Source organism: Streptomyces sp. NPDC107654 (assembly GCF_055639035.1).
In genome coordinates this window covers 1-42,596 of the sequence record NZ_JBVKBI010000040.1, presented here as the reverse complement: position 1 = coordinate 42,596, position 42,596 = coordinate 1, and the positions used below count along the sequence as shown (strand labels likewise).

Here is a 42,596-nt window from a genome sequence, read left to right as displayed (position 1 = left end):
CTCCTCGAACCCGTCCTCCGCGGTCTGGAAGCGGGAGTGGGTGGCGCAGACGGTTTCCTCGCGGACCTCGTCGCAGTACGACTCCTCCAGCCCGTTGGGTCCGCCCTCGGCGGAGTGCTCGTGGTCGCACTCCAGGTCGAGGCAGTAGACGTCTCCGGTGAGGACGGTGGTCGGGCGGCAGGCGGTCTCGGTGGTCACGTTGTCTCCTCTGTGCGTGCGGTGCGTTGGTCCTGCATGCGCTGTTTGATCTGCTGCTGGGTGGGCTGCTCCCAGGTGTGCCAGCCGATGGGCGGCTTCCATCTGCGGGCGTGCTCGCGGGCGTTGATGCCACACCAGCGGCAGCCGGACGGTGCGGGGATCTGCACGGTGCTCCTTGTGGCGGTGGTGGGGTGTGCGGCGGGCTAGGCGGCGGCTTGGCCGTGGATGACGCGGAGCTTCGGCTTGCGCGGACGGCGGGGCGCGAGGGCTGCTTCGAGTTCGGCGCGGTGGGCGGCCTGCTCTTCAGGCGTCCAGGCGGGTGCCGGCTCGGCGCTGTCTCGGCGGGCGGGTCGGGCGTGGCCGAACGTGCCGGTCGGGATGGCCTCGGCCATGAGGCGTTCGTATGCGTTCATGCGGCGGTGGCCTCGGCTTCCTGGTAGCGGCGTGCGTGGACGGTGGTGCGGGGGCGTCCGGCGTCGTGGCAGGGCGTGGTGGGCTCGACCTGGCATTCGGGGCAGCAGGCCGTCTGTTGGGCCCATGCGGATACGCGGCGGGGGTGGGGTTCGGGCAGCAGCCGGCCGGTGGTACGGAGGACGCACGGCTTGCCGGGCTGGGCTTTGCAGTGGGGGCAGGCGACCGCTCGTGCGGGGTGTCCGGCGGTGCTGTGGATGAGGGTGCGGAGGCTGGGGGGCATGGGGGCGCCGGGCTTGCGGACGGTCATCGGGCGGTCTCCCATCGCGGGCAGTTGGTGTGGAGTCCCTTACTGAGGTCGCGGTTCTCGTCGCAGCTCTCGGGCCAGCCGGGGTGTTCGGGGTAGGGGCTGTCCGGGTCGGCGGGCTCGAAGTGGGTGCAGGTCTTGCAGCCGCGCGCTTCGGGGTTCTGCCAGCAGCGGGCGATGTGGGCGCTGGCGGCGGACTTCTTGGCCCAGGTGCGGCGGCAGTGGGGGCACTGGTGCCGGATCACCTGGAGGGCGATGGGTTGGGTGGTCATCGCTGAGGCTCCTTGCTGAGCGTCCTTGCAGGGCCAGCGGTTGCCGCACGCGCACCAGTGGCATCCGTCCAGCGGGTCCGGCACCTTGTCGAAGTGCCGCGTTGCGGGGCGGGCGTTCATGCGGTCTCCTCGGTGATGCCGGCGATCAGGTGGATCTCCCAGTCGTCTGCGCCGTAGGCGCATTCGGTCCAGGTGCCCTTGAAGAACCGCCAGCCGAGTGCGGTCAGCTCGCTGTCTTCCGGGTGGGTGGTGACGGTGTCGCAGCGGAACTGCCAGTCCGTGCCGTCATCGATGTGGGTGTACGTGCGGCCCGGCTCGAAGAAGCGTGGCGTGCTACCGGTGGGCAGTAGGTCGTTGTTCGGGCGGACGGCGCCACGCGAGATCTTGCACGCCAGCGAGGTGATGAGGACGGCCCGTCCGGCGTCTGCCTTGGTGCCGGTGGCGCGGTGCTCGCGGGCCTTCTTGCCCAGCCATCGGGTGACCTCGGCGAGTACCTCGGTGCGGTGGGCGTCGAGGTACTCGTCCAGGCGGTAGGAGGTTCGGCCGCTTTCGAAGAGGCGGTGGATGGCGGCGCGCGGGTTCATGCGGTCTCCTCGGTGTGGGGCTGGAGGGCGGTGGTGTGGCGGTTTTCGTGTGGTGCGCGTTCGCGGCCTCGGTCGGTGCGGCAGGGGCGGCCTACGCCGGCGTGGCAGGTGGGGCAGGTGACGCCGAGCGGGCCGGGGTAGACGGTCACTGGTCCACCGCCGGCATGTCGGGGAGGGCCAGGCACTCGGTGTCCGGCGGACGCCATCCGGCGTCGAGGAGACGGGCAACGATCCGGCGAGCCGTCTCCTCGGACGTACCGTCACCGAACCCGGGAAACGTCCGCGGGTCCTCGGCACGGGCCTCGGTAACTGCGAGCAGGGCGTCGACGTGGGAGACGATCCACTGCTCAGCGATCTCGATGCCGGTCCGGCCATTCTCGTAGTGCATGCGGTCGATCTCGCATGCGACGAGGTTCATGCGGGGGTCGGTGGCGTCCATCAGGCGGTCTCCTCTTCGGGCTGGTTGGGGGTGGAGGCGGTGCGGCGGGCCGGGTGCGGGGGGCGTTCCTTGCCACCAGGGGTTCGGCACGGACGGCCGATCGCGGCGGAGCACTTCGGGCACTGGCGTCCGAGAGGTCCGGGGCGCTGTATGCGGGGCCGCTCGGTCGGGGTGTCGTCCGTGTCGGGGACGGGGCGTCCGACGCTGCTCAAGAGTGCGCGTGTTGGTGCTGACGGAGAGCCGGTGAGGGCCGGGCGGGCTGGCGGGGTGTTGCCGCTGGCGGTGGCTTCGAGTTGGTCGCGAAGCCGCTTGAGGTAGTTCGGGTCGCGGTCGCCGGGCGGTGGTTCGTAGACGAAGTTCTCCAGCCGCTCGTTGCGGATCTTCCGGGCGAGGCTGATGACGTCGGGGGTGGTGACGCGGCGCCGTTGGTCGGGCTGGAGGCCGGCCATCTCGACGGCGTAGAAGCGGGTGAGGGCGGCTTCGGCGTCGCGGTAGGTGACGCCTGCTGCGTTGAGGTCGGCGTGCCAGGCGAGGAGGTCGGCGTCGCCGACGGTGCGCTGGTCTCTGGCGGCGGCGAGTCCGAGGAGTCTTCCGGCTTCCTCGTAGCTGATCATCGGTTCTCCTGGGTTTGTGCGTCGGCGAGGGCTTGGAGGCGGCGGCCGGCTTCGATGGCTTGCTGGACGCGCTGGTCGGTGGTGGAGGGGCGAGGGGCCATGCCGGGCTGCCAGCCGCCGGACACCGCGCGGAGGGGCGGGCGTTCGACGCCGGGGGGTGGCAGGGGCGGGAGTTCGCTCCAACCGCGCATGAAGTACTTGGCGGAGTCGACGTTTGTGCGGGATGCGGACTTGACGGCGTGGTCGATGAGGGCGGGCACGCCGGACTTCTCGATCAGTGCGAGGACCGGGAACCACTGGTCGCCCCTGAAGGGCCAGCGAACGACGACGCCTGCTGCGGTGAGACCGTCTACGAGGGGGCGCGCGTTGTCGGGGATGCCGTAGGCGTGGCGTCCGGCGGCGGGCGTCTCCTGCTTGCTAGCTGAGGGGGTAGTTGAGGAGGGGAAGAGAGGGGTAGGGGTCCCGGATTCCGGGACACTGACGTCCCGGATTTCCTGACACTGAGACGGTTCAGTGTCCGCATTTTCGGGACACTGGGCGTTCGCGTCAGTGTCCGCATTTTCGGGACCCTGAGAGCCGTCAGTGTCCCGGTTCTCGGGACCCTGAGACGGGGCCTCAGTGTCAGGGATTCCGGGACACTGAGGCACGGTGAACGCGGGGATCTTGTACTTCGCCGTGCCGTTCTTCTGGCCAGCGTTCAGCTTCGTGAGCGCGCCCTTGGCGATCAGCGACTTGATGACGGCGTAGAGCTGCGAGCGGCTGAGCTTGGCGCCGCGGAGCACCTCAGGCCGTTCGACGCTGTTCCACGTGATGCGGGTGTCGTCGTTGGCGTCCTCGGCCAGGACGACCAGGAGGAGCTTCTCCCGGTGCGTCAGGGCTTCGGGGGCGCTGGTGAGCACCTCAACGATCAGGCGGATTCCCACGAAGGTCTTCTCTCGTTCGTGCTGGTCAGGGCATGGCGAAGAAGGCCCCTTGTTCAGGGCGGTCGGTGCCTCCGACCTACCCCCGAATTGTACAACGCGACGCACATGAATGTTGGGTTGCTGTGTATCCTGAGCGCATGAGCCAGCCCGCCGAGAAGCGCATGGGCGTGTCCGACGCCCGCGCGAACATGACCGACGTCATTGCCGAGGTACGTCTCCTCGGCACCCCCGTCGTGCTCACCCGGCGGGACAAGCCCCAAGCGGTCCTGATCTCGGTGGACACCTACGACGAGGCCAAGACGCTGCGCCGCGTCGTGGAGAAGCTGAAGGCGGAGGACGCCGACCTGTACGAGAAGCTGCTCGCCGAGGCCACGGTGAAGAGGCGAACCGTGAAGGTGCGCCGGCGCTCCGACGACGAAGATGTGCTCTGACACCGTTCCCCTCCCCTCTCTCCGTGCCCCGCACCGTGCTGGTGCGGGGCTGTGCTTTACTGGCCGATGGGTGCGCCGCAGCCCTTGCAGAACCCGGCGTTCGGCGGCACCGTCCCGCCGCACCGCGGGCAGCTCACGCGACCCGACCCGCCTGCGCCGCCCGGGTGCCTCTCCAGACCGCGACCGCGGACTTCTCCCCCGTCGGCCGACTGCTGCGGTCGAACCCGCAGTGCTCGAGGACTCCGTCGCGGACGAGGGACTGGGTGAAGTTCCCCCAGTCCGCTCGAGGACAGGGCGGCTCGGGTAGCTCGTTGTCCGCGGCGACCTCGTAGGTGGTGAAGCGGCGACCGGTGCGCGCGGCCTCGAGGAACGCAGGGCGGATGCGGTCGCACCACGAGTGGTAGTCCAGGCCCTGCGCGGGCACCGTGCCGTCGAGCGCGGGCTGGACCGGGGCGGTCACCGGACACCGCCGCGGGCGCGGATCCGGACGCCGGCCTCGATCAGCAGGGTGCGGGTGGTGCCGTAGGAGTAGCCGATCTGCCGGGCGACCGACTGGATCGTGCAGCCCTCCATGTACAGGCGAGCCGCCTTGCTGCGCAGGTGTATTCGGGTGGTACCGGTGATCGGGCGACCGGTCATGGGGTGTCCTCCTCCGTCGGTGGGCGGGGCGTGTAGGCGGGTGGTGGTTCGGGGAGCCCCTTGGCCCGCCAGGGGCTGTGCGTCGAGCACAGCCACCCGGCGGGGTACAAGCGGACCGGGCCCTCATGCGGGGCAGGAATGTCACAGACGGGCTCGGAGGCCTCGGTCACGCGACGGCCGGCAGACCGGCGCCGCGGCGCTCGGCGCTGTCCGAGAGGTGCTCCGGGCGCACACAGTCCGGGCTGCCGCAGTTACGCCGTACCGCGCCCTCCGGTGCACGTCCGCGGCCGACGATGAACGCGAGCTGGGCGGGCGTGTACGCGCGGCCCTTGAACTTGGGCTTGTTGGTGCCGACCCACGTGAGGTGATCACCGAACGCGGCGATCGTGCTCTCCTCGAACAGACCCCGCATCGTCCTCGGCTGCGGCTGCCTGGCACCGCGCAGGCGCCTGTAGGTCTCGCGGGTGGTCAGCTTCCACTGGACAGCCATCCGGCGGACGCCGCGGCGCTCGTCCTCGTTGAGGCCGCCGTACACGCCGAACTGGATGTCCTCGTCCAGGGCGAACTGCAGGCACTCCTCAACCACCGGGCAGCTGCGGCAGACAGCCCTCGCGGTCTCCTCCGAGAGGGCGCTGAAGAACAGCTCCGGGTCGTAGGACTGGCAGGCGCTGCGGGTCCGCCAGTCCGTCTTGCGGGCGGTGTCGGGGACGCTGCCGATGTAGTTGCTCATGCTGCTTCTGCTCCGAAGATCGCGTTGTACTGGTCCCGCATGGGCTGGTCCTCGACGTGCTCGGGCTTCACGCACGGCGGCCATCCGCAGCCGGCCATGACGTGCCCCTGGGGCTCCCGGCCGGTGGCGAGTCGGAAGGCGATGCGGCGGGCGGCGTACTCGATGCCCTGGTTTTTGATCACGGGGTGAACGCCCTCGCGCCAGAACCCGGTCCACGCGAGGTGACCGTCATCAGTCGGGCGAGTACGGACGGTCCAGGCGTCTTCCAGGCGGATGGGGGTGCGCTGGTAGCGGGGGAGGTCGAGTTCGGCACGGATCCGTGCGACTCGTGCCGGCCTGGTGCGCAGGGCGCGGCAGATGTACTTGTCGGAGTGGCCCTCTCGGAGGAGAGTCACAACGTCCACGCGGCTGCTGTTCGGGCGACCAGGCATCAGACAGCCGCCCCCATCACCGGCTGCGCGTACCGGTCGATCTCCTCGCCGGTGATGGCCTCCACCAGAGCGCAGACCAGGACCTCGGCGGCATTCGGGGTGACGGCGTTGCCGTACTGGCGGACCTTCTCCCGCTTGTTGCCGAGGACGACGTAGCTGTCGGCGAAGCTCATGGCCCGGCCGATCTCGTGCGGCTCCAGCATCCGGAACAGGACGTCGTTGATGTCGACCTCGCCGCGGACCAAGGCATACCGGTCGCGGGTCGTCAGCGCGCCGATCGGCTCGTTCACGGACCGCGGGCCACCGTTGCCGTAGTACGGGACGAGCATGTGCTCCCACGTCAGCAGCGACTGGTGACCGGCCGTCGTCATCGTCCGGAACGGCTCGGCTGGCGAGGTGCAGTGCTCGCCGCCGTCACCCTTGCTGCCGTTGTTCCGCATCACCATGGCGGGCATCGGCGGAACGACCAGACCGTGGTGGTTGCCGGACGCTGTGACCGTGGCGAGCGACTCACCAACGGATCGGGCGACCGATCCACCGCCGCGGAGTTCGGCGATGAACGGCAGCCATGCCAGGCCGGTCTCGTTCCGGGTCGTCATGGCCCGCAGCGGAGCGTGCGCCGACGTAGCGCTCTTTCCGTCCCGGCCCTCCACGGGCACCATCAACGGCGGCACCATCAGCGCGTCGTTCTCCCGGGTGGTCCGCGCGGGCATCGGCTCCCCGACAGAGACCGCGGCGTCCCTCCACGTTCCGCCGGCCGGGACCATCATCGGCACCGGGCGGGCGAACTTCTTCAGCCCCGCCTCGATGCGTCGGAGGGTCTTCTCCGCGAGAGGCTTGGCACGGTCCCCGATCCGCTGCCCCGGGATGGACCAGTCGATCGCCACGGCGGCGGGCAGCGCCTCCGGCTCGACCATCTGGTTGCGGCAGCGGGTGTTCGGGCACCGATAAACGTACTGCTGCCGGTAGCGGCCCATGTCCCGCTTCGGGTCCTTGAACACCTGCATGGCCTGCACGAAGGCGTCGCAGCCGGAACACCAGGCTCGCGGACGCAGCCACTTGTCCCAGTCAGGGTTCCGCCCCAGACTCTCGTGCCAGTAGCCCACGTACAGGCGGTCCCGGGACTGGGGAGCAGCGTGCACCGACCGCGGGTGCGCGTGCATCGAGTTCAGGGCGATGATCCGGGTCTTGTAGCCGAGCTTGTGGATCTCGCCGAGCCACCGGTCCCACTGGTCCCAGGCGCGGACGTCGGTGACGTTCTCCACGATGCCGGCCTTCACGAGACCACCGCGCTCCTGCACGCCGCGCAGGTACAGCGGCACCTCCTCCATCAGCGCCCGGGACTCCTCTTCCGGGGACGGCTCATCGTCCTCGTCGGCCACGGCGAGCAGATCCAGGAGGCTGCCCTGCATGGCGCCGACGAAGTCCCGCTTCTTGCCCTTGGCGACGGACCAGTTCGTGCACTCGGGGGACGCCCAGAAGATGTCGGTGACAGGCCAGTCCCAGACGGGCGCCTTGCGGATGTCGCCCTGGTAGTGGCTGGTGGTCGGGAAGTTCGCGGCGTGCGACTCGATCGCGAGGCGCCAGTGGTTAGCGGCCCGCTCCACCCGCACGCCGGGTACGGCGTGGACTCCCTGAGAAGAGCCGCCAGCCCCGCAGAACCAGTCCATGACGGTGAGCGCGTCAGTGTCGTGGCGGTACATCAGGCGGCCTCACCCTCGTTGCCGACAGGGATGACGGTCTGGATGTCGAGGGCGCGGGCGAGGAGGGCGGTGAACTGGGCGCCGGTCATGGTGACGTAGCCGTCCGCGGCCGACGCCTTCCCGGTCCGCTTGTGCCAGACCACGCCCAGCCACGCGCCGTCGTTCTGCCGCTCGACCTCGGTCTCCTCGATCCAGCCGGCGAGGTTCCGGGAAGCGGTGTTCTTCGCCTCGATGACGACGCCGACCACACCGGCGATGTCCCCGCGGTCCTTCGCGGCACCGGCGAGGCGGCGCTCGGCGAACGGCCAGCCCGCCGCCTTCAGGTGCTCCACGATGGCGCGCTCCCAGGCGCTGCCCTTGGCCTTGTTGCGGCTGGTCACTGGTCCCCCTTGCGGACGTCGTTGAGGAGTCGGTCGAGGCCGGCAGAGAGCTGCGGGTCCGAGGCGATGACCTCGGCGAGGTGGGCGCCGACCTCTTCCCACAACCGGTCCGGGCCGACCTCGCCGCGGCGGTCGCGCCAGCTGGTGACGGCGCTGTAGATGAGCAGGCCGACGAAAACCCCCAGGGGGATCGCGGCGAGGAGGACGTACGCGTACACGGCGCCGATGAGCCGCTGCTCGATGTCGTGCGGGCTCATCGGTCGCCCCCGATCAGGTGGCCGACCGTGCACAGCAGCAGCTGCCCGCGGGCGACGACGACGGTCCGCACCCCGCACTCCCGGCAGTGCACGGTCTGGCGGCGGTGCCGGCCCCGCACCGGCGCCGGGCGCACCGCCCAGCGCACGGCCGCGGTCGCCAGGACGAGGGAGCCCATGAGCGAGGCGACGCCGATCGTGATCTCCGGGGTCACGACGCCACCCCCTGCGCGGCCTGAAGCGCGGCGAGCTGCTCGTGTGCCGCGGCGAGCTCGCGCTCCAGGACGACGTTCGTCCAGTGCAACTCCAGGCACTGCGCGTCCAGCGAACGCCGGGCCCGCTCCGACAAGTCCAGCTGCTGCTGGAGCCGGGCATCACCCGTGGCCGGATGCACCGAGACCGGGGTGGTGGGGTGCTCGTCCTGCTCGTGGGCGACCTGCGACTGCAGACGCTCGATCGCGGCAGCCTGCCGGGCCACCTTGTCCTCGGCCTCCTGCCGGCGGCGGGACTCCACCTTGAGAGCGCGGTTGAGGTCTTCGTACTTCGCCTTGGAGACCAGCATCACTGGCCCTCCCTTCGCTGGGTCGGGATGGTGAGGGGCCAGGCCGGGTCACACACCGCGGTCGGCTTCGTGCGGCGCAGGTACTCCTGCAGCGACGCCTGCTGCTCCGCACGCCAAGCCTTCTGAGCCGCGTACAGCTGCTTCGGGCCCATCTCTTCAAGCTGCGGATAGCGGCGGTACAGGGCGTCCGCGATCCCGAGCGCCGCGGTCGCGTCGGCGTCTGCGATGTGCCAGTCAGTGAGCTGCACGCCGTAGTGCTCGGCCACCGTCTGGAGCTTGCGGCTGCCCTTGCGGTACCGATCGACCTGCTTGTCTACGACGAGGGGATCGAGCAGGGTGTACGGCTCGTCCATGTGGATCCGGTCGGCGACCGGGCGCAGGCCGTGCCGCAGGAGTTCGTGGTGCAGCACGGACCAGTCGTAGGCGGTGTTGTAGGCGACGATCGGCATGCCGTAGTCGATGGCCTTCGCCAGCGTGTCGGCGATCTCCTCCAGTGCCGACGTAGGGTCCTGGCCTTCGGCCTGCGCCCTCTCGTCGGTGATGCCATGGATGGCGGTGGTCTCGGAGGGGATCGGCACACCAGGGTTGATCAGCCAGGTCTGCACTCGGTCCGGGCTGACGCCGCCGCGGCCGACGAGGGCGGCAGTGATGATGCGGGCCTCGGCCGGGTTGGTCGACGTGGTTTCCGTGTCCCAGGCGATGCGGCGGGAGTCGAGGTACTTCACGCGGCACCCCCGGCGGTCAACTCGGGCAGTACCGCGGCGGTGAGGCGGCCCTCGCGCCAGGCCTGCATGACCTGGTTCCGGCCGTCCTTCTTGAAGCGCACGTTGTGGGTACGGGCCCGCGCGGGGGCGATCTGTACGCCGGGCACCTCGTGGATGACGCCCGTCTCCGGGTCGGCGTACTCGGCGGCGCCGGCGGCGGTCATCTCCTGCAGCAGCCGATCGGTGAACGCCTTCCGGACGGTGGTGATGAACTTCCGCTCGATCTCCGTGCCGTAGTTGGCGAGGACCCAGGCGGTGAATGCCTCCTCGTCCACGACCTTCGCGGCGGCCTCACCGGAGGACAGGCTGACGGTGGCGATGTCCGGGCCGTCCGGCAGGGCGACGGCGACCTGGCGGACACCGGTGGTCTCGGCGGCGGCTTCGAGCGCGGCGCGGGTCTCGGCGCGGGCGGCCTTGTACTCGGCTTCCACGACGTCGAGGAGCGTCTTCAGCGCGGCCTCGCGCGCTGCTGCTTCCTTCAGGTTCATGGGTGTGGTCTCCTTGGGCGGGGCGCCCCGATAGCCGCGGGGCGCCCCTCGTGTGCGGCGGTTAGGCGGCGGAGCCGGTGAGGATCGCGGTCATCTCGCGCAGCTGTTGGACGCCGGCCTGGCCGATGGGCAGGCCGTAGGAGCGCTCGAACTCCTCATCGAGGTTGTCGATCCCGACACTCGCGGCGGCGGCGCGGAGGGCACGCTCGGCGGCGTCGGCTTCGGTCTCGCCCTCGGCAACGACCTCCGCATCCGGCACGTCGTTGGACGGTTCCAAGTCGTCGGAGTAGACGGCGGCAGAGGCCTCGGCGGCGGCCCGCGCGGGCTCGGCGAGCTGCTGGCCACGGGCGATCAGGTACGCGCCGAGCTCCAGCAACTCCCGGTCAACCTTCACCGTCTCGGCGAGCAGCCCGGCGCCGTGCGCCTGTCGGTACAGCTCCTTGATCGCGGCCTGGTTGGTCGTCGTCCCTGCGACGTCGGCGATGTCCTGCGCGGGCTGCGAGCGTCCGCGCATGGCCGGTGCCCCCGTCTGCCCGGCGTCCGGGCCGGGCGTGGCCCACGGGTCGGCTTCGCCCCGCTGCACGCTGCGGAGATGCCGGTCGCTGGGCGTCGGGTTGTCGGCCTGCGCCATCTCCTCGGCTGTGTACACCCCGGCCAGGTCGTGCGGGAACGCCATGCGTAGCGCCAACGCCTCCGCGCACTTCGCCGTCATGGTCGCGGGCATCTTCACCCACAGCCCCGACGGCTCCCCGCCCTTCTTCGTCTGGACGTACTCCGAGTAGCGGGCCACAGCCGAGAACCGCATCCCGTTGCGGATCACGGTTACCTTCGCGGCAGCCGGCGGTGCGTCTGCCAGCCAGACGTCCCGCCACTGGCCGGACTTGTCGCACCACAGGGTGTCCTCGTAACCGAGCGTCTGACCTGCCTCAGCCGCCGCACGGTGCGCGATGACGCGGTATCCGTCGATGCTGGTCTGCGGGGTGTACACCTTGCGCTGCTGCTTGTTGTCCCATCGGCCGATGAGGTAGATCTGCCGGGAGAACGGGTCGAGCCGGGTGCGCTGGCAGAGGTGGAGGAACGCGGACAACTCGGCGGGAGCCACCTGGTTGTCAATGCCGGACTGCTGAAGGACAGCCGCTTGTTGCGGGGTCCAGTCGGTCTGGTCGGGGCGGATGGCGAGCGCGCCGCCCCCCTTTGTGATCTCGGCGCTCACGAGCGCACGTCCTTCCTGAGGGTGTAGAAGCGGTCGTCCACCGAGCCGTGCTCGGCGAGCTGGCCGTGGCGGGCGAGGTACTGCAGATCACGGCGGGCCGTCGTCCGGGACGGACCCCAACCGTTGGCCCGGTACAGGGCCATGACCTCACCGGTGCGGACCTCTCCCGGCAGGGAGCGAATCGTGTCGAGGAGCCGCGTGCGGCGCTGACGGGCGGCGCTCACGCGGCGCCCCCGGTGTAGCGGGCGTGGACGCGGGTCCCGTCCTCGATCAGTTCGGTCCGGGACTCGTACGCCCCGGCCGGCAGGTACGGGGTGCTGTCGTCCGGGTTGCCGATCGGGTAGCCGCACCGGATACGGCGCGCAAGGTTGTCGGCGCTGATGCTGTTGCGGTAATCACCGACGACGAGCCACACGCCGGGCTGCTCGCGGAGGGAGCGGGCGGTCTGCTTGTGGTCAGCGCGAGGGCGCTTGGCGAGACGGCTCACCGGGCACCTCCCGGGATCCAGCCGGGGTAGTCGGCCTCGCAGGAGCAGGCCTCCGGGTGGTCGCAGGCGAGCCGGGCGAACGCCGCGTCCACGAGCCCCTCGGCGGGGTCCATCTGGTGGCGGGCCTCGGCGGCGATACCGGCGGCGAGACGCTGCCGGGCGACGAGCGCCGTGATCTCAGGCTGAAGCGCGGTCATGCCGCCACACCCCCCTCGTGCTGCGACGGGACCCGGCGCTGCGGGTTGAAGCGGTCCAGCCGCTCCATCACCGCGGACAGCTCCTCGTGGAGCCGGCGCGCGTCCGGGATCCCCACCTCGACCTGCGCGGTGTCCATCCCGGCGGCGTCCTCGACCTGCTCGATCGCGGCGTCCAGCTCGCCCTCCCGGGCGATGCCCTGCACCACGGCGGCGAGTTCGTCCAGGGCGTCGAGGATCTCGTCGCGGGCCTTCGGCTCGGCCCACGACTGCACGAGCTGGATGAGGGTGTCGGTGCGGATCTGGTCGACGCGGAGCACGCCGTGCAGGTGGTTCGCGCCGAGGCTGAAGCTCATGCCCGGCTTCTTCGAGTGGTTCATCGGGTGGCCTTTCGGCGATGGCGGCCAGCAGCCGCAGAAGAAGAAGGAGAGACGGGGAGGTGGCCGGCCCGTGCCCAATGCGGGACACGTGGTGCAGGAGCGGGGCGGCGGGGACGAGGCGGGAGCGGGGTCTCGGCGGCCAGCTGCAACAGCCACAGGCCGAGAAACCCGAACGCCGTACCCAACAGCCACATCACGGCGCGTCCGGACCGGGCGCGGTGTTGTGGGCGTGCTGCGCCTCGGCGATCGCCCGCCAGCGGCTGCAGGTGTCCTCGATCTCGACCAGCGCGTTTCTGTGGCCGACCGCGTCGGCGAGGTCGGCCAGGAACTCGGCCCGGTCCTCGTCATCCATGAGCCGCGCCCACGGGAGCGCTGGCGGGTACGAGCTGCGCTCGACCAGTCCCTCGGCCGCCGCGCGGACCGACGCCACCCACTCGGGCACCGGCAGCGGGTTCTCCCACCGGGCGGCCTGCTGCTCGGCCTTCTCACACAGCGTCAGTACCGAATCGAGGCAGCGGGAGAGGTAGGCCATCTCCTCCGCGATCGTCGGCTCCTTGCCGACGTACTTCGTGCGCTCCGTCTCCAACTGGGCGACCCGGGCCCGCAGCTCCTCGACCTGCGCCCGATGCTGCTCCCGCTCACTGAGCAGCGTCAGCCGCACCGTGCTACGCCCACGCTGCGCGGACGTCAACGCGTCCCAAAGCCGCGCGCTCACCCGCTCCTCAGCCGCCAACAGCCCACGCAGCCGCGCGGACTCCTCGTGCTCCCGCCGCAGCTCAACCACCGCACGCTCGGCCACCTGCACCGCGTCCGACGACACCGACGCCAGATCCTTCGCGGCCTCCGGGGACATCAGCAGGCCCGCCGACTCCAGCGCCAGCGCGATCCCCGCCGGCGTCCTGTTCTGCTGCATCGCGGCGAGGATCACCCCGGCCGCAGAGTTCACGCTGCGGGTATTCATCGCTTCACCGCCGCGCGGATCCAGTCCATGACCAGCTCACCCGCGGGGACCGGCACCGACACCAGCACCGACGCCGTCGACCCGTCCTCACGCGGTTCCGTCTGCGTGTGCAGCGTCCACAGCTCCACACCCTCGAACTCCGGCGACACGTGGATCTCGCCGCCCAGGACCCGCAGCCACTCGCCGAGGTCGTCCACGTCCGAGACCATCACGTGCACCGACTCCGGGCGCGGGATCCGCACCGGCGCCGGCAGGAAGAAGGCGTCGATCACGTAGTCGACAGCGCGGGCGTTGTTCTGCTGGGCGCGGACGCGTGCCATCAGCGCGTCCGGCAGCGGCGCTTGGGGCAGCGTCATCACCAGGGTGCTGCGGCCGGGGAGGTCGGTAGGATTCGTGCTCAAGGTGATCCACTCCTTGCTGTAGTGCAGTGGGTTGCCTGTGGGGTCGTCTCCGGGTCGCATCCGGGGCGGCCCCGACGTTCGTTCAGGAGCCGGCGAGGGCGAGCGCCTTACGGCGGCGGGGGCGGCCGGTGGAGACCGGCATCTGCTCCTTCGCCCTGAGCCGGGCCTCGGTCTCCTCGCGGGCGATCTCGTCAATGACGATGAGGTCGGACTCGCTGAAGACCAGTTCGCGGCCCATGTAACGGCCCGGGAAGCGGCGGCCCTTGCTGCCGTCGAGCGGCCGGTTGAAGCCGTCGCGGAGCCAGCGCTGGCCGGTCGTGTCCTTCGGCTTGTCCGGGTCGGTGAGTCCGAGTCGGATCGCAGCCGCCCGGACGTTGTAGAAGCGCTCCAGGACCGGCAGTTCAGCCGGGGTGGGGGCGAGCGGCGCCTTCCTGGCGGCCATCGGTGTCCTTCCTGTGCGGCTCCCCGGGTGGGGCGAGGAGTCGCGGGTCGTCGGGCTGGATGTGCAGGGCGGTGCGGAGTCCCGCGTACGTGGGGGGCCGCATGTGCTGCTTGGCGCCGACTTCCAGCTCGGTGAGGAAGCTCTTGCTGATGCCGGCGGCTTCGGCGCACTTGGCCAGGGACATGCCGAGGTCCTTGCGGCGTGTGCGGATTGCCGCCCCATCCACCTGGAAGGTGGGTTGGGGTCTGTCCATGCACTGAAGGTAGCGGACGGATGTTTCGGAAACTAGCGGTACGCGCGAGTAACTTAGCGGTAGCGAGAGTTTCCGCTAGTAGACGTGAGTGAACGGGAGTTACTTCCCGCCCACTTACCGCTGCTTACAGTCACGGAGCGGGGCGTACCTAGCGGTCGCTAGCGGTCGCTGGCATCATGTCGACATGACCACCCCCAGTGGCGACGCCGCCCGCCACCTGCAGAAACTCGCCGCGCTTGTCACGCAGCGACGAGTCGCGCTCGGCTTCGCCAGCAAGGAAGCCGCAGCTGAGGCGTGCGATATCTCGCATACGACGTACCGGAAGATTGAGTTCGGCCGGCCGGTGCGCGGCACGAGCTACGCCAAGCTCGAACTCGGCTTCGGCTTCCGCCCGGGGTCCATCAAAGCCGTGATCGAGGGGTCAGCGGACTCCATCACCCTTGAGGACGGCACAGAGTTGATCGAGGGCGGACAGGTTACGCGCGTCGACCCGACGACCCTTGAGGCCACCCTTCGGGATGTGGTGCGCAGCTCTGCCACGCTGACGAATCCCGAGATGACTCTGGGTCAAGTTGAGGCCATGAATCAGCGAATTGTGGAGGAGCTGCGAAGGCGCGGACTGCTGCCGGAGGCCTCTCACCAGCAGTGACACCGGAAGTTCACTTCGTACGTTACGGAACTGTGACCAAAACAAGTTGGTGAATCCTCAATCACCACTACCCCCACACACACTCCCCGTGCCACGCTTCTGACTCACCACCTGGGGGTCACCCAAGAAGGACGGGGGGACCTGTTATGGCGACAGTTGTCACGTACGACGAGCCCGGATTCATGGCCCGGGTCATCGACACGGCGGGGGGACTCGTCTGCATCCTGGCCACCGCAGCAGCCACCGACGGCGTGATTCAGGCACGCATACGGCGACTGATGTCCGGCCAGGGAATCGACTGCACCACCTGCGCCGAATGCCCCGTCGGGCAGCAGGCGATTCAGGCAGAGTAGGGACAGTCAGCACGCGGAGGCCGGCGGCAGGGGTGCTACGCCGGCACATCCGTGCATCACGCCACCACCACATCGGGGGTTGACGCATGCCCTATCCCGAGCAACGCGGGAACAAATGGCGAGTCCGGTGGAACACCGGCAAGAAGCACCCAGACACCGGCCGCTGGATCTACGACAGCCAGGGCGGGTTCGACACCCGCGAGGACGCTGTCGCCTACGGCCTGGACCGCGAGTCCGACATCCGCAACGACCGCTACACCAGCCGCCGCGACGGCGCCATCCCCATGCGCGAGTACTGCCGCACCTGGCAGCAGACCATCCGTGTCGGCCATCTCCGGAAACGCAACATCGCGTCGTACATCCGGCTCTACATCGAGCCCCGCTGGGGCGATACCGCCGTTGCCGACATCAAGCCTTCCGCGTACCGGGCCTGGGAGTTGTGGCTGGAAGACCAGCCGAACATCGGCGACCGGTACCGCGGTGAAATCCTCCTCGTGTTCAGCATGATGATGGACGACGCCGTCGCCGACGGGCTGCGCGCCTCCTCTCCCGTGCAGAAGAAGCGGCGCCGCGGCGTGTACAAGAAGAAGCCGCGCGAGCGGAAGCGGCCCATGGCCATCGAGGACGTCCACCAGCTCGCCTGCAACGCGCTCGCGTTCTGGGGGTTCCCGGGCTACGTGTACGTGTGGACCTCGGCGATGACCGGCATGCGCCCGGCCGAGCTGTACGGCCTACGCCGCGAGTACTGCCACCCCAACTGGCCTGCCTCTGACCCCCTTGATGACGCCAGCGAGAGGGATCGTCGTGAGCGGCACGCCGACGATCTGGAGCGGTACGGGCCCGGCGCGATGCCGGCGCTGCGCGTGCAGTACCAGCATCAGCGACTGGAAGGCACGGGCCCGGCTGGTCTGTATCCTCCGAAGTACGAGTCGCGTCGGACGCTCGTGATCCCGTCGTTCCTGGCGGAGCTGCTGGAGATGCTGCTCGCATCTCATGAGTCCGAGTGGGTGTTTACGTCAATCAATGGCGGCCCGCTGATCAACGCGAACTTCACCTACCACTACTGGCGGAAGTTCGCCGACGGGCGGGATGCCCGGGAAGAGTTCGACCGGATCCGGCTCGGGCAGCACCAGGTCGTGGACTCCCGGCGCCCGGTTCCCGATCTGCCAGCTGTTCCGGCCTGGAAGGGCAAGCGGCAGTACTTGATGCGGCATGGGCACAAGGAGTGGCTTGACGAGGACTTCGAGCACGGGCGTGTGGCGGTTGAGTCCCGGATGGGTCATGAGGTGGCGGGTGTTGAGGGGTTGTACTCGAATGTGACGCCGTCGATGGAGAAGGGGATCGCTGCCGCGTTGCAGGCTCGGTGGGAGCGGTTCGTGGTGACGTTGCCGGAGGGGTGGGAGCCGCCTCCGTCTCCCACTCCTCTCCCAGTGGATCTTGCGGAGTGGGTGAAGTTGCAGGTCAAAGCCGCTCGGGCAAAGTCGTCATAGGTTTGTTCATGAAGTGGATCTCCAACAAGAGCTTCATGCCGTTCGTCTGGTACCGCGTCGCCCTCGGCATCGCGATCATCGCCCTCGTCGGCGCGGGCGCCCTGAGCCCGCACGCGGCGGAGTCGGCGGGCTGACGGCCCGCTCCACCGCCCCTGTTTCGGACATCTTCGGTACGGCCGCGACCCGCCCGCGACCTGGGCAACGCCCGGGTGAGACCAGGCAGTTCACGGCCGGCGAAGTGCCGCCGGGCGGTGGCGGTGACCAACCCCATACCTTCTGCGTAGCCACGCGGTAGCGGGCTGTCAGTGCCTGCCCCTAGGCTGGTCCGCATGTCCCCCGAATCCCCGCCCCGTGGTTCCGTGCGGTCTGCCGCCGAGGTGAACGAGCAGATCCGGGCGCTGTGGCTGCGTGCGGGCGGCACCCTGTCGGCCCAGGAGCGCGCGGAGTACGAGCTGTTGGTGATCGAGTGGGCCGCGGCGATCCGCGCGCGGGTCATCGAGGCGGCCTGACAGCCGCGGACGCCGTGCGGCTACGCCCGCAGGTGCGCCAGCGCCTCGTCGGGTGCCGGGTACGGCGTCTCCCGCGGCAACAGCCCGCTCGCCCGCTCCGGTTCACCGGCCCGCACCAGCGCGCGGATCTCCGTGGCCAGCGGGGTGACGTCCTCGATACCGACGATCCACTCGTCGGCGTACCGGGCCGCCGCCTCCCCGGAGAGGCCCAGCTGCAGGGAGCGGTACGGCAGCGGGTTCAGGTGCAGGTCCCGCTCCGGGTCCCACTGCACCCGGGCCGGGCTGCTCCGCAGCTGCCGCTTCCAGGCGTCCTGGTCCGTGTGGAGCGCGGGCACGTAGTGGGACAGGCAGGCATGGCGCAGCGCCCACTCGAAGCCCTCGCGGCTGATGTCGACGGCGAGGACGGTCTCCTGGCCCTCCTTCGTGCCCCAGCCGCAGCGGTACATCATCCAGAGGAAGGAGGGCTTGATCCAGGTCATCCGGTCCCGCTTCCAGGTGGACGGGAACCGTCCGGTGCGGGCGGCCGGACGGCCGATCCCCGGGGGATAGGCCTGGTACACGGTGACCGTGCTGTCGGTGTACCGGGCACGGATACGGAACGCCGGCTCGGCCGCGGTCATTTCATCGTTCACGGGAACAGCCTCGGCCGCCGCACACGTCACGCACCACCGAATATTCACCCCGCACACCTCTTGGCTCCGGCCCCGGCGTGCCCAACACTTGGCCGATGACGCAGCGTACGGAGTTCGCGACGGTGAGGGACCGGCTGGCCGTGGACGACCTGGTCACCGCGTACGCGGTGGCGGTGGACGACGGCGACTGGACGGCGTACCGGGACCTGTTCACGGCGGACGGCCGGGCCGACTACCGTTCGGCGGGCGGGATCGAGGGCGACGCGGGCCGGGTCGCCGCCTGGCTCGCCGAGAGCCTGGCCCGGTTCGCCATGCGCCAGCACCTGATCGTCAACCGCCAGGTGCGCTTCGGCGTCCTGGACCAGGACACCGGCGACACCGCCCGCGTCCGCGCCGACTACCTCAACCCCATGCGCCTCGACCCCCCGCGCCCCGCCTCCGCCGACGGCTCCGCCGCCCCGGACCTGGAGTGCGGCGGACGGTACGACTTCGGGCTCCTGCGCACACCGGAGGGCTGGCGGCTGAGCGAGGTCGTCGTCCACGAGAAGTGGCGCCGGACGCCCCACCACCGGCCGCCCCACCCGGGCTGAAACGCGCACCGCCCCGCATCCGTGCGCACACTGGAGCCATTGCTGGGTAGGGAGGCTCCCTATGAGGATGATCGACCGCTGGCCGGCCTCCCCGTGGCGCCGCTCGGCCGCCGCGGCCCTGGCCGGCGCCCTTCCCGTGCTCGCGTTCCCCGCTCCCTCCCTGTGGTGGTTCGCCTACGTCGCCCTGGTGCCGTGGATCCTGCTGGCCCGCTCGGCGCCGACCGGGCGGCGGGCCCTGTACGACGGCTGGTGGGGCGGCATCGGCTTCCTGGTGGCGGTGCACCACTGGCTGCTGCCCAGCCTGCACGTGTTCATCTTCCTGATCGCCGCGCTGCTGGGCCTGCTCTGGGCGCCGTGGGGCTGGCTGGTTCGCCGGTACCTGGGCGGGGCGCCGTCCCCGGGCCGGGCGGCCGTCGCGCTGCTGGTGCTGCCGTCGGGCTGGCTCGCGGTGGAACTGGTCCGGTCCTGGCAGGGCCTCGGCGGGCCGTGGGGGATGCTCGGTGCCAGCCAGTGGCAGGTGGAACCGGCGCTGCGGCTGGCCTCGGTCGGCGGGGTGTGGCTGCTCAGCTTCCTGGTGGTGGCCGTCAACGTCGCCGTGGCCGTGCTGCTCGCCGTCCGCGAGTCACGGGTGCCGGCCGTGGCCTCGCTGGTCGCCACGGCCGCCGCCACCTCGGCCGCGTGGGCGTGGGCGCCGCGCCCGGACGTCGACCAGCGGGTGCGGATCGCCGTCGTACAGCCGGGGATCGTGGCCGGACAGGGCAGCGGCGACAAGCGGTTCGACCGGGAGGAGCGGCTGACCCGGCGGCTCGCCGGACAGGACGTCGACCTGGTCATGTGGGGCGAGTCCAGCGTCGGCTTCGACCTGGACGACCGCCCCGACCTGGCCCGGCGGCTGACCGCGCTGTCCCGCGAGACCGGTGCCGACGTGCTGGTGAACGTGGACGCCCGCCGCTCCGACCGGCCCGGCATATACAAGAGTTCGGTCCTGGTCGGCCCGCACGGCCTGACCGGCGACCGGTACGACAAGATGCGGCTGGTGCCGTTCGGCGAGTACATACCCGCCCGTTCGCTGCTCGGCTGGGCCACCTCGGTGGGCCGGGCCGCCGGCGAGGACCGGCGGCGTGGCACCGGGCAGACCGTGATGGACGTCGGGCACGGGCTGCGCGTCGGCCCGCTGGTCTGCTTCGAGACCGCGTTCCCCGACATGAGCCGGCACCTCGCCGAGGACGGCGCCGACATCCTCCTCGGCCAGTCCTCCACCTCGTCCTTCCAGCACACCTGGGCGCCGGAGCAGCACGCCTCGCTGGCCGCGCTGCGGGCCGCCGAGACCGGCCGGCCGGTGGTGCACGCCACGCTCACCGGCGTCTCGGCGGTGTACGGCCCGGGCGGGCAGCGCCTCGGCCCGTGGCTCGGCACCGGCGCGAACACCGCACGGGTGTACGACGTACCGCTCGCGCACGGCGTCACGCCGTACGTCCGCCACGGCGACTGGCCGGTGCACGCCGCGCTGCTGGTGCTGGTCGCGCTGGGCGTGACCGAGGGGGCGCGGGCGCTCAGGCCGCGCCGCAGCGCTCCTGAACCGCTCGCACCACCCGCTCGCACAGCTCGTGAGTCGCCAGCGCGTCCCTCGCGCTGAGCACCTGCCCGGCCCGTACGGCGTCGAGGAAGGCGAGGACCGCCTGCTCGATGCCGCGCTGCCGGGCCACCGGCACCCAGTCGCCGCGCCGGCGCACCGTGGGCTGCCCCTTGTGGTCGATCATCTCCGCCAGGTTGACCACCTGGCGCTTGGTGTCCTGCCCGGACACCTCCAGGATCTCCTCGCTCGAGCCGCTGAGCCGGTTCATCATCCCGACGGCGGTGAAGCCGTCACCGGCGAGCTGGAGCACGAGGTGGTGGACCAGGCCGTCCTCGACGCGGGCCCGGACGGTCATGTCCTCGACGGGGCCCGGCACCAGAAAGCGCAGGGTGTCGACGACGTGGATGAAGTCGTCCAGGACCATCGAGCGGGGTTCCTCCGGCAGCCCGATCCGGTTCTTCTGCATGAGGATCAGCTCGCGCGGGTGGTCCAGGCACTGGAGGTACCCGGGGGCGTACCGGCGGTTGAAGCCGACGAACAGCGGGACGCCGCGCCGCTCGGCCAGGTCGACCAGCCGCTCGGAGTCGGCAAGCCGGTGCGCGAGCGGCTTGTCCACGTACGTCGGCACGCCGGCCTCCAGCAGCCGGGTGACGATCTCGGGGTGCACGGCGGTCGGCGCGTGCACGAAGGCCGCGTCGAGGCCGGCGGCGAGCAGCGAGTCCAGGGTGGCGTGACACTGCCCGCGCGGCAGGTGCAGGGTGTCGGCGACCCGGTCCAGGGTGGCGGGCGTACGGGTCTGCAGGTGCAGTTCGACTTCCGGCTGCGTGCCCAGCACCGGCAGGTAGGCCTTCTGCGCGATGTCCCCGAGTCCGATGCAGCCGACTTTCACGTGTTCTCCCTACCGCGTGCCTGCGTGGTGCTGCCGGAAGCATACGGGGGGCGCCAGTCGGCGATGCCGTCGAAGCTCCGCAGGAAGAGCGCCGGTCCGGCCTGTGACAGGGCGGCCAGGGCCGTGTCGCGTACGGCCGTGACGGCCCGGTTGCCGGTCATGTTGAGGCGGGCGACCCGGACGGCCCGGCGGGCGATCGCGGTCGTCCGGGGAAGGCGGTCGGCGGTGTAGGCGGCGAGGTCCGGGCCGTGGTGGGCGAGGACGACGGCGTCCTCGACGGCCTGGTTGCCGCCCTGGCCGAGGGTCGGGGGCATGGCGTGGGCGGCGTCGCCGAGGAGGACGGTCCGGCCCGAGTGGTAGGCCGGCAGGGGCTGGGCGAGGTGGTGGACGTCGTGCCGGAGCACGTCCTCGGGGCGGGCGGCGGCGAGCACGGCGGGGACCGGGTGGTGCCAGTCGCCGTAGCGGCGCAGGAGTTCGGCCCTCTCGTCGTCCGGGGCCCGCTCCCCCGCCCGCGCGGTGGCCGCCGCGTAGGCGTAGACCCGGCCGTCCTTGAGGGGATGGGTGCCCCAGATGCGGCCGCGGCCCCAGGTCTCGTGCGAGGCGAACTCCGCGCCGGGCACCGGGACGAGCAGCCGCCAGGTGGTGAATCCCGCGTACACGGGCCCGGGACGGTCGGGGAAGAGGGCGGCGCGGACCCGCGAGTCGATGCCGTCCGCGCCGACGACCAGGTCGGCCTCCAGGTCTTCCTCGCCGGCGGTCACGCGGGCGGGCCGGGTCCGGTCGCCGGGGTCGGCGAGGGACGCGGTCGTCGCGGTGCGGACGGTGCCGGGCGGGAGCAGGGCGGCGAGCCGGCCCACGAGGGTGACCCGGGGCAGCAGGACCAGGGGGCCGCCGAAACGGGCGGCGGCGGCCTCGGCGCTGGAGCGGGAGAGCCAGCGCCCGCCGGGGGTGCGCACTCCCCCATCGCCCTGCCAGGCGGCCAGGTCGCGGATCTCCTCGCCGATGCCGAGGACGTCCAGGGCGCGCAGGGCGTTCGGGGCGAGCGAGATGGCCGCGCCGGCGGGGGCGAGGGCGGGTGCCCGCTCCAGCACGGTCACGGACCAGCCCTCGAGGTGCAGGGCGGCCGCGGCGGCCAGCCCTCCGATTCCGCCGCCGATGACGACGGCGCGTGCCGAACGAGTCATGACCCCTCCTCGCGACTACACCTGTAGTACACGGCGACTCTACTACAGCCGTAGTGAGCAGGATAGGGTCGCCCCATGTCTCCAGCCGGCCCCAGCACCTCCCGCGCCGATCTCGTCGCCGACACCTCCCTCGCCCTGCTCGCCGAGCGCGGCATGCGCGGGCTGACCCACCGGGCGGTGGACGAGGCGGCCGGGCTGCCCCCGGGCTCGACGTCGAACGTGGCGCGCACCCGGCAGGCCCTGCTGGAACTCGCCGTACGCCGGCACGCGGAACGGGAGGCCCGGGTGCTGGCGCTGGAGGAGATGCCGGACCCCAGCGCCGGACCCGCGGCGCTGGCGGACGGGCTGGCACGCGCGGTGCACCGCTCGCTGAGCCGCCACCGCGATCTGCTGATCGCCCGGTACGAACTGGCGCTGGAAGCCACTCGCCGCCCCGAGCTGCGCGCCTTCTACGACCGGACCGGCGCCGTCTTCAGGGAACAGCTGGCCGCGATGCTCACCGCGGCGGGATCGGCCGACCCGGACCGCCATGTGCTGTCCCTGGTCGCCTGGGCGGACGGGCTGCTGTTCTCCTGCGCGGCCGGTTCGTTCAGCAGCCGGACACCGGACCTGGAGGAGATCCGCACGGGGCTGCGGGAGCTGCTCGGGAGCCTGCTGGGGGCGCGGCTCGACGGCGCCGCCGGAGCCTGAACGTCAGCCCCGGCACCGCGGTGCCCTCCGCACGGGGCATGCAATCACCCGTACGGGCGCATCCGGCTCGGCTGCCCGGTGCCGAGCCGCGATGGAGCCAGCAGAGTTGCGCGGGTGTATCGAACCACGACGACCGCAGCGCTTCTGGTCACCGTGGCCGTCTCGGCCCTCACCGGCTGTGTGACGGTACGGCACCCGGCGACGGCACCGGCGGACACCGCGCCCTCCGGGCCGACCGCGCCCCGCCCGGACGGCAGCGCGGAACCCCGGGTGGTCCAGGCACCGGCCCGCGAGGCACTGGAGATGGCCGGCCCGTCCCGGCACCCGGCGCGTTCCGGGCCCCCCGTCCGGCGCCGCGCCCAGCCCGCACCCGGGTCCCCGCACCGGCCCCCCGCCCCGGCCGACGCCCCGCGCCCGGCGCGCACCGGATCACCGCAGCCCGCCTCGCCGACCCGGCGCTTCGCACCGGCCCCGGACGTCTGCGCCCTGGGCACGAGGTACGGCGGCCGGCAGAAGGAGGACCCCGAGGCGAGGTTCTGCGCACGGACCTACGACCGTTGACCCGCGCTCCGTCACAGGCGCGGGGCCGTGTCGAGGTGCGGGTCCGCCGGACGACGGGACGTCGACCGGGTGCGGCCCCCGCCGGCGAAGCTACCCGCCCTCCCCCAACCGCACCGCCAGCCGGCTGATCGCGGACCGCACCCCCGCGCCGTAACCGTCGTCGGCGAGGGTGCCCGCGGCCGAGCGGGCCCGGCGCAGGTGGCTGCGGGCGGCCTCGGCGCGGCCCAGTTTCACGTAGTCTGCGGCCAGGTTGAGGTGCAGGGAGGGGAGGAAGCCCTGCACGCTCGCCGGGTCACCGCCCGCACGGCCGTCGGCCAGCTCCTCCGCCGCCGACAGCGCCCGCAGGTCCCAGGCGAGTTCGTCCGCCGGGTCGTCCTGGGTGTCGGCCAGGTAGTGGGCCAGGGTGCACCGGTACAGGGGGTCGCCCTCCTCGCCGATCTCGGCCCACAGGTCCAGCAAGCGGCTGCGGGCCTCCTCGCGGTCGCCCCCGTGGTGCAGCATGACGACCTGTCCGATCCGCGTCGGCACGGCGTCCGGCGCCGCCTGCTCCTGTCGCTCCACCACAAGTGCCCTCCGGACCGTCGGCAATGGGTCGGTCCGACGCTAACCGGCGTGCGGCGGATTCCCGGACAGGCGGCGCCGAGGCCCGCCGGGGCGGGCCTCAGCCCAGGTTCGGGATGCGCCAGTCGATCGGCTCGTGGCCCTGGGCGGCGATCGCCTCGTTGATCTGGGTGAACGGGCGGGAGCCGAAGAACTTCTTCGCGGACAGCGGGGAGGGGTGGGCGCCCTTGACCACCGCGTGCCGGGTCTCGTCGATCAGCGGCAGCTTCTTCTGCGCGTAGTTGCCCCACAGGACGAAGACCGCCGGGTCGGGGCGGGAGACCACCGCGCGGATCACCGCGTCCGTGAACTTCTCCCAGCCCTTGCCCTTGTGCGAGTTGGCCTCGCCGGCCCGGACCGTGAGGACCGCGTTGAGCAGCAGCACGCCCTGCCGGGCCCACGGCATCAGATAGCCGTTGTCCGGCACGGGCAGGCCCAGCTCCTCCTGCAGCTCCTTGTAGATGTTCCGCAGGGAGGGCGGGGTCCTGACGCCGGGGCGGACCGAGAAGCACAGGCCGTGGCCCTGGCCCTCGCCGTGGTACGGGTCCTGGCCGAGGACGAGGACCTTCACCTGCTCGAACGGCGTCGCGTCCAGCGCGGCGAAGACCTCCTCGCGCGGCGGGTAGACGGGACCCTTCGCCCGCTCCTCCTCGACGAACTCGGTCAGCTCCTTGAAGTAGGGCTGCTGCAGCTCGTCACCCAGAACCCCGCGCCAGGACTCGGGCAGCATGGCGATGTCGGTCACGTCAACGTCCTCACGGTCTATCAACTACGGCGTGCGGTCACTTCCAGGATCCAGAACCTACAGGCGACCACTGACAACCGTTGCCGGGAGGGCGTCTCACCAGCTGGTCTTGCGGTGCAGCGTCCACATCGTCATGATCGTCGACGGGTCGAGGGCCTGCTCGCCGCCGGAGATGTCGACGCTGGCCGCCACGTACTGCCGACCCTGCCACAGCGGGATCAGCCGGGCGTCGTTCACCAGGATCTGCTGGGCCTCCTCCACGTCCTTGACCGTCTGGGCGCGGTCGCTCTCGGAGCGCGCGTGGGGCAGCAGCCGGCCGGTGATCTCCTTGGCCGGGTAGGGCGTGCCGAGGGCGTTGTGCTGCCCGACGAACGGGGCGATGAAGTTGTCCGCGTCGGGGAAGTCCGGGAACCAGCCGCGCCCGAACACCGGGTACTCGCCCTTCTGGTAGCCGACCACGTAGCTCTTCCAGGGGCGGCTCTTGAGGGTGATGGAGAACAGGCCGGAGTCGTCCAGCTGCCGCTTCAGCTCCCGGAACATCAGGGCGGTCTCGGAGCCGTAGCGGTCGGTGGTGTACCAGAGGGTGAGCGGGACGGGCCTGGTGATGCCGGCGTCGGAGAGGATCCTGCGGGCCTTGGGGACGCTCGGTTCGCCGTAGTCGTCGAAGAAGGGCGTGGCATGGCCGGTCAGGCCCTTGGGGACCATCGAGTACAGCGGGTCGACGGTGTCCTTGTATATCTTGTGCGCGATCGCCCCCCGGTCCACGATCTGGGCGATGGCCTTGCGCACGGCGGGCTGCTTGGCCCAGGGGTCCCTGGGGTTGAACACCAGGTAGCTGATGTCGGTGCCGGTGCCGTCGACCAGTTGCAGGTTCTCCTTGTCGTGCTCCTGCAGGGCGAGGATGTCGTCGGCGGCGAGGCCTCGGTAGGTGACGTCGATCCGCTTGTCCCTCAGGGCCCTGACCATGCCGGCGGAGTCCTTGAAGTAGCGGATGGTCACCGCGTCGTTCTTCCGCTCCGCGAAGCCCTTGTAGGCGTCGTTGCGGACCAGGACGGCCTCGGAGCCCTCCTCGTAGGACTGCAGCTCGTACGGCCCCGAGCCGTGGACCGAGGTGTCCTTGCGCAGGGAGGTGGCGGGGTAGTCGTCCGGGTCGACGATCGACATCGCCGGGGTGGCCAGCACGAACGGGAAGGTGGCGTCGGGCTGGTTGAGGTGGAAGGTGATCTCGCGGTCGCCGGAGGTCTCCACCTTGTCGAGGCTGCCGAGCAGGCTGGCGGGGCCGCCGGGGGCGTCGATGGTGCGGATGCGCTCGATCGAGTGCCGGACGGCCTCGGCGGTCAGCGGGTCACCGTCGGCGAACCTCAGCCCGGCCCGCAGCCTGCAGCGGTAGGTGCGGCTGCCGGAGTCGGTGAAGGAGCAGCTCTCGGCGGCGTCGGGCTGAGGGGTGGTGGCGCCGTTGGGATAGGCGAGGAGCGTCTGGAAGATGTTCCGGTACAGCTCCCAGGAGCCGTCCCAGGCACCGGCCGGGTCCAGCGTGCTGGGGGCGCTGGTGGTGCCCACGACGATGGGGCCCTGGCTGTCGGGATCGCCGTCGGACAACAGACTGCATCCGGCCACCAGGGACAGGGACGCGATCGCCGCGACTTTCCGCAGGAATCGGTTCCGGTTGAACACGCGCACGCTCCTCGATCTGCCGCACCAAGGGTCGGCAGACCATACCGCAGCGTTCGGCCCCCTGAACCTGCCCGGAAACGGCCCTTCTTGATCGACTGAGCGATGACGACGTTGTCATTCCGCTGAGCGGTTCCGGCACCCCCTCCCGGGCGTCGATCCGTCCGGAAATCGACGCCCGGAAGAGATGACCCGCCTCAGCCGACGCCGGCGTTGAGGAAGATGCCGCCGTCCACGACGAGCGTCTGGCCGGTGATCCAGTCGGACTGCTCGGAGGTGAGGAACGAGGCGGCCCCGCCGATGTCGGAGGGCACACCGAGCCGGCCGAGCGGGTAGGCGGCGGCCGCCTCCTCCTCCCGGCCCTCGTACAGGGCCTGCGCGAACTTCGTCTTGACCACGGCCGGGGCGATCGCGTTGACCCGGACCCGGGGCGCGAACTCGTGGGCCAGCTGCTGGGTCAGGTTGATCATCGCTGCCTTGCTGACGCCGTAGGCACCGATGAAGGGCGAGGGCGCGAGGCCGGCGACCGAGGCGATGTTGACGATCGCCCCGCCGTTGTCCTTCTGCCAGGCGTGCCACGTCTTCTGGGCGAAGCCGAGCGCGGAGATCACGTTGGTCTCGAAGACCTTGCGGGCGACGTTCAGGTCGAGGTCCGCGATCGGGCCGAACACGGGGTTGGTGCCCGCGTTGTTGACCAGGTAGTCGACCCGGCCGAAGGCCGCCATGGTGCGCTCGACGACCTCGGTCTGGTGGTCGAGGTCGTGCGCCTTGCCGGCGACGGCGATGACCCGTTCGGCGCCGAGCTGCTCGACGGCCTCCTTCAGGGCGTCCTCGCCGCGGCCGGTGATGCAGACGCGGTCGCCGCGCGCGACCAGTGCCTCGGCGACGCCGTAGCCGATGCCCCGGCTGGCGCCGGTGACGATCGCGACCTTGCCGGACAGCTCCGGGAGTTCAGTCATGTCCGTGGTTCTCCTGGATCCCTTAGCCGAGCGGTCCGCCGGCGACGTACAGCACCTGGCCGGAGACGAAGCCGGCCGCCTCGCCGGTGAAGAAGGCGATGGCGTTCGCGATGTCCTCGGGCTCGCCGACGCGCTGGACGGGGATCTGGGTGGCGGCGGCCTTCTTGAAGTCCTCGAAGCCCATGCCGACGCGGTCGGCGGTGGCCTTGGTCATCTCGGTGGCGATGAAGCCGGGGGCGACGGCGTTGGCGGTGATGCCGAACTTGCCCAGCTCGATGGCGAGGGTCTTGGTGAAGCCCTGCAGGCCTGCCTTGGCGGCCGAGTAGTTGGCCTGACCGCGGTTGCCGAGCGCCGAGGACGAGGAGAGGTTGACGATCCGGCCCCAGCCGGCGTCCACCATGTGCTTCTGGACGGCCTTGGTCATCAGGAACGAGCCGCGCAGGTGCACGTTCAGGACGGTGTCCCAGTCGGAGACGCTCATCTTGAACAGCAGGTTGTCGCGCAGCACGCCCGCGTTGTTGACCAGGATCGTCGGGGCGCCCAGCTCCTCCACGATCCGGGCGACGGCCGTCTCGACCTGCGCCTCGTCGGAGACGTCCGCGCCGACCGCGACGGCCTTGCCGCCGGCCGCGGTGATCTTCTCGACGGTGTCCTTGCAGGCGGCCTCGTCCAGGTCGATCACGGCGACCGCGTGACCCTCGGCGGCCAGTCGTACGGCGGTGGCGGCGCCGATGCCGCGTGCCGCGCCGGTGACGATCGCGACCCGCTGTTCAGTGGTGGACATTGCTGTTTCTCCTCGCCCTTGAGAGAACGTCCTGGGAGAACGTCTCGAGAGACCTGTCGGGCCCTCCGGGAGGGCCCCTGGTGCGGTGAGCGACCGCTTAGTACCTTCAGCACCCGTGACGCTAGAAGCCCTGGCACGCGGTGTCAACGGCACATCCGGCCGGTGTGATCCATTACCTCACCAGGAGGTCCAGCAACCGCTCCGTCTCGGCGGCCGGGTCGGCGGTCAGACCGGTGTGCACCGGACCGGGCTGGACCACGGTGGAACGGGGGGCCACCAGCCAGCGGTAGCGGCGCCCCGCGTCGTCGCCGGCCGCCTGCCCGGCCTGCTCGCCGCCCGCGCAGTGTCGCTCGATCGCACCGAGCGCGGCGCGCACCCCGGCGACGTCGGCGGCCGGGTCCAGCGCCAGCAGCCGGGCCTCGTCCAGATGGGTGCGGGCACCGACGTAGCCGCGGGCGCGGCAGTACACGACCACGCCCGCGTTGATGCACTCCCCGCGCTCCACCCGGGGTACGACCCGCAGCAGCGCGTACTCGAACACGTCCCGGTCGCCGCCCTGGCCCGCCCGGGTGATGTGCCGCTCGGTCACATGGCCGGCCATGTGGATGTGGCGCTCGCTCACTTGCCCTCCTCCTGCCCGGCGCCGAGGCCGGTGATCCGCCCGGCGATGACGGCCGCCCGCGCGAGCAGCGGCCGGGCGTAGGCCCGGCGCAGGTCGTCCGGGGTGTCGAAGCCGGGCTCGTCGGCCAGCCAGGCCTCCGGGATCTCGGCGGTGACCTCGTCGAGCAGGTCCCCGGTGACCCGCGGGGCCAGCTCGGCCGCGGCGGCGGCGACGTCCGGGGCGAAACGGGCGAGAGCGTGGTCCGAGGCGTCGTAGGCGCGGGCCGCCGAGGCTTCGGCGGCGGGCCAGTTGTGGTGCCAGATCATGGTGGCACCGTGGTCGATGAGCCACAGGTCGCCCTGGTGCACCAGCAGGTTGGGGTTGCGCCAGGAGCGGTCGACGTTGTTGACGAGCGCGTCGAACCAGACGATCCGGCCGGCCTCCTGCGGGCTCACCGGGAAGGCGAGCGGGTCGTAGCCGAGGGCGCCGGACAGGAAGTCCATGCCGAGGTTGGTGCCGCCGCTGCCCCGGAGCAGGTCCTGCACCTGCTGTTCGGGCTCGCCGAGCCCGAGGACGGGGTCCAGCCGGACGGTGACCAGCCGGGGCATGCGCAAGCCCAGGCGCCGGGCGAGTTCGCCGCAGACCACCTCGGCGACCAGGGTCTTGCGGCCCTGTCCGGCGCCGGTGAACTTCATGACGTAGGTCCCGAAGTCATCGGCCTCCACGAGCCCCGGCAGTGAGCCGCCCTCACGCAGGGGCGTGATGTAGCGGGTCGCGGTGACCTCTTTCAACATTTCTCCGGGCCGTCCATCTCTTCAGCCTTGCACCAGCAAGATCGATCTCGACGGGGCGCTGCAGCGGGACTCGCCCGTCGGCGGCCCTGGGAGAATCCGGGAGCAGCCGTCCATGGCCGTCCGCCCCTTGGTTCCGGCCTCGGGCATGAAGTGAGCATAGTAACCGAGGGTGATCACTGGCGGGGAGTGTCCGGCCCGGCGTGCCAATGAGGGCGGCAGCATGTGGGAGCCGGCTCCGGGACCGCCGCCCAGCGTCGCGGAAGAGCCCGGGGGGAAGTGTTCGGGTGGAAGGGCCGAGGAGGGCTCGCGGGAGAGGCGTGCCCGCGGCGGAGCGCCGGCCCCGGCACGAGGGGCACGGCGTGCCCGCGGCGGAGCGTCGGCCTCGGCACGAGGAGCACGGCCTGATCCCCGGTGCGCCGGCCCCGGCACGAGGGCCACGGCCTGATCCCCGGTGCGCCGCGGCCACCGCGCGCCGGGTCGGCGGTCATCCTCCCGCGGACGGCCGCGCGGGCGCAGTCGTCGGCCACGGTCCGCACGACCGTCTCGGCCGGGGCGGCCCAAGCCGGCGGGGACGGCCGTGCGGAACGTACGCGAGGTGGTGGCGCCCGCCGGCCGCTCAGGTGCGGCCGGCGGTCCCGGTCCGGTCCCGGCCCAGGGTCCGGGCGATGTCGGCGGCCGTGCGGACACCGTCCACGCGGTCCGGGACGGCGCGCTGGCGGGGGGTGACGGGCGCGCCCGGGGCCCGGCCCGGCCGCCGACGGCGCCCCGCTGATCCGCGCGGACCGGACCGCCGGCCGTCCCGCTCCCCGTCCCGGCCCCGGCCCCCGCACCCCCTCCGTGTCGGGGACGGCGCGCCCCTGCGATCCGAACACGCCGGGGCCCGCCACCCGGCTCACTGCGGCAGAGGGCGGACGCGCAGGGCGCGGCACGCCGGACCGGAGGTCTGCGCGCCGTTGTCGGACAGGTCGAAGGCCGAGTGGTGCAGGGGGCACACCAGACGGGTCGCCGCGGCGTTCACGTGGGCGTGCCGCAGCAGGCCGCCCCGGTGCGGGCAGCGTGCCTCGACGAGCACGCCGTCCTGACCGTCGGGTCCCTGCCACTCCACGGCCACGGTGTCGGCGTCCAGTTGGCGCACCCGGGGCCGCCCGGCCGCCCGCTCCGGGCCGCTCACCGGCCGGCCTCCGCGCGGGCCCGGCGTACCGCCGCCTCGGTGGCGCGGGCGATGGTCGCACTGGTCAGTTCGACACCGGCCCAGACCCGGGCCGGGTCCGCGCCGTGCTCCCGGTCCCAGGCGCGCAGCGCGGCCAGCATCTCGCGGCTGTGGAACGCGTCGATGTGCAGGTGCTCGTCGTAGTACTGGCCGTTGACGATGCCCAGCCGGGCACAGGCCGCGGCGTAGCAGCGGAAGCCGTAGAGCACGCTGGACTCGAAGTAGGCGTAGGCGCCGAGGAAGTAGTCGGGGGTGGGTGCCCGGGAGGCCAGCCAGTGGAAGAGGTTGACATAGGCGAGCGTCTCCTCGCAGGCCCGGGCGGCGTGGTGGAAGGGGTCGGTGGACAGCCCCAGCTCCACCATCAGCCGCTCGTACAGCCGGGCGTGTTCCTGTGCCTCGTTGCCGCACCCGAACTCGTCGATGAGCACCCGCATCACGGCCATGCGGGCCCGGGGCGTCAGCCGCGGCAGCACACCCAGGTGCGACTGCGACTCGACCAGACCGTCCACGGCGAACTGCCCGGCGACATAGCGGAATTCGGCCGCCGTCGCCTGCTCGGCCAGATACCGCTCGCTGGGCGAGGGATCGCTCTCCTCCCGGCGCAGGCGCTGTTCCAGTGCGTCGAGGAGGTCGTCCAGCGAGCCGAAGGCGGGTGCCGCGTCCGCCAGCGCGTCCGCCTCGGCGCGCGGCCAGGCGGCCTCCAGCGCGAGCAGTTCGGCATACCCGGCGGCGTCGGGGACGGTGCGGTTGTGCCAGTACAGCCGCTGCTGCACGGTGGCCGACCGCGGCAGCGCCGGGGCCCCGCCCGTCCTCGTGATCACGGCGCCGCCTCCGCCGCCGCCGTGACGTCCTGGGCCGTGGTGTCCGTGCCGATGACGCCTCGCGCCACCAGGGCGCGCTTGACGTGCAGGTACCAGTCGTCGCGCAGGATGCCGTACGTCTCGCACGCCGTGTCGACCCGGGCCTGGAGCGCCGGTGTCGGATGGCCCAGCAGTGCCGCGCACAGCGCCGGCTCCAGATTGGCCAGCGGGCCGATGAACCCCGCGACGCCGGGGACCTGGAACAGCAGGTTCTCCCAGCCCTCGAAGACCGGCACCCCCAGGCCGGCCGCCACCAGCTGCCGGGTGAACGCCGGGTCGCCGCTGGACTCCTTCACCCCGATCACACCCGGAAGCCGGCAGACGCGTGCGAGCGTCCCGGCCTCGATGCGGTTGCCGGACAGGGCCTCCTCGTTGTACACGAGCACCGGCGTCCCCGCGTCGAGCACCCGCTCGTAGTGGGTGACGACGTCCTCCTGCCCGACACCCGGGCCGAAGGGCGTGGTGACCGCCACCGCGTCGGCGCCCAGCTCGGCGGCGAGCCGGGTCCGGGCCACCACGGCGTCCGTGTCGGGAAGTTGGACACCGGCGATGACCGGCAGGCCGTCGGCGCAGTGCACGGTGGCCGCCACCATGTCGCGCCACTGCGCCTCGGTCAGCAGCCAGCCCTCGCCCGAGCTGAGGGTCGGCATCAGGGCGGTCACCTCGGCGCGGACCGAGTCGACCAGCCGTGCCACGTCGTCCGCGGGGACCCGGCCCTGCCGGTCGAGCGGGGTGACCAGCGGCACGACCACGCCGGAGAGTGGGGCGCCCGCCGTGTGCGGGCGGGCGGAGCCCGGGCCGGAGGCGGCCCGGACCGCACCGGGTTCCCGGACCGCAGCGGATTCCCGGGCGGCGCCGGACTCCCGGGCCGCGTCGGCTTCCCCGGTCGCTCCGGCTTCCCGGGCGACGCCGGAGCTCGGCCGCGCCGGGGACCTCCGCGGGGTCTCAGCGTTCGTCATGGTGAGTCCACATCGTCGTCGGGGCAGGAAATGCGGTCCAGCGCGGCCAGGTCGACGCGCAACACCAGCGACCGCCGGTACAGCTCCTCCATCCGAGGCGGGAACGCCTCCTCCGGCCCGTCGGGGGGCGCGCTCAGCAGCGCTCCGGCGCCCGGGCGTCCCCGCAGACGCGGCGACACGCTGTGCAGCCGGCCGCCGCGGCGCACGGCCGGAGCCAGCACCAGCGCGTCGGCGACCGGCAGGCCCTTGAGCGCGGCGGCCTCCAGCGCGGTGCGCACGTCGTCCTCCCGCAGGCCGAAGCGGGTGATCCGCAGTTCGCTGTGCAGGTTGTCCATGAAGGGGTAGTAGGCGTCCTGTTCGTCGCGCGGACGCCGCCAGATCAGGTCGTCGCAGAGCCCCACCTGCTCCAGCGTCATGGCCAGCGGGCGGCGCGCCGCCAGGTGCCGGACGAAGAAGTTCTTGCAGGCGGTCCTGACCCTGTCGTCGGCGCTGTGCATGCCCATGAACACCGAGGCGTCGACGAGCGTCCCGAGGCCCGGGACGGCCGCCGGGAGCGGGGCGCCGGCCTCACCGCTCACGGGAGGCGGAGCCCAGCGTCTCGCGGATGACCCGTACGGCGGCGGCGAACTGCTCCGGCGGGCGCGCCAGCGCGATCCTCACGTAGCGCTCGCCCCGCCCCGGGTTGTCCCAGTAGAAGTAGTTCCCCGGAAGCACATAGACCTCGGCCTGGAGAAGCCGCTCGTGGACGTCCTTCGCGGTGAGTCCGGAGGGCAGGACGCGCAGCCAGGCGACGCTGGTGTCCACCCGCGCGTCCAGCAGTTCCAGGACCGAGCCGGGCAGTTCCCGCCGCAGCGTGGCCCGGTTGGTGTCGATCACCTCGCGCACCGAGGCGAAGGAGTCCGCGACGGAGTCCTCGACGTAGTGGGTGAGGAAGTTCAGCACGAACGGGGAGACGTTGAGCAGGACGGAGGTGTGCAGGTTGTACACCTCCTCGTGGATGTCCGCGCTCGCGGTCAGCAGGGCGCACTTGGCGTCCTGGACCGGCCAGGTCTTCCCCGTGTCCTCGATGGCGAGGTAGCTGACGCCGGACTCCTCCAGCATCCGGTACACGTCGGGGCGCTGGGCCAGGCCGTTGTGCAGGGCGAAGGAGGCGAAGCAGAAGTCGAGTATGAGCAGCTTGCGCTGGTCACGGCAGAACCGCAGGACCTCCTGGAAGCCGCGGCCGCCGTCGGTGAACAGCGTGAATCCCGTGGGGTTGTTGGGGTCGACCAGGTACAGCGCGTCCGTACGGACCAGCCGGGTCAGCTCCCGGTACACGGTGTCCGGGTTCGCCAGCGCCTCCTCCGGCAGAGCGGCGGGCGGCGTCCCGAGGTACTTGAGGAGGTCCACCAGGTTGTCGAAGCAGGGTTCCACCAGGGAGACGGTGTTCTCGTGCCGGCGCAGGTACATCGCCGCGACCATGGTGGACACGCTGGCCGCGTACGACAGCAGGGTGCGGCCCAGGCCGGGCGCGGTCGTCTGGCCGTGCAGGCGGAAGAAAGCCTCCGTGAACTGCCGCTCGAAATGCGCCTGCTGCCGGTCCTCCGACTCGTACCACAGCGCGGGCAGCCGCGAGACGATCTTGTCCTGGCTGCCGGACTGCCGCTGGTGCGTGTGCGCGTCGGCCAGGTTGTACCGGGTGCGCAGTGCCTTGATCTCGTGTTGGGTGAGGTCGATCAAATCCTGGGCTGACATATCCGCTCCTCGCACAGGACGGCATTCGTATGCTGATGTCGCTGATGACGCCTGGAATGGTAGGGAGCGCGAGCGGCCGGGGCCACGCCAGAAATGATGAGGAACCATTGGCGGAGTCAAACGGCGGGCTATCCGAAAGTACGCTGGTGGAATAGCGTGTTCCGCCAATAATCTGCCCGCATGACCTCAAGTGAATCGGGCGGGGCCGGACGGACGGCGGCGGGAACGGCGCCTTCTCGGGCCGTGGGGGCGCTTTACGCGGCGCTCGGCACCGCGCTGGCAGGCACCTCCTTCGTGGCCACGAGCCTGCTGACGCACTACCCCTTCCTGAGCGGCCAGACCCTGCGGTTCGCGCTGGGCGCCCTGAGCCTGTCGCTGCTGTCCGTCGTCGGGCGCGCGCCCTGGCCGCGGCCGACCGCGAACGAGTGGGCGCTGTTGGCGCTGCTGGCCGGAACCGGCCTGGTCGGCTTCAATCTGGCCTGCCTGGCCGCACTGCGTTCCGCCGAGCCCGCCGTACTCGGTGTGATCGTCGGTGCCACCCCGCTCCTGGTGGCGATCGCCGGTCCCCTGCTGAGCCGGCGCCGGATATCGGGGCGCCTGATCGCCTCGGCCGCCCTGGTCGTCGCCGGTGCCGCGCTGCTCATCGGCTTCGGGCGGGGCAGCGCGGGCGGCTTCGGGTTCTCCCTGCTGGCCCTCCTGGGCGAGGTCTGCTTCACGTTGCTGGCCGTGCCTCTGCTGCCCCGGCTGGGGGCGATCCCGGTGGCGACGTACGTCTGCGTCCTGGCCACGGTCGAGATGGGCGTGTTGACCGCGGCGGTGGAACTGCCCGGCGGGGAACTGCGCTGGCCGGACGCACGCGAACTGGGCGCCCTGTGCTACCTGGCGGTGGCGGTGACCGCCGCGGCGTTCATCTTCTACTACCTCGGCCTGCGCACCCTCGGCCCGGAGGCGACCAGCCTGTTCGCCGGGCTCATCCCGGTCGCGGCGGCGTTCACCGCGCCGATCGTCGGCAGCGGCACGCTGGGCGCGGCCCAGGTCACGGGCAGCATCCTGGTCGGTACGGGGCTCAGCGCGGGCCTGTCCGCGCCGGCCCGTGACGCCGGCCCCGCGTCCGGGGCGGTCGCGTCCGAAGGGCCGGAAACCGGTTCGGCGGATCCGAAAGTGCCGGTACCGACGGCGGATGACGACGGGTGAACTTTCGTCATTTCGCCTGGTAGCGGGCCACGAACCGCATTTCTAGCATGAGGGGGCCAGGTCCCCCGCAGGACCGCATCCGGCATCTCGGCGCCACCGCGCCGCATCTCTTTCCCCTCCCGTGAGGATGCGAAATCCATGACCACCACGCATGTCGTCCTGAGCGCCGCAGACCTTCCGGACCACTGGTACAACATCGTTCCCGACCTGCCGGCGAGCCCGCCGCCCGCGCTGCATCCGCAGACGCTGGAGCCGCTGCGTCCTGAGGACCTGTCAGGGCTGCTGCCCCGGGGCGTCATCGAGCAGGAGTTCTCCGAGGAGCGCTGGATCGAGATCCCGGACCGGGTGCGCGAGCTGTACCAGATCTGGCGGCCGTCGCCGCTGCACCGGGCGACGCGGCTGGAGCGCGCGCTGGACACCCCGGCCCGGATCTACTTCAAGTACGAGGGCGTCTCACCCGCGGGGTCCCACAAGCCCAACACCGCCATCGCGCAGGCCTTCTACGCTGCCGAGGACGGTGTGCGCCGGCTGACCAGCGAGACCGGGGCCGGGCAGTGGGGCTCGGCGCTGTCCTTCGCGGGCTCGCTGTTCGGTCTCGACGTCACCGTCTACATGGTCCGCTCCTCGTTCCAGCAGAAGCCCTACCGGCGCATCCTGATGGAGACCTGGGGGGCCGAGGTGCACCCGTCACCCAGCCCGCGCACCGAGGCCGGGCGCGCGGTGCTGGAGCAGACCCCCGACTCCCCGGGATCGATCGGCATCGCCATCAGCGAGGCCGTGCAGGACGCGCTCAGCCGCGAGGACACCCGCTTCGCGCTCGGCTCGATCTCCAACAACGTACTGATCCACCAGTCGGTGATCGGACTGGAGGCCAAGAAGCAGCTGGAGATCGCCGACGACTACCCCGACGTGGTGGTGGGCTGCGTCGGCGGCGGCTCCGGCTACGCCGGCCTGTCCTACCCGTTCCTGTACGACACCCTGACCGGCAAGCGCTCCGGCACCCGCTTCGTCGCGGTCGAGCCGGACGCCTGCCCCAGCCTCACCCGGGGCACCTACGCCTACGACTATCCCGACACCGCCTCGCTCGGCCCGGTGCTGCCCATGTTCACCCTCGGGCACAACTTCATGCCCGCCCCCATCCACGCGGGCGGCCTGCGCCACCACGGCAGCTCCCCGACCATGGGGACGCTGGTGCAGCACGGCCATGTGCAGGCGCGCTCGGTCTCGCAGACCGACATCTTCAGCGCGGCCGTGCTCTTCGCACGCAACGAGGGCTTCGTGATGGCTCCGGAGTCCGCCCACGGTGTGCGCGGGGCGATCGACGAGGCGCTGGCCGCACGGGAGGCGGGCGAAGCGCGGGCGATCCTCGTCCACGTCTCCGGGCACGGCAACTTCGACATGGCGGCCTACGACTCCTACCTGGCCCACACGTTGACCGACCACGAGCCGGACCAGGCGGCCATCGAGCGGGCCCTCGGCGAGCTGCCCTCGGCGAAGATCCCGGTCTGAGGCGGGACTCGGGCCGCGCACCCGTCCTCAGGTGCGCGGCCCGGTGCCGAGGCGCTGCCGCGGTCAGTCGACCAGCCCGGCCTCGACGGCGTACAGCGCCGCCTCGACGCGGTTGCGCAGCCCCAGTTTCGCCAGCAGGTTCTGCACGTGGGACTTCACGGTGCTTTCGCTGAGCGTGAGTTGCGCGGAGATCTCGGCGTTGGTGCGGCCCCGGCCGAGCAGGCGCAGCACGTCGTGCTCGCGGGGTGTCAGCGGGCAGGGCGGGGCGGCGGAGGCCGGCCTCGGCAGCCCGGACGGGGAGAGGGCCGCCGACGGGAGCCGGCGCTCGGCCGGTCCGGCCGCGGCGACCGGTGCCGGGAAGGCCGGGAAGAGGGAGTAGCCGGCGACGAGCATGTGCAGCGCGGCCACCAGGTCGTCGACCTGCGCGCTGCGCAACAGCGTTCCGTCGGCGTCCTTCCCGATGAGGCCGATCGCCGCGGAGTCGCACAGGGAGTCGCTGACCAGTGCCAGCACCTTGCCCTGCCAGTCCTTGGCCTGCCGCAGCGTCGCCGAGGAGCCGTTGGGGCTCTCGACGGTGTGGACGACGACGTGCGGCTTGGTCTCGGCCATCAGCGTCACCGCCTCGTGGTGGTCGCACGCCTCGGCCACGACGTCGATACCGGACTTGCAGCGCAGTACCGCCCCCAGGCCGCTGCGCGTGATCGGCGACGCGTCCAGAATGAGGACGCGAATAACAGTGATCTCCGGAGATCGTTGCGACTTTAAGTTCTCCACGTGCCGATTCCCCCGTCTTTTTCGCAGAAGTGGATCTTCACCTGTACGAACGCGGTCGAAAGCGCATTGGTGCCGGAACCCCGAGGTGGAAGGATAGACGACGAGCCGCCGAATCCCACCGGGGTGTCGGTAAACGGTCCCGCAAACTCCGGGTGCAGCCGGTTTGCGCGTAACCGACGCGCGTGAATTCGCGGGGCCGTCGGCCGCGAGGCCGCGCACCGCGCGCCCGGATCCACTGCCTGATCCACCGCCGGCCACCCCGCGCACCTCCCCGTACCGACGTTCCGGACGCCCTGTGAAGTTGGCCTGAATGCCGGATACCGCACCACTTTGTCCGGAACACCGCCGAAAGCTGGCGGAATCCAGTCGCGCCGACCCCCGCGGCCGAGAGTCGTCACGAGCCCTCCGGGCGGGAAGGATCTCGTCGCCCGTCTGAACGGCCGCCGTCCCCGGGCCGTACCCCCTGACGGAACACGACAGGCTCCGCGGAAGGGAATCTCACATGACCAGCCCATCCCTCCACCCCTCGGCGGGACCGGCCCGCCGTACCGTCATGGCGGCGGCCGGAGCGGCGGGGCTCGCCGCCGCGCTGACCGCCTGCGGTTCGGACGACGACTCGTCCGCCGGCGCCGACACCGGCTCCGGTTCGGCCGGTTCCGCGCAGGACGGCGGCGGCACCGCCCTCGCCAAGACCGCGGACATCCCCGAGGGCGGCGGCAAGATCTTCAAGGACCACGGCGTCGTGGTCACGCAGCCGACGGCGGGCACCTACAAGGCGTTCTCGTCCAAGTGCACCCACCAGGGCTGCGCGGTGGGCAGCGTGGCGAACGGCGTGATCGTCTGCCCCTGCCACCACAGCGAGTTCTCCGTGACGGACGGCAGTGTGAAGAAGGGTCCGGCGACGCAGGCGCTGGCGGCGGCGGAGATCACCGTCGCCGGCGACGAGATCAAGCTGGCCTGAGTCCCGTCCGGCGCCGTGCGTGCGCCCGTCCGAGGCAGCCGATCACCTCGTCGGTGGTCACGACCGTCGCCACCAGCGCGAGGGTGTGGCGGAGCATCTCCCGGGTGTACTCGGCGGGCACCCCCGCGACGGCGTCGGACGGGACCACCGCGGTGTAGCCCAGGTTCACGGCGTCGAACACCGCGTTGGGGACGGCGACGTTGGCCGAGACCCCGGTGACGACCAGCGTGCGGCAGCCGAGGTTGCGCAGCAGGGCGTCGACGCCGGTGCCGTGGACCGGGGACAGCCCGTGCAGCCGCCGTACGACGAGGTCCTCCTCGGCGACCTCGATCGGGGGCGCCACCCGGACCGCCGTGCTGCCGCTGAGCTGCTGCACGGGGAGCCGTTCGGCGGCCCGGAACAGACGGGCGTTGCGGCTGGCGCCCCGGCCGTCGGGGCGGCGCTCGGCGACCGCGTGGATCACCTGCACCCCGGTCTCGTGGGCGGCGGCGACCAGCCGGGCCACATGGCGCAGGGCCCCGGACGAACGCGCGGCGCGGGCGAGTTCGGGCAGGGCGCTGTCCGGGCCGACGACCCCCTGCTGACACTCCACGGTGAGCAGGACGGTGCTCCCGGGATCGAGGAGGTCGTCGAGTCGCTCGTACGACGGCATGGCACGCGCCCCCTTGAAGACGACGGCTTCTCTTTTCTGACGTGATGTCAGAGGATCACCATAGTTTTCTGACACGACGTGGGAGAAGAGGGGGCCGCATGACCGTCACTCAGCAACGCCGGGGCCGGAAGATCATGATGACGCCCGGCGAGCTGGACGCGTTCCTCACCGGTCAGCGCACCTGCCGGGTCGCGACCGTCTCGGCGGACGGAACACCGCACGTGAGCGCGCTGTGGTTCGCCTGGGACGGCACCTCGCTGTGGCTGTACTCGGTGGTGCGCAGCCGCCGCTGGACCCAGCTGAGCCGGGATCCGCGGGTGGCCGTCGTGGTCGACTCCGGTGAGGAGTACGACCAGTTGCGCGGGGTGGAGCTGACCGGCCGGGTGGAGTTCGTGGGCGAGGTGCCGCGCACGGGCGAGCTGTGCGCCGAGCTGGACACGGCGGAGACGCTGTTCGCGCGCAAGAACTTCGGGCTGGACGAGATGCCGCACGACGGCCGGCACGCCTGGGCCCGGCTGACCCCGGAGAAGATCGTCTCCTGGGACTTCCGGAAGCTGGGCGGAGCGTGAAAGCGGTCAGCCGAGCTTCCGCGCGGCCGTGCGCAGGGCGTCCACGGCCGCGCGGATCGAGGGCCGCCGGTCGGCGTCCGCCCGCCAGACCACGTACACGTGCCGGCGCACGTGCTGCCTGAGCGGTGCCAGGACCACGCCGTCGGGCACCGGGTGCCGGCCCAGCAGCGGCGCGATGCACACCCCCAGCCCGGCGGCCACGAGCCCCAGTTGGGTGTGGGTCTCGCCCGCGCGGTGGCCGACGATCGGCTCGACACCCTTGGACCTGAGGGTGAACATCAGCCACTCGTGGCAGAACTCGCCCTCGCCCCAGGTGATCCACTCGTCCTCGGCGAACTCGGTGAGGTCCACCTCGTCCCGGTCCGCGAGCCGGTGGCCGACGGGCATGGCGACCTCGGCCGGGTCGTCCAGCAGCGGCGCCTTGACCAGTCCGTCGGGGACGGGCATCGGCTTGTTGTACCAGTCCAGGACCACGGCGAGGTCGAGATCGCCGCGGACGACCCCGGCGATGCCGTTCTCCGGCTCCAGCTCGCTGGAGCGCACGCGCAGGCCGGGGTGCGCGCCGCGCAGCGCGCCGAGCGCGGTGGGGAAGAGGCCGCGGGCGGCGGTGGGGAAGGCCGACAGCCGCAGCTCTCCGACGACCTGGCCGCGGTGCGCCTCCAGGTCGGACTCGGCCAGCTCGACCTGCGACAGGATGCGGGCCGCGTGCTCCGACAGCAGCCGGCCGGCGTCCGTGAGCCGGACGCCCCGGCCGTTCTTGGCGAGGAGCTGCTGGCCGATCTCGCGCTCCAGCTTGCCCAGCTGCTGCGAGACCGCGGACGTGGTGACGTGCAGCGCTTCGGCGGCGGCACTGACCGAGCCGTGCCGGGCCAGGGCGTCGAGGGTGCGCAGGCGCTCCAGATTCAACATGTAAGTGATTCTAAGAGGTACCAGGTGACATTTCTCGATTGTGCTACGACATCATCTCCCGCATCCTGAAGACCATGAGCACGGTCACCCCCACGTCCCGCACCCGGTCCTCCTCCCCCGACACCGCCGGCCCCCGCCCCCGCCTCGACTGGCGGCTCCGCTTCGGCGCCCTGTCCCTGATCTGGGGCTTCAGCTTCCTGTTGATCAAGGTGGGGACCGAGGGGTACGCGCCCTTCCAGGTCACCCTGGGCCGGCTGCTGTTCGGTACGGCGGTGCTGGGCGCGGCGATGGCGGTGAAGCGGGAGCGGCTGCCGCGCGGGGCCCGGCTGTGGGGGCACACGGCGGTCGCCGCGTTCCTGCTGAACGCCCTGCCGTTCTCCCTGTTCGCCTACTCCGAGCTGACGATCCCGTCCACCCTGGCCGGCATCTGCAACGCGACCTCCCCGCTGTGGGGCATGGCCCTGTCCCTGGTCGCCCTGTCCGAGGACCGGCCCACCCGGGTGCGCGTGGCCGGCCTCGGCCTGGGCTTCCTGGGCGTCCTCACCGTGCTCGGCGCCTGGCAGGGCTTCCACGGCCTGGACGCCACGGGCACGGTGATGGCCCTGCTGGCCTCGCTCAGCTACCCGGTGGGGTGGATCTACGTCCGGCGCACCCTGGCCGGCACCGGCCATTCCCACCTGTCGATGACCGGGGGCCAGCTGCTGCTGGCCACGGTCCAACTGGCCGTGGTGACACCGCTGTTCACCAGCGCGCCCGACCACTTCTCCCTGGTCCCCCTGCTGGCCGTGGCGGCGCTGGGCGCGCTGGGGACCGGGCTGGCGGTGCTGCTCCAGTACGGGCTGGTCGCGGAGGTCGGGCCCACCACCGCCCAGATGGTCACGTACTTCATTCCCGTCATCGCCACGGCCGCGGGGGTGGCGATCCTGGGGGAGTCGCTGCGGTGGACCACGCCGGTGGGGGCGGTGATCGTGCTCGCCGGAGCGGCGCTCACGCAGGTGCGCGGCAGGAGCGCGTAATCCGGAGGCCGTGACCGGCTTCTCCTCCTCCACTCGCGGCCATGGCATGCCGCATCAGCGAACTGGTCATCGACTGCGCCGACCCCGAGAGGCTCGCCGCGTTCTGGAGCGAGGTCCTCGGATACGTGGAGATCGGCCGGGGGGACGGGGTCATCGGGATCGGGCCGGCCGACGCCGGTTTCGGCGGCCCGCAGCCCGTCCTCGTGTTCATCCCCGGCAGCGAGCCGCGGACCGGCAAGCTCCGGCTGCACATCGACGTCAACGCCACCGACCGCGACCAGGACGCCGGGCTGGAGCGGCTGCTCGCCCTCGTGCCAGGCCCGCCGACATCGGCCAGAGCGGCACCGAGGACTGGCACGTCCTGGCCGACCCGGAGGGCAACGAGTTCTGTCTCCTGCGCACGAGGCTCCAGCCCCTCTAGGACTTGTCCGGCCGATCATGTGACTACTCCGCACCCGTGTCGTTGATGTGGACATGGGGCGGGGCGATCTGACGGATGCCGAGTGGGAAC

62 protein-coding genes and 2 pseudogenes are annotated in these 42,596 nt (G+C 71.6%); 16 read left to right on the top strand and 48 right to left on the bottom strand.

All coding sequences use genetic code 11. The features are described 5' to 3' along the window. The 10 genes from ACZ7N4_RS37715 to ACZ7N4_RS37670 all read right to left on the bottom strand — a co-directional run. A partial coding sequence (locus tag ACZ7N4_RS37715) for a hypothetical protein (protein WP_471368209.1) occupies positions 1 to 198 on the bottom strand: 198 nt, incomplete at its 3' end. Continuing rightward, positions 195 to 365, bottom strand: a complete 171-nt coding sequence (locus ACZ7N4_RS37710; protein WP_471368207.1) for a hypothetical protein — start codon at positions 363 to 365, stop codon at positions 195 to 197. The genes ACZ7N4_RS37710 and ACZ7N4_RS37715, both read right to left, overlap by 4 nt. A gap of 36 nt (positions 366 to 401) precedes the next feature. After that, entirely contained in the window at positions 402 to 590 is a 189-nt protein-coding gene (locus ACZ7N4_RS37705) for a hypothetical protein (protein WP_471368205.1), read from the bottom strand. A gap of 17 nt (positions 591 to 607) precedes the next feature. Continuing rightward, positions 608 to 919: a zinc finger domain-containing protein gene (locus ACZ7N4_RS37700; RefSeq protein ID WP_471368203.1), complete on the bottom strand. Its 312-nt coding sequence runs from the start codon at positions 917 to 919 to the stop codon at positions 608 to 610. Next, entirely contained in the window at positions 916 to 1,188 is a 273-nt protein-coding gene (locus ACZ7N4_RS37695; RefSeq protein ID WP_471368201.1) for a hypothetical protein, read from the bottom strand. Before ACZ7N4_RS37695 ends, ACZ7N4_RS37700 begins: the two co-directional genes overlap by 4 nt. A 116-nt stretch (positions 1,189 to 1,304) precedes the next feature. Further along, positions 1,305 to 1,772, bottom strand: coding sequence for a hypothetical protein (locus ACZ7N4_RS37690; RefSeq protein WP_471368199.1), 468 nt, complete (start codon positions 1,770 to 1,772; stop codon positions 1,305 to 1,307). Continuing rightward, positions 1,769 to 1,978, bottom strand: a complete 210-nt coding sequence (locus ACZ7N4_RS37685; RefSeq protein WP_471368197.1) for a zinc finger domain-containing protein — start codon at positions 1,976 to 1,978, stop codon at positions 1,769 to 1,771. Before ACZ7N4_RS37685 ends, ACZ7N4_RS37690 begins: the two co-directional genes overlap by 4 nt. Further along, positions 1,918 to 2,211: a hypothetical protein gene (locus ACZ7N4_RS37680; RefSeq protein ID WP_471368195.1), complete on the bottom strand. Its 294-nt coding sequence runs from the start codon at positions 2,209 to 2,211 to the stop codon at positions 1,918 to 1,920. The genes ACZ7N4_RS37685 and ACZ7N4_RS37680 overlap by 61 nt, the downstream gene beginning before the upstream one ends. Further along, positions 2,211 to 2,825 carry a zinc finger domain-containing protein gene (locus ACZ7N4_RS37675; RefSeq protein ID WP_471368193.1) on the bottom strand — a complete coding sequence of 205 codons (615 nt, stop codon included), beginning with the start codon at positions 2,823 to 2,825 and terminating at the stop codon, positions 2,211 to 2,213. The genes ACZ7N4_RS37680 and ACZ7N4_RS37675 overlap by 1 nt, the downstream gene beginning before the upstream one ends. Then, entirely contained in the window at positions 2,822 to 3,748 is a 927-nt protein-coding gene (locus ACZ7N4_RS37670; protein WP_471368191.1) for a hypothetical protein, read from the bottom strand. The genes ACZ7N4_RS37675 and ACZ7N4_RS37670 overlap by 4 nt, the downstream gene beginning before the upstream one ends. A 137-nt stretch (positions 3,749 to 3,885) precedes the next feature. On the opposite strand from ACZ7N4_RS37670, the gene ACZ7N4_RS37665 reads away from it, so the two are divergent. After that, positions 3,886 to 4,179 carry a type II toxin-antitoxin system Phd/YefM family antitoxin gene (locus ACZ7N4_RS37665; RefSeq protein ID WP_471368189.1) on the top strand — a complete coding sequence of 98 codons (294 nt, stop codon included), beginning with the start codon at positions 3,886 to 3,888 and terminating at the stop codon, positions 4,177 to 4,179. 133 nt (positions 4,180 to 4,312) lie between these two features. Here ACZ7N4_RS37665 and ACZ7N4_RS37660 read toward each other — a convergent pair whose 3' ends face one another. From ACZ7N4_RS37660 to ACZ7N4_RS37565, 20 genes are all read right to left on the bottom strand, one after another. Continuing rightward, positions 4,313 to 4,639 carry a hypothetical protein gene (locus tag ACZ7N4_RS37660; RefSeq protein WP_471368187.1) on the bottom strand — a complete coding sequence of 109 codons (327 nt, stop codon included), beginning with the start codon at positions 4,637 to 4,639 and terminating at the stop codon, positions 4,313 to 4,315. After that, positions 4,636 to 4,818 (bottom strand): helix-turn-helix domain-containing protein, encoded by a 183-nt coding sequence (locus ACZ7N4_RS37655; protein ID WP_471368185.1) that lies wholly within the window; start codon positions 4,816 to 4,818, stop codon positions 4,636 to 4,638. The genes ACZ7N4_RS37660 and ACZ7N4_RS37655 overlap by 4 nt, the downstream gene beginning before the upstream one ends. A gap of 166 nt (positions 4,819 to 4,984) precedes the next feature. Continuing rightward, positions 4,985 to 5,548, bottom strand: a complete 564-nt coding sequence (locus ACZ7N4_RS37650) for a WhiB family transcriptional regulator (RefSeq protein WP_471368183.1) — start codon at positions 5,546 to 5,548, stop codon at positions 4,985 to 4,987. Next, positions 5,545 to 5,952, bottom strand: a complete 408-nt coding sequence (locus tag ACZ7N4_RS37645) for a hypothetical protein (protein WP_471368181.1) — start codon at positions 5,950 to 5,952, stop codon at positions 5,545 to 5,547. Before ACZ7N4_RS37645 ends, ACZ7N4_RS37650 begins: the two co-directional genes overlap by 4 nt. Positions 5,953 to 5,978: 26 nt before the next feature. Then, positions 5,979 to 7,682: a DNA cytosine methyltransferase gene (locus ACZ7N4_RS37640; RefSeq protein WP_471368179.1), complete on the bottom strand. Its 1,704-nt coding sequence runs from the start codon at positions 7,680 to 7,682 to the stop codon at positions 5,979 to 5,981. Continuing rightward, a complete protein-coding gene (locus ACZ7N4_RS37635) occupies positions 7,682 to 8,062 on the bottom strand; it encodes a hypothetical protein (RefSeq protein WP_471368176.1) in 381 nt (126 codons plus the stop codon). Before ACZ7N4_RS37635 ends, ACZ7N4_RS37640 begins: the two co-directional genes overlap by 1 nt. Beyond that, complete coding sequence (locus ACZ7N4_RS37630; protein ID WP_471368174.1) at positions 8,059 to 8,319, bottom strand: hypothetical protein; 261 nt, start codon at positions 8,317 to 8,319, stop codon at positions 8,059 to 8,061. The genes ACZ7N4_RS37635 and ACZ7N4_RS37630 overlap by 4 nt, the downstream gene beginning before the upstream one ends. Beyond that, a complete protein-coding gene (locus ACZ7N4_RS37625; RefSeq protein ID WP_471368171.1) occupies positions 8,316 to 8,531 on the bottom strand; it encodes a hypothetical protein in 216 nt (71 codons plus the stop codon). Before ACZ7N4_RS37625 ends, ACZ7N4_RS37630 begins: the two co-directional genes overlap by 4 nt. Beyond that, complete coding sequence (locus ACZ7N4_RS37620; RefSeq protein ID WP_471368169.1) at positions 8,528 to 8,878, bottom strand: hypothetical protein; 351 nt, start codon at positions 8,876 to 8,878, stop codon at positions 8,528 to 8,530. The genes ACZ7N4_RS37625 and ACZ7N4_RS37620 overlap by 4 nt, the downstream gene beginning before the upstream one ends. Continuing rightward, positions 8,878 to 9,603 carry an exonuclease domain-containing protein gene (locus ACZ7N4_RS37615; RefSeq protein ID WP_471368167.1) on the bottom strand — a complete coding sequence of 242 codons (726 nt, stop codon included), beginning with the start codon at positions 9,601 to 9,603 and terminating at the stop codon, positions 8,878 to 8,880. The genes ACZ7N4_RS37620 and ACZ7N4_RS37615 overlap by 1 nt, the downstream gene beginning before the upstream one ends. Then, complete coding sequence (locus ACZ7N4_RS37610) at positions 9,600 to 10,130, bottom strand: hypothetical protein (protein WP_471368165.1); 531 nt, start codon at positions 10,128 to 10,130, stop codon at positions 9,600 to 9,602. The genes ACZ7N4_RS37615 and ACZ7N4_RS37610 overlap by 4 nt, the downstream gene beginning before the upstream one ends. 61 nt (positions 10,131 to 10,191) lie before the next feature. Continuing rightward, complete coding sequence (gene bet / locus ACZ7N4_RS37605; protein WP_471368163.1) at positions 10,192 to 11,343, bottom strand: phage recombination protein Bet; 1,152 nt, start codon at positions 11,341 to 11,343, stop codon at positions 10,192 to 10,194. Continuing rightward, positions 11,340 to 11,567, bottom strand: a complete 228-nt coding sequence (locus ACZ7N4_RS37600) for a hypothetical protein (protein WP_471368161.1) — start codon at positions 11,565 to 11,567, stop codon at positions 11,340 to 11,342. The genes bet and ACZ7N4_RS37600 overlap by 4 nt, the downstream gene beginning before the upstream one ends. Next, positions 11,564 to 11,830, bottom strand: a complete 267-nt coding sequence (locus ACZ7N4_RS37595; protein ID WP_471368159.1) for a hypothetical protein — start codon at positions 11,828 to 11,830, stop codon at positions 11,564 to 11,566. Before ACZ7N4_RS37595 ends, ACZ7N4_RS37600 begins: the two co-directional genes overlap by 4 nt. Further along, positions 11,827 to 12,027: a hypothetical protein gene (locus tag ACZ7N4_RS37590; RefSeq protein WP_471368158.1), complete on the bottom strand. Its 201-nt coding sequence runs from the start codon at positions 12,025 to 12,027 to the stop codon at positions 11,827 to 11,829. Before ACZ7N4_RS37590 ends, ACZ7N4_RS37595 begins: the two co-directional genes overlap by 4 nt. Then, positions 12,024 to 12,380 (bottom strand): hypothetical protein, encoded by a 357-nt coding sequence (locus ACZ7N4_RS37585; RefSeq protein WP_471368157.1) that lies wholly within the window; start codon positions 12,378 to 12,380, stop codon positions 12,024 to 12,026. The genes ACZ7N4_RS37590 and ACZ7N4_RS37585 overlap by 4 nt, the downstream gene beginning before the upstream one ends. Positions 12,381 to 12,597: 217 nt before the next feature. Continuing rightward, complete coding sequence (locus ACZ7N4_RS37580; protein WP_471368156.1) at positions 12,598 to 13,350, bottom strand: hypothetical protein; 753 nt, start codon at positions 13,348 to 13,350, stop codon at positions 12,598 to 12,600. A gap of 11 nt (positions 13,351 to 13,361) precedes the next feature. Beyond that, positions 13,362 to 13,766: a hypothetical protein gene (locus ACZ7N4_RS37575; protein ID WP_471368154.1), complete on the bottom strand. Its 405-nt coding sequence runs from the start codon at positions 13,764 to 13,766 to the stop codon at positions 13,362 to 13,364. Between the two features lie 82 nt (positions 13,767 to 13,848). Further along, on the bottom strand, positions 13,849 to 14,208 hold the full coding sequence (locus ACZ7N4_RS37570) for a hypothetical protein (protein ID WP_471368152.1): 360 nt from the start codon (positions 14,206 to 14,208) through the stop codon (positions 13,849 to 13,851). Next, positions 14,168 to 14,461: a helix-turn-helix domain-containing protein gene (locus ACZ7N4_RS37565; RefSeq protein ID WP_471368150.1), complete on the bottom strand. Its 294-nt coding sequence runs from the start codon at positions 14,459 to 14,461 to the stop codon at positions 14,168 to 14,170. Before ACZ7N4_RS37565 ends, ACZ7N4_RS37570 begins: the two co-directional genes overlap by 41 nt. A 184-nt stretch (positions 14,462 to 14,645) precedes the next feature. Between ACZ7N4_RS37565 and ACZ7N4_RS37560 the strand changes: the two genes are divergently transcribed. From ACZ7N4_RS37560 to ACZ7N4_RS37540, 5 genes and pseudogenes are all read left to right on the top strand, one after another. Beyond that, positions 14,646 to 15,110: an LSm family protein gene (locus ACZ7N4_RS37560; protein ID WP_471368147.1), complete on the top strand. Its 465-nt coding sequence runs from the start codon at positions 14,646 to 14,648 to the stop codon at positions 15,108 to 15,110. Positions 15,111 to 15,256: 146 nt separating this feature from the next. Next, the gene (locus ACZ7N4_RS37555; protein ID WP_471368145.1) at positions 15,257 to 15,463 is read left to right on the top strand and encodes a hypothetical protein; all 207 of its coding nucleotides are present in this window, start codon (positions 15,257 to 15,259) and stop codon (positions 15,461 to 15,463) included. An 86-nt stretch (positions 15,464 to 15,549) separates the two neighbouring features. Continuing rightward, positions 15,550 to 16,953, top strand: coding sequence for an integrase (locus ACZ7N4_RS37550; RefSeq protein ID WP_471368143.1), 1,404 nt, complete (start codon positions 15,550 to 15,552; stop codon positions 16,951 to 16,953). Continuing rightward, positions 16,935 to 17,087 (top strand): annotated as a pseudogene (locus ACZ7N4_RS37545) (undecaprenyl-diphosphatase); the annotation flags it as partial. The gene ACZ7N4_RS37550 and the pseudogene ACZ7N4_RS37545, both read left to right, overlap by 19 nt. 195 nt (positions 17,088 to 17,282) lie before the next feature. Further along, positions 17,283 to 17,462: a hypothetical protein gene (locus tag ACZ7N4_RS37540; RefSeq protein ID WP_471368141.1), complete on the top strand. Its 180-nt coding sequence runs from the start codon at positions 17,283 to 17,285 to the stop codon at positions 17,460 to 17,462. Positions 17,463 to 17,482: 20 nt separating this feature from the next. Here the strand turns inward: ACZ7N4_RS37540 and ACZ7N4_RS37535 are convergent, their stop codons facing one another. Beyond that, a complete protein-coding gene (locus ACZ7N4_RS37535) occupies positions 17,483 to 18,082 on the bottom strand; it encodes a DUF4291 domain-containing protein (RefSeq protein WP_471368211.1) in 600 nt (199 codons plus the stop codon). A gap of 107 nt (positions 18,083 to 18,189) precedes the next feature. Between ACZ7N4_RS37535 and ACZ7N4_RS37530 the strand changes: the two genes are divergently transcribed. Next, the gene (locus tag ACZ7N4_RS37530) at positions 18,190 to 18,684 is read left to right on the top strand and encodes a nuclear transport factor 2 family protein (protein ID WP_471368139.1); all 495 of its coding nucleotides are present in this window, start codon (positions 18,190 to 18,192) and stop codon (positions 18,682 to 18,684) included. A gap of 61 nt (positions 18,685 to 18,745) precedes the next feature. Next, positions 18,746 to 20,320, top strand: a complete 1,575-nt coding sequence (lnt, locus tag ACZ7N4_RS37525; RefSeq protein ID WP_471368137.1) for an apolipoprotein N-acyltransferase — start codon at positions 18,746 to 18,748, stop codon at positions 20,318 to 20,320. Here the strand turns inward: lnt and ACZ7N4_RS37520 are convergent. Together ACZ7N4_RS37520 and ACZ7N4_RS37515 are read right to left on the bottom strand one after the other, a co-directional pair. Continuing rightward, positions 20,238 to 21,149 carry a Gfo/Idh/MocA family protein gene (locus tag ACZ7N4_RS37520; RefSeq protein ID WP_471368135.1) on the bottom strand — a complete coding sequence of 304 codons (912 nt, stop codon included), beginning with the start codon at positions 21,147 to 21,149 and terminating at the stop codon, positions 20,238 to 20,240. The two genes, lnt and ACZ7N4_RS37520, sit on opposite strands and share 83 nt — an antisense overlap. Next, positions 21,146 to 22,333: an FAD-dependent monooxygenase gene (locus ACZ7N4_RS37515; RefSeq protein WP_471368132.1), complete on the bottom strand. Its 1,188-nt coding sequence runs from the start codon at positions 22,331 to 22,333 to the stop codon at positions 21,146 to 21,148. Before ACZ7N4_RS37515 ends, ACZ7N4_RS37520 begins: the two co-directional genes overlap by 4 nt. A 75-nt stretch (positions 22,334 to 22,408) precedes the next feature. On the opposite strand from ACZ7N4_RS37515, the gene ACZ7N4_RS37510 reads away from it, so the two are divergent. After that, on the top strand, positions 22,409 to 23,023 hold the full coding sequence (locus ACZ7N4_RS37510) for a TetR/AcrR family transcriptional regulator (RefSeq protein WP_471368130.1): 615 nt from the start codon (positions 22,409 to 22,411) through the stop codon (positions 23,021 to 23,023). A 114-nt stretch (positions 23,024 to 23,137) separates the two neighbouring features. Further along, the gene (locus ACZ7N4_RS37505; RefSeq protein ID WP_471368128.1) at positions 23,138 to 23,584 is read left to right on the top strand and encodes a hypothetical protein; all 447 of its coding nucleotides are present in this window, start codon (positions 23,138 to 23,140) and stop codon (positions 23,582 to 23,584) included. Positions 23,585 to 23,674: 90 nt separating this feature from the next. Here the strand turns inward: ACZ7N4_RS37505 and ACZ7N4_RS37500 are convergent, their stop codons facing one another. The 12 genes from ACZ7N4_RS37500 to ACZ7N4_RS37445 all read right to left on the bottom strand — a co-directional run bounded on the left by ACZ7N4_RS37500 (position 23,675) and on the right by ACZ7N4_RS37445 (position 34,501). Then, positions 23,675 to 24,148, bottom strand: coding sequence for a hypothetical protein (locus ACZ7N4_RS37500; RefSeq protein ID WP_471368126.1), 474 nt, complete (start codon positions 24,146 to 24,148; stop codon positions 23,675 to 23,677). A 97-nt stretch (positions 24,149 to 24,245) separates the two neighbouring features. After that, positions 24,246 to 24,929, bottom strand: a complete 684-nt coding sequence (gene ung, locus ACZ7N4_RS37495) for a uracil-DNA glycosylase (protein WP_471368123.1) — start codon at positions 24,927 to 24,929, stop codon at positions 24,246 to 24,248. A gap of 96 nt (positions 24,930 to 25,025) precedes the next feature. After that, entirely contained in the window at positions 25,026 to 26,603 is a 1,578-nt protein-coding gene (locus ACZ7N4_RS37490) for an ABC transporter substrate-binding protein (protein ID WP_471368121.1), read from the bottom strand. A 194-nt stretch (positions 26,604 to 26,797) separates the two neighbouring features. Then, a complete protein-coding gene (locus tag ACZ7N4_RS37485) occupies positions 26,798 to 27,559 on the bottom strand; it encodes an SDR family oxidoreductase (RefSeq protein WP_471368118.1) in 762 nt (253 codons plus the stop codon). 22 nt (positions 27,560 to 27,581) lie between these two features. Further along, entirely contained in the window at positions 27,582 to 28,343 is a 762-nt protein-coding gene (gene fabG / locus ACZ7N4_RS37480; protein WP_471368116.1) for a 3-oxoacyl-ACP reductase FabG, read from the bottom strand. 172 nt (positions 28,344 to 28,515) lie between these two features. Beyond that, a complete protein-coding gene (locus ACZ7N4_RS37475) occupies positions 28,516 to 28,965 on the bottom strand; it encodes a DUF3037 domain-containing protein (protein WP_467908944.1) in 450 nt (149 codons plus the stop codon). After that, positions 28,962 to 29,738, bottom strand: a complete 777-nt coding sequence (locus tag ACZ7N4_RS37470) for a HipA family kinase (protein ID WP_471368113.1) — start codon at positions 29,736 to 29,738, stop codon at positions 28,962 to 28,964. Before ACZ7N4_RS37470 ends, ACZ7N4_RS37475 begins: the two co-directional genes overlap by 4 nt. An 892-nt stretch (positions 29,739 to 30,630) precedes the next feature. Continuing rightward, entirely contained in the window at positions 30,631 to 30,909 is a 279-nt protein-coding gene (locus tag ACZ7N4_RS37465; protein WP_471368111.1) for a Rieske 2Fe-2S domain-containing protein, read from the bottom strand. After that, complete coding sequence (locus tag ACZ7N4_RS37460) at positions 30,906 to 31,769, bottom strand: iron-containing redox enzyme family protein (RefSeq protein ID WP_471368109.1); 864 nt, start codon at positions 31,767 to 31,769, stop codon at positions 30,906 to 30,908. The genes ACZ7N4_RS37465 and ACZ7N4_RS37460 overlap by 4 nt, the downstream gene beginning before the upstream one ends. Next, positions 31,766 to 32,767, bottom strand: coding sequence for a dihydrodipicolinate synthase family protein (locus tag ACZ7N4_RS37455; RefSeq protein WP_471368106.1), 1,002 nt, complete (start codon positions 32,765 to 32,767; stop codon positions 31,766 to 31,768). Before ACZ7N4_RS37455 ends, ACZ7N4_RS37460 begins: the two co-directional genes overlap by 4 nt. Then, positions 32,764 to 33,345 (bottom strand): DUF6190 family protein, encoded by a 582-nt coding sequence (locus tag ACZ7N4_RS37450; RefSeq protein WP_471368104.1) that lies wholly within the window; start codon positions 33,343 to 33,345, stop codon positions 32,764 to 32,766. The genes ACZ7N4_RS37455 and ACZ7N4_RS37450 overlap by 4 nt, the downstream gene beginning before the upstream one ends. Then, complete coding sequence (locus ACZ7N4_RS37445; protein WP_471368101.1) at positions 33,335 to 34,501, bottom strand: aminotransferase class I/II-fold pyridoxal phosphate-dependent enzyme; 1,167 nt, start codon at positions 34,499 to 34,501, stop codon at positions 33,335 to 33,337. Before ACZ7N4_RS37445 ends, ACZ7N4_RS37450 begins: the two co-directional genes overlap by 11 nt. 243 nt (positions 34,502 to 34,744) lie before the next feature. Between ACZ7N4_RS37445 and ACZ7N4_RS37440 the strand changes: the two genes are divergently transcribed. Further along, the gene (locus tag ACZ7N4_RS37440) at positions 34,745 to 35,695 is read left to right on the top strand and encodes a DMT family transporter (protein ID WP_471368099.1); all 951 of its coding nucleotides are present in this window, start codon (positions 34,745 to 34,747) and stop codon (positions 35,693 to 35,695) included. 138 nt (positions 35,696 to 35,833) lie between these two features. Next, entirely contained in the window at positions 35,834 to 37,204 is a 1,371-nt protein-coding gene (locus ACZ7N4_RS37435; RefSeq protein WP_471368097.1) for a TrpB-like pyridoxal phosphate-dependent enzyme, read from the top strand. A 63-nt stretch (positions 37,205 to 37,267) separates the two neighbouring features. Here the strand turns inward: ACZ7N4_RS37435 and ACZ7N4_RS37430 are convergent, their stop codons facing one another. Further along, positions 37,268 to 37,978 carry a LuxR C-terminal-related transcriptional regulator gene (locus ACZ7N4_RS37430; protein ID WP_471368095.1) on the bottom strand — a complete coding sequence of 237 codons (711 nt, stop codon included), beginning with the start codon at positions 37,976 to 37,978 and terminating at the stop codon, positions 37,268 to 37,270. 502 nt (positions 37,979 to 38,480) lie between these two features. Here ACZ7N4_RS37430 and ACZ7N4_RS37425 point away from each other — a divergent pair. Then, the gene (locus tag ACZ7N4_RS37425; protein WP_471368093.1) at positions 38,481 to 38,939 is read left to right on the top strand and encodes a Rieske (2Fe-2S) protein; all 459 of its coding nucleotides are present in this window, start codon (positions 38,481 to 38,483) and stop codon (positions 38,937 to 38,939) included. Here the strand turns inward: ACZ7N4_RS37425 and ACZ7N4_RS37420 are convergent. Then, positions 38,926 to 39,591 (bottom strand): cysteine hydrolase family protein, encoded by a 666-nt coding sequence (locus ACZ7N4_RS37420; RefSeq protein WP_471368091.1) that lies wholly within the window; start codon positions 39,589 to 39,591, stop codon positions 38,926 to 38,928. The two genes, ACZ7N4_RS37425 and ACZ7N4_RS37420, sit on opposite strands and share 14 nt — an antisense overlap. Before the next feature lie 98 nt (positions 39,592 to 39,689). Between ACZ7N4_RS37420 and ACZ7N4_RS37415 the strand changes: the two genes are divergently transcribed. Next, positions 39,690 to 40,160 carry a pyridoxamine 5'-phosphate oxidase family protein gene (locus ACZ7N4_RS37415; RefSeq protein ID WP_471368090.1) on the top strand — a complete coding sequence of 157 codons (471 nt, stop codon included), beginning with the start codon at positions 39,690 to 39,692 and terminating at the stop codon, positions 40,158 to 40,160. Between the two features lie 6 nt (positions 40,161 to 40,166). Here ACZ7N4_RS37415 and ACZ7N4_RS37410 read toward each other — a convergent pair whose 3' ends face one another. Further along, on the bottom strand, positions 40,167 to 41,069 hold the full coding sequence (locus tag ACZ7N4_RS37410; protein WP_471368088.1) for a LysR family transcriptional regulator: 903 nt from the start codon (positions 41,067 to 41,069) through the stop codon (positions 40,167 to 40,169). Positions 41,070 to 41,143: 74 nt separating this feature from the next. Between ACZ7N4_RS37410 and ACZ7N4_RS37405 the strand changes: the two genes are divergently transcribed. Beyond that, positions 41,144 to 42,085 carry a DMT family transporter gene (locus ACZ7N4_RS37405; protein ID WP_471368086.1) on the top strand — a complete coding sequence of 314 codons (942 nt, stop codon included), beginning with the start codon at positions 41,144 to 41,146 and terminating at the stop codon, positions 42,083 to 42,085. Between the two features lie 41 nt (positions 42,086 to 42,126). Further along, positions 42,127 to 42,506, top strand: a pseudogene (locus tag ACZ7N4_RS37400) (VOC family protein). Positions 42,507 to 42,596: the final 90 nt, after the last annotated feature.

Coding starts and splice junctions, on each gene's coding strand:
- ACZ7N4_RS37510 (WP_471368130.1), top strand. CDS start 22,409: ATGTCTCCAGCCGGCCCCAGCACCTCCCGCGCCGATCTCGTCGCCGAC.
- ACZ7N4_RS37585 (WP_471368157.1), bottom strand. CDS start 12,380: ATGAGCTTCAGCCTCGGCGCGAACCACCTGCACGGCGTGCTCCGCGTC.
- ACZ7N4_RS37650 (WP_471368183.1), bottom strand. CDS start 5,548: ATGAGCAACTACATCGGCAGCGTCCCCGACACCGCCCGCAAGACGGAC.
- ACZ7N4_RS37555 (WP_471368145.1), top strand. CDS start 15,257: ATGGCGACAGTTGTCACGTACGACGAGCCCGGATTCATGGCCCGGGTC.
- ACZ7N4_RS37565 (WP_471368150.1), bottom strand. CDS start 14,461: ATGGACAGACCCCAACCCACCTTCCAGGTGGATGGGGCGGCAATCCGC.
- fabG (WP_471368116.1), bottom strand. CDS start 28,343: ATGTCCACCACTGAACAGCGGGTCGCGATCGTCACCGGCGCGGCACGC.
- ACZ7N4_RS37455 (WP_471368106.1), bottom strand. CDS start 32,767: ATGACGAACGCTGAGACCCCGCGGAGGTCCCCGGCGCGGCCGAGCTCC.
- ACZ7N4_RS37620 (WP_471368169.1), bottom strand. CDS start 8,878: ATGCTGGTCTCCAAGGCGAAGTACGAAGACCTCAACCGCGCTCTCAAG.
- ACZ7N4_RS37410 (WP_471368088.1), bottom strand. CDS start 41,069: ATGTTGAATCTGGAGCGCCTGCGCACCCTCGACGCCCTGGCCCGGCAC.
- ACZ7N4_RS37630 (WP_471368174.1), bottom strand. CDS start 8,319: ATGAGCCCGCACGACATCGAGCAGCGGCTCATCGGCGCCGTGTACGCG.
- ACZ7N4_RS37655 (WP_471368185.1), bottom strand. CDS start 4,818: ATGACCGGTCGCCCGATCACCGGTACCACCCGAATACACCTGCGCAGC.
- ACZ7N4_RS37665 (WP_471368189.1), top strand. CDS start 3,886: ATGAGCCAGCCCGCCGAGAAGCGCATGGGCGTGTCCGACGCCCGCGCG.
- ACZ7N4_RS37530 (WP_471368139.1), top strand. CDS start 18,190: ATGACGCAGCGTACGGAGTTCGCGACGGTGAGGGACCGGCTGGCCGTG.
- ACZ7N4_RS37445 (WP_471368101.1), bottom strand. CDS start 34,501: ATGTCAGCCCAGGATTTGATCGACCTCACCCAACACGAGATCAAGGCA.
- ACZ7N4_RS37470 (WP_471368113.1), bottom strand. CDS start 29,738: ATGTTGAAAGAGGTCACCGCGACCCGCTACATCACGCCCCTGCGTGAG.
- ACZ7N4_RS37700 (WP_471368203.1), bottom strand. CDS start 919: ATGACCGTCCGCAAGCCCGGCGCCCCCATGCCCCCCAGCCTCCGCACC.
- ACZ7N4_RS37695 (WP_471368201.1), bottom strand. CDS start 1,188: ATGACCACCCAACCCATCGCCCTCCAGGTGATCCGGCACCAGTGCCCC.
- ACZ7N4_RS37515 (WP_471368132.1), bottom strand. CDS start 22,333: ATGACTCGTTCGGCACGCGCCGTCGTCATCGGCGGCGGAATCGGAGGG.
- ACZ7N4_RS37415 (WP_471368090.1), top strand. CDS start 39,690: ATGACCGTCACTCAGCAACGCCGGGGCCGGAAGATCATGATGACGCCC.
- ACZ7N4_RS37435 (WP_471368097.1), top strand. CDS start 35,834: ATGACCACCACGCATGTCGTCCTGAGCGCCGCAGACCTTCCGGACCAC.
- ACZ7N4_RS37640 (WP_471368179.1), bottom strand. CDS start 7,682: ATGTACCGCCACGACACTGACGCGCTCACCGTCATGGACTGGTTCTGC.
- ACZ7N4_RS37570 (WP_471368152.1), bottom strand. CDS start 14,208: ATGGCCGCCAGGAAGGCGCCGCTCGCCCCCACCCCGGCTGAACTGCCG.
- ACZ7N4_RS37705 (WP_471368205.1), bottom strand. CDS start 590: ATGGCCGAGGCCATCCCGACCGGCACGTTCGGCCACGCCCGACCCGCC.
- ACZ7N4_RS37425 (WP_471368093.1), top strand. CDS start 38,481: ATGACCAGCCCATCCCTCCACCCCTCGGCGGGACCGGCCCGCCGTACC.
- ACZ7N4_RS37680 (WP_471368195.1), bottom strand. CDS start 2,211: ATGGACGCCACCGACCCCCGCATGAACCTCGTCGCATGCGAGATCGAC.
- ACZ7N4_RS37485 (WP_471368118.1), bottom strand. CDS start 27,559: ATGACTGAACTCCCGGAGCTGTCCGGCAAGGTCGCGATCGTCACCGGC.
- ACZ7N4_RS37405 (WP_471368086.1), top strand. CDS start 41,144: ATGAGCACGGTCACCCCCACGTCCCGCACCCGGTCCTCCTCCCCCGAC.
- ACZ7N4_RS37590 (WP_471368158.1), bottom strand. CDS start 12,027: ATGACCGCGCTTCAGCCTGAGATCACGGCGCTCGTCGCCCGGCAGCGT.
- ACZ7N4_RS37550 (WP_471368143.1), top strand. CDS start 15,550: ATGCCCTATCCCGAGCAACGCGGGAACAAATGGCGAGTCCGGTGGAAC.
- ACZ7N4_RS37690 (WP_471368199.1), bottom strand. CDS start 1,772: ATGAACCCGCGCGCCGCCATCCACCGCCTCTTCGAAAGCGGCCGAACC.
- ACZ7N4_RS37610 (WP_471368165.1), bottom strand. CDS start 10,130: ATGAACCTGAAGGAAGCAGCAGCGCGCGAGGCCGCGCTGAAGACGCTC.
- ACZ7N4_RS37540 (WP_471368141.1), top strand. CDS start 17,283: ATGTCCCCCGAATCCCCGCCCCGTGGTTCCGTGCGGTCTGCCGCCGAG.
- lnt (WP_471368137.1), top strand. CDS start 18,746: ATGAGGATGATCGACCGCTGGCCGGCCTCCCCGTGGCGCCGCTCGGCC.
- ACZ7N4_RS37535 (WP_471368211.1), bottom strand. CDS start 18,082: ATGACCGCGGCCGAGCCGGCGTTCCGTATCCGTGCCCGGTACACCGAC.
- ACZ7N4_RS37420 (WP_471368091.1), bottom strand. CDS start 39,591: ATGCCGTCGTACGAGCGACTCGACGACCTCCTCGATCCCGGGAGCACC.
- ACZ7N4_RS37560 (WP_471368147.1), top strand. CDS start 14,646: ATGACCACCCCCAGTGGCGACGCCGCCCGCCACCTGCAGAAACTCGCC.
- ACZ7N4_RS37685 (WP_471368197.1), bottom strand. CDS start 1,978: ATGGCGTCCGCCGGACACCGAGTGCCTGGCCCTCCCCGACATGCCGGC.
- ACZ7N4_RS37675 (WP_471368193.1), bottom strand. CDS start 2,825: ATGATCAGCTACGAGGAAGCCGGAAGACTCCTCGGACTCGCCGCCGCC.